The organism is Streptomyces sp. NPDC102278, from assembly GCF_044766345.1.
Classification (GTDB): Bacteria; Actinomycetota; Actinomycetes; order Streptomycetales; family Streptomycetaceae; genus Streptomyces.
Genome location: NZ_JBIWLV010000004.1, coordinates 372,299 through 429,579, shown reverse-complemented (window position 1 = coordinate 429,579; position 57,281 = coordinate 372,299). Strand labels below are relative to the sequence as shown.

The window sequence follows — 57,281 nt, the reverse complement described above, 5'->3', positions numbered from 1 at the left end:
TCCCACGGGCCCTTCGGCCACCAGGTGGATGCGGCCGGCCTCGACGAGGCCCATCACCATGCCCATCGAGCCGAGCCGTTCCAGGCCGTGGGCATCGCCGATGACGTCGATGACGTCCCGAACGGTGCGCGCGTGGGCGAGCGCGGCGGTGGTGCTCTCGACGACGGAGGTCTGGCGGCGGCGTTCCTCGTCCAGACCGAGGCGCTCCGCCGAGTGGCTGAGCTCCTCGGTCGCGTCCCGGACGATGCCGATGATCCGGTGCGGCCGTCCGTCCGTGCCGCGCATGACCCGGCCCTGGGTGTGCGTCCAGCGCAGTCGGCCGTCGCGGCCGCGGATGCGGAAGTAGGCGCCGTAGCTGTCCACCCCGCTCTTGAGGGCGCTGGAGACGAGGGCGTCGAGCCGGGTCGCCTCGGCGGCCGGAACGCGCGGCGACAAGGACGCGGGACGGCCGTCGTAGGTGGCGGGGTCCGTGTCGAAGACGTCGAGGGCCGCTGCGTCCAGATGCATGAGGCCCGTGACCAGGTCCCAGTCGAAACTGCCCATGCGGTTCAGCGAGAGCGACCGGTCCGGGTGTGCGGGCCAGTCGTCCGGCAGCGATACGGTGGTCGGCACCGATCCACCATGACACACCGGCGGGTCAGGCGCTCTCCAGTTGGCCGCCCGCGTCGGAGGGCTGCGTCGGGGGGTCGGGGACGGTACCGGGGTCGTACGGATCCACCTGCTCCGGCAGTCCGTCCGGCCCGTTCGGCATCCCCGGGTCATCGTTCGGCAACCCCGGGTCACCGTTCGGCGGCCCCGGGTCGACGGGCATCGGCTCCGTGGAGAGGTCCGGGGGGACGTCCGAGGGCGGGCCGGGCGGGACATCGGACGGGACGTCGGAAGGAACCTCGGAGGGCACCCGGGCCGGCGGGCCGGACGGGGCCTCCCTCGGCGGCCCGCTCGGGTCGCCTTGGGGCAGGCCGCCGGGAGGGTTCGACGGCGGGCCGGAGGGACCGTCGGAGGGCGGGCCGGAGGGCGCCGACTCGCCGGGGGACGGCTCGGTGGAGGGGGCGGGGCCGTCCGGGATGCCGTCGGACGGGTCGTACGGGGGCGCCGGCTGCGGGGTCCTGTCCTGGGCCCCGTCGTCGCCGCTCGTCCGCTCGATCCAGGTGTTGTCGGCGATGTTGACGATGGTGAGCCTGCCCAGCACCTGGGCGGTGGGTTCGATGACGATGACCTGGTTCGTCTGGTAGCCGTTCCACGCGTCGCCCTTGAGGACCGGGCTCCCCTTGGGGGCGCGCGGCGCGCCCAGGGGGTTGCCGCAGGCGCAGCGCACGCGGGGCATGCCGTGGTTGTCCACGAGGACGGCCGTCCCGGCCTGGAGCACGGACTGGAAGCTCTTCTCGCGGCCGTCGCGCAGGCCGTGGCTGGTGACGCGGACGTCGGCGCGCAGCACCACCGGGGTCAGGCCGCGCAGGTGGTCGGGGAGAGCGGACTGTTCGATGCCCGAGGCCCGGGCGAAGGCGGCGGCCTTGGCGTCGTCGCTGGTGAGGTAGCCGACCTGTTGTTCCACGTCGCAGCTGCCGAGCCGCTGTGTTCCGCCGTACAGGCCCGGGGTGGCGGCGTTGACGGTGCGGATGCCCTGGCCGGAGGCGTTCGGGAGCGGCGGCTGGACGGGGGCGGATTCGGAGGTGGCGGAGGAGTTGGTGAACGGGTCGGGTCCGGCCGTGCCGACGGGCTGGAGGTGGACTTCCTGGCTCTCGGGGCCGGCGGCCGCGGCGCGGGGTTCCTCGGTCGTGCCGCAGGCCGTGGCGAGCAGCCCGAGCAGGCCGAAGAGCGCGAAGAGGGGCGCTCGGGCCGGTGCGTGACGATGTGGCTTCTGACGGCGTGGTGTCTGACGGTGTGTCGGTGTGTGCACGTCGGGCCCGTCGCTCACGTGTTTCTCCCTTTCGCCCCGGTTGCTCCTCCTTGTCTGCCGCATCTCTCCCGGCGCCGCATCTTGAACGCGTTCAGGGCGGGATCGCGGCCGGAACCGCGCTCACGCCCTGGCGGGGCCGGGCGCGGTCGGCCCCGGCGCCGGATACTGGAGACGATGGAGTGGTTCACGGCGCCCGACTACTGGCTGGGCCGGCTGGTCTTCCAGCGGGCCCTGGCCGGCGTGTACCTCTTCGCCTTCGTCGGGGCGGCCCTTCAGTTCCGCGCGCTGATCGGGACGCACGGCATGCTGCCCGTGCCGCGCCACGTGCGGTACGTGCCCTTCCGGCGCGCCCCGAGCCTGTTCCAACTGCGCTACTCCGACCGCCTGTTCGCGGGGTGCGCGTGGACCGGGGCGGCGTTCGCGGCCGCGCTGGCCGCCGGCGTCGGGGACCTGGTGCCGCTGGGGGCGGCCATGGCCATGTGGGCGGTGCCGTGGGCGCTGTACCTCTCGATCGTGAACGTGGGCCAGACCTGGTACGCCTTCGGCTGGGAGTCGCTGTTGCTGGAGGTGGGCTTCCTCGCGGTCTTCCTCGGCAACGCCCGGATCGGGCCTCCGGTGATCGTGCTGTGGCTGCTGCGGTGGGTCCTCTTCCGGGTGGAGTTCGGGGCGGGGCTGATCAAGATGCGGGGCGACCCCTGCTGGCGCGCGCTCACCTGCCTCTACCACCACCACGAGACGCAGCCGATGCCCGGGCCGTTGAGCTGGTTCTTCCACCACCTGCCGAAGCCGTTGCACCGCGTGGAGTGCGCGGCGAACCACGTGACCCAGCTGGTCGTCCCGGTGCTGCTCTTCACTCCCCAGCCGGTGGCCTCGTACGCCGCCGCGATCATCGTGGCCACCCAGGCGTGGTTGGTCCTGTCCGGCAATTTCGCCTGGCTCAACTGGGTCACGATCACGATCGCGCTGTCGGCGATCGACTTCACGGGGCTCGCCGGCCCGCCCCCGGCGGCCGCCTCGCGCGGGGCGCCGATCTGGTTCGTGGTGCTGGTGTGCGCGGTCGGCGCGCTGGTGCTCTGGCTCAGCCGGCACCCGGTGGCCAACATGGCCTCCCGCCGCCAGGCGATGAACCGCTCCTTCGACTCCCTGCACCTGGTCAACACGTACGGGGCGTTCGGCACGGTGGGCCGCGTCCGGGACGAGGTGGTGGTGGAGGGGAGCGCGGACCGGGTGCCCCGGGAGGACGGCGACTGGCGCGCGTACGAGTTCAGGGGCAAGCCGGGCGCGCCGGGCCGGATGCCCCGCCAGTTCGCCCCCTACCACCTGCGCCTGGACTGGTTGATGTGGTTCGCGGCGCTCTCCCCCGGCTACGCCCGGGACTGGTTCGGGCCGTTCGTCGAGCGCCTGCTGGCCGGGGACCGGGACACACTGCGACTACTGCGGCACAACCCCTTCCCGGACGCCCCTCCGGTCCATGTGCGGGCCAGGGTCTACCGCTACCGGTTCACGACCTGGCGGGAGCTCCGCGAGACGGGCGCGTGGTGGCACCGCACCTTGCTGCGCGAGTACCTGCCACCCACCCGCCTCACGGAAAGCTCCTGGTCAGAGCCCGAGTAGGGCCGCCTCCTGCTCCGGGGACATCCCCTTGGCCGTTCGGTCGGGGCGCTGCGGGACGACGCCGCCCAGCGATTGGAGCCAGGCCCAGGTGTCGACGGCGGTCTCCGCGACGGGGCGGCACACGAGGCCCGCCTCCACCGCCTTGCTCACGTCACCGCTCATGTACGCGTGCAGCCCGCCGCCCTCGGGCAGCCAGATCGGCAGCTCGGTCCACGGCTGGACGCCCGCCTCCTCGATCGCGGCCGGGTCGATCCAGCGCAGTTCCGCGTCCCCGCCGGTGGCGGCGAGACACGCTTCCAGGAGCTCCCCCATCGTGGCGTGACCGACCGGGGAGACCAGGTTGTAGGCGCCGCCGCGCCCGGCCTCGGCGGCGTCCAGGGTCCAGGCCGCGAGGTCGCGTACGTCGATGTACTGGAGCTGGAGCCCGCGCGGGCCGGGGGCCGCCATCGGCCCGCCGCGCGCGGCCCGGTTCAGCCACCACGGCAGCCGGCCGACGTTCTCGTACGGGCCGATGATCAGGCCGGCGCGCACCAGCAGCGCGCGGTCGCCGAAGGCGTCGAGGGCGGCCAGCTCGCCGCCGCGCTTGTCCTCGGCGTAGGCGGTGGAATCGGCGTCGGGCGAGCCCTCGACCAGCGGGCCGTCCTCGTCGAGCCCCGCCGGGGCCGGGTAGGCGTACACGGAGCGGCTGGAGATGTACACGTACCGCCCGACGCGGTCGGCCAGCAGGCGGGCGGTGTCGCGCACGGCGGTCGGGGCGCCGCTCCACGTGTCGACGACGAGGTCCCACGCACCGTCGGCGAGGGCGGCCAGGCCCTCGGCGGAGGCGCGGTCCCCGTGCACGGCGTGGACGCCGGGCGGGGGCGCGTGGTGTCCGCGGTGGAAGACGGTCACCTCCCAGCCCCGGGCGAGGGCGTCCTCGGTGATCGCGCGTCCGACGAATTCGGTACCACCCAGCATCAGCAGTTTCATGGGTTGAGCCTGCCCGGCGGGGGGCCTGCGGGGAACCCGTGATCGCTGTCGGCGATGACGCCGAGGGCGTACGCGGAACGGGAACTCCGGTCGTACGGCCCCGTGTCGGGCCGGGGCGCATGCCTCGCCCCCGTCGCCGTGGGGGGCGCGGGGGCGTGGGTCGGGCCCGTGGGGCCGGCGGCTCTCGGCCGATGGATGCGGGCCGGTGGATCTAGTCGATGCCGGGGAGGATGTGCGGTTCCGCCAGGTCGTCCTCGTAACCCGCCAGCCGGATGGGGGCGGACCGCGCCCACACTTCCAGGCTTCCGAGTTCGTCGGACCGGGTCTTCCCCTTCACCGCTCGGACGGTGCGCTCCAGCGATGGGTCGGGCTTGGTCATTTCAGTCACCGCGAACTCCCTTGTGTCGCGTAACCCAGCGGGCTGATCGCGCGCCGGAGATAGGGAAATAAAGGTTTTCCGGACGCGGTGGCGCCTTGGTGGAGCGGGGCCCGGGTGAGGCCTCCATGCGGATCAGAGTACACATATGAGCGGGGCCCCGCTCGATGGAACGGTAAAATCCACTCCGGACCCCTCGTTTTCGCCCCGACTTCAGCACGTCGGTCGCCTGAGGTTCACCCACCGGTGCCACGCGGCCTGGCGTGCGGGGCATTCCCGACCGTAGCGACGCACCGGTCGAGCCGCACGACAGACGACCCCCGACACGGCGGCCGTGTCGGGGGTCGTCTCGGGGGAACGGGGCAGGTGGGCGCGGGACGGGGCGGTCGGCGCGATGGGCCGACCGGGTGACGGACCCGGCGGAGCCGGCCCCCTCGGAGGGGCCGGCCGCGGCGGCCGGCGGGGTCCTGCGCGGACACGTGAGCGCTCGGCCGCGGTCTCACCCGTACGGAGTACGCGGAGGGCCTACCAGTTGGCCGGAGCGTAGTCCTTGAGGAAGACGCCGAACAGTTCGTCCCCGGCCTCGCCACGCACGATCGGGTCGTAGACCCGGGCCGCGCCGTCCACCAGGTCGAGCGGGGCGTGGAAGCCCTCCTCGGCCAGACGGACCTTGTCCGGGTGGGGCCGCTCGTCGGTGATCCAGCCGGTGTCCACCGCGGTCATCAGGATCCGGTCCGTCTGGAACATCTCCTGCGCGCTGGTCCGCGTCAGCATGTTCAGCGCGGCCTTCGCCATGTTGGTGTGCGGGTGGCCGGCGCCCTTGTAGCCCCGGCTGAACACGCCCTCCATCGCGGAGACGTTGACGACGTACTTGCGGCCGGCCTCGGCGGCGGCCATCGCCGGCCGCAGCTTGCTGATCAGGATGAACGGCGCGGTGGAGTTGCACAGCTGCACTTCGAGCAACTCGATCGGGTCGACCTCGGACACCGTCTGGATCCAGCTGTTGGTGTCGTGCAGGTCCGGGACGAGGCCACCGGCGTCGATGGCCGTACCGGCGGCGATCCGCTCCAGCGAGGCGGACCCGGACACGAGCGCCAACTCGGTGACGTCCTGGGCGCTGAGCTTCTCGCCCTTGCCGGTGGGCAGGGCGGCGACGCGGTCGACGGTGCCGCTGCCGAAGGTGCCGATGACCTCGGCGGCGGGCAGTGCGCCGGCCGGCAGCGGGGCGTCCTCGGCGGCGACGAGCTCGCTGTAGGCGCCCGGGGAGCGGCGTACGGTCTGCGCGGCATTGTTGATCAGGATGTCGAGCGGGCCTTCGGCGGCGACCGAGTCGGCGAGCGCGACGACCTGGGCCGGGTCGCGCAGGTCGATGCCGACGATCTTCAGGCGGTGCAGCCACTCGGAGCTGTCGGGCATGGCCTTGAAGCGGCGGATCGCGTCGTTGGGGAAGCGGGTGGTGATGGTGGTGTGCGCGCCGTCGCGCAGCAGCCGCAGCGCGATGTACATGCCGATCTTGGCGCGGCCGCCGGTGAGCAGGGCGCGGCGGCCGGTCAGGTTGGTGCGGGCGTCGCGGCGGGCGCGGTTGAAGGCGGCGCAGTCCTGGCACAGCTGGTGGTAGAAGGCGTCGACCTCGACGTAGCGGGTCTTGCAGATGTAGCAGGAGCGCGGGCGCTGGAGTATTCCGGCGATCGGCCCCTTGGTGGCGGCGGTCAGGGCGTTGCCCTGGGTCTCGTCGTCGATGCGCTCGGCGGAGCCGGTCGCGGTCGCCTCGGTGACGGCCTTGTCGTTGGCGGTCTTGGCGGCGCGGCGGTCCTGGCGGCGGCGCTGCTTGACCGTGCGGTAGAGGCCGGCGGTGGCGCGGCGTACGGTGATGGCGTCGGGGTGGTCGACGTCGAGCTTGTCGAGTTCACCGAGTACGTTGAGGACGAGGGCCAGTCGCTCGGGGTCGATGCCCGGCCCGTATGCGTGGTTGTCTTCGGTCACCGTCATGGCCGCTGCCGTTCCTTGATCACTCGTCCGCGTCCGCCTGCTGCGGAGGTCCCAAAAGGGCCACTGTACGGAGGCGACACGCCCGGGACCAAACCCGTGCCCTCGCGCCTCACGGACCGCACGTGACCCGTCACGGTATGGATGGGTTCGCCCGCTGATCGACAGGGTGGCCGGAAATCGTCTGTCCGACCGTTCCGTAGTCCCGCCGGAGTATGCCGAGAGGATGACTCGAACCCCTCCGGAGACTCCTCTGGGGGGAGGAATAGGGCACCCGGGTCGGGCATTGTGGGATTCATGAGTGCCTTCGCGCTGTCCGTCCTGCTCTGTCTGGTCTCCGCCGTCGCCTATGCCGGCGGCGCCATCGTCCAGGAGCAAGTGGCCGCGGGCTCGCCGAACCGGTCCTACGCGCCCCTGCGCCGGGCCGGTTGGTGGTTCGCGGTGGGGCTGAACGCGCTCGGCGCGCTGTTGCACGTGGTGGCGTTGGCCTACGGACCGCTCAGCCTGGTGCAGCCGCTCGGGGCTCTGACCATCGTCTTCGCGCTCCCGATGGCGGCCGTCCTCGTCCGCCGTCGGGCGGGCGCGGCGGCCTGGCGCGGGGCGGTCCTGGCCACGGTCGGCCTGGCGGGGCTGTTGGCCCTGACCGGCGGCGAGGGCCGGGCGGAGCAGGCGTTGACGCACGGCGGACGGACCCTGCTGCTGGTGGTCGCGGGCGCCTCGGTGGCCGTGCTGTTCCTGACGGCGCACCGCACGCGTCGGGTGGTGTCGCGCAGCGTGCTGCTGGCCGCGGCGGCCGGCACGGCCTTCGGCATGGCCTCGGTGTTCACGAAGTCGGTGGCGGAGGGCTTCTCCCTGGACGCGCCGACCGCGATGTGGCCCGACCTGGCTGCGATCGCCGCGCTGGCGGCCGGCGGGCTGCTGCTGTCCCAGGCCGCGTACCGGGGGGCGGGACTGACCGCGCCGCTGGCGACGGTGACCGTGGTCAACCCGGTGGTCGCGGCGGCCGTCGGCATCTCGGTGTTCGACGAGGGCTTCCGCCACGGGTCGCTGGGCACGCTCGGGGCGGCGGTGAGCGCCGCGGTGGCGGCGGCCGGCCTTCTCCTGCTCATGGCCGTGCCGCCGCACGTGCGCGGATCAGACCCTGACGCCGTGTCCGCGGAGGTACCTCAGCGGATCGATGTCGGAGCCGTAGCCGGGCCCGCTGCGCATCTCGAAGTGCAGGTGGGGGCCGCTGCTGTTGCCGGTCGAGCCGGAACGGCCGATCCGCTGGCCGCCGGAGACCTGCTGTCCGCCCCTGACCCCGAGCGCGGACAGGTGGGCGTACTGGGAGTACCGGCCGTCGGCGTGCCGGATGACGACCTCGTACCCGTAGGCGCCGGACCAGCCGGCCGAGACCACGGTGCCGGATCCGACCGCCTTGACGCTGGTGCCGGTCGGCACCGGGAAGTCGACGCCCGTGTGGTAGCCGCTGGACCAGGAGGAACCCGAGACGCGGTAGGCGGTGCCGAGTCCGGCGTCGACGGGCGCGAAGAAGCCCCCCGAGGACGTCTGTTGCTTCGCTGAGGCCGCCTCGGTCTTCGGCTTCGCCCTCTCCGGGGGCTTGCTCTGCTCCGGCGTGGGCTTGGGCTTCGGCTTCGCGGCGGGCTTGCTCTGCTCGGGCTTCGGTGCGGCCGGCGCCACCGGCTTGACCGGCCTCGCGGTGCGCGGCGGCTTCTGCGGGTTCTGCGCCGGCGGGGCGGCCGTGATCCGCAGGGTGAGGCGCTGACCGGGCAGGATCAGGTTCGGGTCGGCGCCGACGGTGGCCCGGTTGGTCTCGTACAGCGCCTGCCAGCCGCCCTCGACGCGCTGTTCGGTGGCGATGGCCGACAGGGAGTCACCGGGGGCGACGACGTACGGGTTCGGGAGCACGGACGTGCCGGTCGGACGCGGCGCGGTCTTCGGCGTCGCGGCCCCCTCCTGCGGGAGTTTGGCCGTGACCTGCACCTTCGTGGGCTGGGGCGCGGGGGTCCGGGCCTTGGCCGGCTGGGGCTTCGCGGACTGCGCGTGCGGGGTGACGGCGGGCGCCGGGCCGCTGCGGCTGAGTCCGGCGGCCGGTCCGCACGAGGGCCAGGCCTGCGGCCCCTGCCCCTTGAGGACCTTCTCCGCGACCGCGATCTGCTGGGCCTTGGTGGCCAGGTCGGCGCGGGGGGCGTAGGCGGTACCGCCGAAGGCCCGCCAGGTGCTCTGGCTGAACTGGAGCCCGCCGTAGTAGCCGTTGCCGGTGTTGATCTGCCAGTTGTTGGTCGATTCGCAGGTGGCGACCTTGTTCCAGGTCTCCACCGAGGCGGCATGGGCGGACCCCGCTCCGACGAGAGGGAGCGCGATCCCGGCGCCACCGGCGGTGACGACGAGCGAGGCCCGGTTGATGCTGCTCGGCTGGTACCGGCGGTGCCGGCCCCGTACGCCCATGGGAGCCCCCTTGAAGACATCAGGAAGGGCACAAGGTAGCGGCGACACGAGTCGCCCGGCAAGTAGCACAACCGGCCTGCCTCAAGGCGAAGTTGAGAATCAGTGCACAACGGACGAGCTCTCACATCCCGGTCGATGTAGCGTCGGGGGTCCCCGCACATCGAGGCACGCAGGAGCGCACGCATGAGCAGCAGCACCGCCCAGATCGGTGTCACCGGGCTCGCGGTGATGGGCAGCAACCTGGCCCGGAACTTCGCCCGCAACGGATTCACCGTCGCCGTCCACAACCGCACGGCCGCGAAGACCCATGCCCTGGTGGAGGAGTTCGGCCACGAGGGTTCCTTCGTGGCGGCCGAGTCCGCGAAGGAGTTCGTCGACGCGCTGGAACGACCCCGCCGTCTGATCGTCATGGTGAAGGCCGGCGAGCCGACCGACGCCGTGATCCGCGAGTTCGCCGAACTCCTGGAGGAGGGCGACGTGATCATCGACGGTGGCAACGCCCACTTCGAGGACACCCGCCGGCGCGAGCGCGAGCTGCGCGAACAGGGGATCCACTTCGTGGGCGCCGGCATCTCGGGCGGCGAGGAGGGCGCGTTGCTCGGGCCGAGCATCATGCCCGGCGGGCCGGCCGAGTCGTACACCTCGCTCGGGCCGTTGCTGGAGAAGATCGCGGCCAAGGCCGCCGACGGCACGCCGTGCGTCTCGCACATCGGTCCGGACGGCGCCGGGCACTTCGTGAAGATGGTGCACAACGGCATCGAGTACGCCGACATGCAGCTCATCGCGGAGGCCTATCACCTGCTGCGCGAGGTCGCCGGCTACTCCCCCGCGAAGATCGCGGAGACCTTCCGGACGTGGAACAAGGGCCGGTTGGACTCGTACCTGATCGAGATCACGGCCGAGGTCCTCGCGCACACGGACGCCGAGACCGGCCGCCCGTTCGTGGACGTCGTGGCCGACGCGGCGGAGCAGAAGGGCACGGGCCGCTGGACCGTGCAGATCGCCCTCGACCTGGGCGTGCCGGTCTCGGGGATCGCCGAGGCGGTCTTCGCCCGCGCCGTGTCCGGCCACGGTGACCTGCGCAAGGCCTCGCGCGAGTTGGCGGGTCCGTCGGCCACCGCGCTCTCGGGGGCCGCCGCCGACGCCTTCGCGGCCCAGGTCGAGCAGGCCCTGTACGCCTCGAAGATCGTCTCGTACACGCAGGGCTTCCACCAGATCCAGGCGGGCAGCGCCGAGTACGACTGGAACGTGGACCTGGGGGCCGTCGCCTCGCTGTGGCGCGGTGGCTGCATCATCCGGGCGGCGTTCCTGGACCGGATCCTCGCCGCGTACGACGCCGAGCCCACGCTGCCGAGCCTGCTGGCGAACCCGGAGTTCGCCCAGGAGATCGGCGCGGCGCAGGACGACTGGCGGGAGGTGCTGGTCGCGGCGGTCCGCCAGGGCATCCCGGCGCCGGCGTTCGCGGCCTCGCTGTCGTACTACGACGCGCTGCGCGCGGAGCGGCTGCCCGCGGCCCTGACCCAGGGCCAGCGCGACTTCTTCGGGGCGCACACCTATCGGCGAACCGACCGGGAGGGCTCGTTCCACACCCTCTGGAGCGGCGACCGCTCCGAGGTCAGCACGGACTGACGCGCGGCGAACGGGCCGACGCGGCCCGGGGCCGCGCCGGCCCTGAGCCGGCGGCCCGGGTGTCGGCTGTGTCGGCTGCCTCCCGACGGCCGTCGGGCCGACGGGCGAACACCGTACGCGGGTGAACCCCGTACGCGGTCCGGTCCGGGTCGAGCGGGTCTCGACCGGGCCGGGCCGCCACCGCGAACCGGCCCGCGGGCCTCAGGTCCCGAGCGGGCCGGGTTGCGGAACGGGGGCGGGTCCGGGCGGCGCCGGGATCGGGTCCGGCTCGGGCACCGGCCCGGGTACGGGCGGCGCCGGCCGCGGCGTGGGCGGCTCGGGGTCCGGGAAGGGGCGGGGCCCCGGCGTCGGATCGGGGCCCGGCACCGGAGGCTGCGGGTCGGGGCCGGGGACCGGAGGCTGGGTCTGCTCTTCGATTCGCACCATGTGTCCCACCTTCCCCGGAACCTCGGCGGTACGCCCCCCGAGCACCGGCGAGCGGCTACCGCCCGAGCGCGGCGGCCAAGCCGCGGGCGGGGCCCGTCAGGACCGGGATCCGGGTCGTGGCGGACGCCGCGGCGCCGGCCATCGAGCCCTGGGCGAGGAGGATGACGTCCGCGTCCGTGACGGCGTCGATCGCCTCGGCCACCAGGGCGAGGGAGCCCGCTTCGTCTCCCGCCTCGAACCTGGCCCAGGCCCCGGCGACCAGCCGCGTCCGGATCGACACGCTCCGCGTTCCGGCCTCCTCCGCCAGCAGGGCCACGGTCGGGGCGAACGTGGACTCCAAGGAGGCCAGTACGGTGATCCGGTCGCCGATCCGCACCGCCTCGGCGGCCATCGGCCGGTCCACCCGGAACAACGGCAGCCCCAAGAGGTCGGCCTGCGCCTGCGCGACCGCCCCGATCGTCGAACAGGTGACCAGCACCGGGCCGGAGCACCCGCCGAGCAGCTCCCGGACAGCCGGCGCCACCGCCTCGGGGCCCTGCGCGCGGGCCCGGTCCAGCAACTCCGGGACCACCAGGTGCCGCAGGACGGCGCCCGGGTGGTCCCGGTCGCGCAGCGCGTCGAAGACCGGGACGTGGACCGCGGACGTGTGGAGCAGCGTCAGGGGCGCGTCCGTCACCCTCACCACAGGTCGGAGTCCGAGGCGAGCTGCGCCCTGGCGGCCGTCATCAGCTCCGTCGGGGCGGCCGGCGCCAGGTCGGGGTGTTTGTCGGCCCAAGTCGCCGCGTACGGGCAGAGCGGCACCACGGGAACCCCGGCCGTGGCGGCGAGCGCGTAGAAGGTCTCCACCAGACGCCCCCCGATGCCGCGCCCCTCGTGCCCGGGTTCCACGATCGTGTGGACCGCCACCAGGGCCTGGGGTTCCCTCGCGAGGACGAAGTAGGCGATGACGCCGACCGCGGCCCCCTCCTCGACGGCGAGCAGCCGCCCGGCCGCACGGTCGTCCTCGAACACGATCGTCCGCTCGTCCGCCATGTTCCCGACTCCCGACCTCGTCAGACGGCAACCGCGTGGGGGCTGCGCTCCTGGTCCGTTCCCGGCACCGGCGCGGAGGGATCCGCACCCAGCTCGATGATCCGGTTGTCCGCGTCCACGTGCACCACGCGGGGCTTCAGCACCCGGGCCTCGGCGTCCTCCACCTGCGCGTAACTGATGAGGATCACCAGGTCGCCGGGGTGCACGAGGTGGGCGGCGGCGCCGTTGATCCCGATGACACCGGACCCGCGCTCGCCTTCGATGACGTACGTCTCCAACCGCGCGCCGTTGGTGATGTCCACGATGTGGACCAGCTCCCCGGGCAGCAGGTCGGCCGCGTCCAACAGGTCGGCATCGACGGTGACCGACCCGACGTAGTGCAGGTCGGCCTGGGTCACGGTGGCACGGTGGATCTTGGACTTGAACATGGTGCGCAGCATGAGACAACTCCCGGAAGGTCTGCTCCCTGCCCGCGTTCGCAGGTCAAGGGCGGTCCCGGCAGCCTACAACGCTTCGCATGTCCCGGTCAGCTCCCTGCCGGGCACGGCCTGACTTCGAGGAGGAACCGTGGGGGCTGGAAGGGGCGTTGGGGCAGCTGCTCCCGACCGCGCTGCGAGAACTGCTCCTCGCATGCGACGTCGTCACGGTGCGGACGGGACGGACGTCCTTCCGGGTGCTTTACATGCCGTTCGACGCGCTCATGTTCTTCGGGGACGGCGGCGGCGGAGACCGGTTCGCGGTCGTACGCATCCCCGAGCGCGACACGTGTTCGTCCGGGATCACGAGACGTGTCTTCGCGGCACGCTGTCCGGCCCCGGCGGGGACTGGTACCGCTGACACCCGCCGAGGGTGGGTCAGGCGGTCGGGGGGACGAACTCGGGCTGGTCGAGCAGGCGGAGCCAGCTGCCGTCCGGCTGGCGGCGCACGACCTGCGCGCGGGCGCCCGACCCGTCCTTCGGCGGCGTGGAGGTGAGGGCGATGTCGCCGCTGATCAGGGTCGGCAGCGGCTGCTCCGGTTCGAAGCGGGGGCCGCCGGCCAGCACCTTCTCCCACAGCGCGCGGATCGCCTCCCGGCCCACCGTGCGGGAGCCCGGCGGGTAGGCCATCACCGCGTCCTGCTCGTAGAGCGCGGCGACCCCGGCCGCGTCGCCGGCGTTGGATCGTTCGACGAACAGGCGGGTGATGTCCTCGGGCCGCATGGCCTTCTCGTACTCCGGCGTGTGCTTCGACATGGCGTTCTCGCTCCTCGCTGTGTGATGTGCTCGCCGGTCGATCAGGTGAGTGGTCGATCGGTCGAATGGCTGAGTGGTTGATCGGTCGCGTGGTCGAGCGTCGACACGTGCCAGCCTGGTTCACGGCGTGCCAGTAGTCCAACAGCTGGATCTGCTGGGAACTAGAATTGCCGGTCATGGACCTGAGGCAGTTGGAATACTTCGTCGCGGTCGCCGAGGAGCAGAACTTCACCCGGGCGGCCGAGCGGGTGCACATCAGCCAGTCGGGCGTCAGCGCGCAGATCCGTCAACTGGAGCGAGAGCTCGGCGCGGAGTTGTTCGACCGGTCGGCCCGCACCACCACCCTCACGGCCGCGGGGAGGGCCGCGCTCGAACACGCCCGCGCCGCGCTCCGCGCCGCGACGGCCGTCGGCCAGGCGGTGGGCGAGGTGACCGACCTGATCCGGGGGCGGCTCACCGTGGGGATGGTGATCGGCTGCACCGTCACGCCGCTGTTCGACGCCCTCGCCGCGTTCCACCGGGCGCATCCCGGAGTGGAGATCTCCCTGTCGGAGGACAATTCCGACCGACTGATCGCCGGGGTGCGTGACGGCTCCCTCGACATGGCTCTCGTCGGGACCTCCACCGCCACCCACGACGGACTGGACACCTTCACCGTCATCAGCGAGCGGCTCGTGGCGGCCGTGCCCTTCGACCATCCACTGGCCCGGCGGGACCGGGTCTCCCTGCGCGACCTGGGCGCCCATCCGATCGTGTGCATGCCCCGAGGCACCGGCCTGCGCACGGTGTTCGACCAGGCGTGCGCCGCGCAGGGCCTTCGGCCCGGGATCGCCTTGCAGGCCGGGGCCGCCGACGCCATCGTCGACCTCGCCGTCCGCGGGCTCGGTGTCGCCATCCTCAGCGAGTCGATGGCCGCCGGCCACGGTGACCGGCTCACCGCGCGCACGATCGACGACGTCACGTCGCCCGCCCTGCTGTCGCTGGTCTGGAGGACCCCGCACGGCCCCGCGGCCCGCGAACTGCTCAGGCACACCCGGCGCGCGTTCCTGCGACCCGAGGCCGGCCGGGAAGCGCCCCCCGGGAAGGCCTCCCCGTGATCGCGTCCGCGCGGGCCGCCCGGCGACCGACGGCTGCGATTGGACGGGGGGTCAACAGCGTTTCGGCAGCGCTCTGTTGAGGAAAGCCGGAGGTCCGAGGGACGGTCGGCGCGCTGGTACTGTACCGGACACTCGGTCGGTTTCCGTGCGGGTGGCGGCCGGGGCCCTGCGGACGCCGACGAGCCGTGCAATCAGGAGGCGTCAAGTGGCCAGGCAGGAGCGCGCGATCCAGACGCGCAGGATCATCGTCGAGGCGGCGGCCGAGATGTTCAACGAACTCGGATACGACGCGACGACGATCGGCGGCCTCATCGATCGCATCCCGCTCACCCGCGGCGGACTGTATTTCCACTTCACCTCGAAGGAGGAGCTGGCGCGGGCGGTCCTCGACGAGGCCGTGACCCGGGAGGGTTCGACCCCGCAGGTCCACAAGCTCCAGGAGTGGGTGGACCTGGGGTTGCTCCTGGCCCATCGGCTGCCCAAGGAACCTGTGCTGAGTGCCTCGGTGCGACTGTCGGTGGACGCCAAGGCCCGCGCTCTGTTCGGCACCCGGTGGCCTGACTGGATCTCCGTGGGCGAGGGACTGCTCGAAGAGGCCTCTATGCGGGGCGAGTTGCTCGCGCACGTCGTGCCGTCCGAGGTCTCGCGACTGCTCGTCGGGGCGTGGACCGGAGTGCTGCTGATCACCGAGGGCATCCCCGACGGCGATCTCTCCAGGGAGATCTCCAACCTCTTCGATCTGGTCCTGCCCAACATCGCCGCGCCTGCGGTGCTGGCGGAGCTGGACACCTCTCCGTACCGTGCCGCACGCCTTCTTGGGACGGCCGTACCGGCGGAGCCGGCCCGATCCGCCTGATCCGCCGGCCGCCCGGGCCCGGGCGGCCGGGGGCGATCGGAGGTCAGCGGGCCACCACCGCGTACGCGGGCGCGGCGACTCCCTCCGTGCGGACCGGGCTGGTCAGTACGACATCGGCCCGCAGGTGCGGTCGGTGCGTCTCCAGGTAGCGGTCCTCCGCCGGCATCCAGTCGTCCTCCCACAGGTGGCGGGCCGCCTCCCCGTCCCGTGCCAGGCCTCGGCTCAGCCGCACCTCGCGCCGGGCGTCGCAGAACACCCGGTAGGTGTAGACGTGGCGCAGCCGCAGGTGGAGTGCGTGGACGCCCTCCACGATCAGCGGGGTGCCGGGCGGGAGTTCGGTCCACTCCGCGAGGCGGTCCAGGTCACCGTCGTAGCGGCGGTAGCGGACGGTGCCCCCGGTGGCCGCCGGTCGCAGCACCTGCGTTTCGAGTCGGGCGAGGTCGACGTCGGCCGCGATCGCGCCGAAGTCGCGGGGGCGGTCCGCGGAGGGGAGGTGGAAGTCGTCGACGTGGATCACGGCGGCGGCCTCCAGCCGCCGGGACAACAGGGCGGCGAGCGTGCTCTTGCCGGACGCCCCCGGGCCGTCGATGCCCAACAGGATCGGCCGGTCCAGCAGCGCGGCGGCCCGGGCGGCGTCCTCGGCCAGTGCGTCGATGTCGCAGATGTGCTCGCTCACGGTGCCTCCTGCTGCTGGTCGGGGGGTCGGCCGTCTCGGGGGGCGAACGCGTCGAGGGCTTCGGCGTCGGTGGCGCGGACGTTGAGGAAGTAGTCGGCCCAGTCGGCGGCTTCGGGGCAGGTGGAGTCGCGGGTGATCGCGGTGACGGCGGCCGGGATGTCGAAGTGGGTGGTGCGCGGTTCCACTCCGGGTCCGAGCAGTGCCCAATGCGCGCCCGGGCGGCCGTAGGGCATCGCGACGCTGCCGGGGTTGACCACGAGCCGGCCGTGGGCGAGGCGGACGTAGGGCATGTGCGTGTGCCCGCAGACCACGGTACGGACGTCGGCGTCGAGACCGGTGAACACCTCGGGCCAACGGTCGAGCGAGGAGTCGACCAGCACCACCTCCTCGTCGTCACGGGGGGTGGCGTGGCAGAACAGGGTGCGTCCCAGTCCCCGCAGGGGGAGGGAGAGGGTGCGCGGGAGGCGGGCGAGCAGGTCGAGGTGGTCCGGGCGCAGTTGCTCCGCCGCCCATCGTGAGACGGGGTCGCCGAGGGACTCGCGTTCGCCGCGACGGTGTTCGAGGAGTTCGCGGTCGGCGTTGCCGCCGACCCAGGCGACGCGTGCGCCGAGGCCGCCGAGAAGGTCGAGCACCCGGGTGGGTTGTGGTCCCGCCGCGATGTCCCCGGTGAGTACGAGGAGCTCCGCGGCCCGCACGTCCGGTTCGGCGAGGACCGCTTCCGGGGCGGGCAGGACTCCGTGGACGTCCGACAGGACGGCGACACGGACACCGGGGTCCTCGGTCATGGCCGTCCTCCCCGAGTTCACGTGCGTGCGACGCCGATCCCGTCGATCGTTCCCGACGATAGATCAACCGGTGTCGCGGGAGAAGCGGTCCGCGCAGGGGGAACCCGGGCGGCGGAGACCGGGCGCGTCCGCGGCGAGCCCCGCCGTGCAGGCCGGGCCCGTCGTGCAGGACCGGCCCGGCGTGCAGGCCGGGCCCGTCGCGTCAGGCAAACCCGTCGCGTCAGGCCGGGCCCGTCGCGTCAGGCCGTCGAGGGACGCGTCCGGCGCGCGGCCGTCAAGGGCCGCTTCCGGTCCGCTCGTCGGGCGACCGCCGGGCTCCGGGCCCCGTGGGGGGGTGACGGATGCCGGCGGTCGCCCGGGAGGACGGGGCCTCAGGAACCCGCGCCGCTCATGGGCTCGTGGCCCGGGGGGTGTTCCGCGCCCTGCGAGGGGCCCTGTGCGGCGCCGTTCCCGGCGTCGTGCGATGCGCCGCCGTGCCCGGTGCCGGTCTCGACGGTGCCTCCGAGGCGTTCCCGGAGGGGTGCCAGGGCCTCGACGGAGGCCGCGGTGACGACCCAGCGTTCTCCGACCAAGTACACGCCTCCGTACATCCGGGATTCGTCCAGCCATGCCCGCTGACCCTGGTCGGCGGCGAAGGTGGCCATCCGGAATCCCTCCTTGCCCGCCCCGCACGCTCCTTCTCTCAGTTCCTCCGCGTCGACGGTGATCTCGGGTCGGCAGTCCAGAGCGGCGGCGATCTGGTCGAGGGAGGCGGGGCGGGCGGTGGAGGACGGGGCCGGGGTCGCCGATGGCGCCGGGGCGCTCGGGGTGGGCGACGCGGCCGGGTGGGCGGCGCCGGCCGGGTGGGCGTCGGTCGCGCCCGTCTGCTCCTTTCCCTGTCCCGCGCAGCCGCCACACATCATCGAGGCGATCAGCACGGCGACACAGGGCACCAGATGGCGGGCGGTGATCCGGGGTGAAGCTGGCACGTCTCCCTCACAGGGGTCGGGGCGGGCACGGTGGCGGGGCGCGGACACGGGGTCCGGCTCCGGCTCGGGTCAGCCGGTGGTCGTGGTGACCTTCTTGCCGGCATCGTCGACCGCGAACCAGAGGCCTTGCTTGCCCTGTCCATTGGTCTGGCCGGGCTCCTTGTCACCGGTGAAGAGGTAGACCGGCCAGCAGTCGATCGTCAACTGCTCGCTCCCGTCGGGCCGCTTGACCTTGCCGACCAGTCCGGCGGGAATTCCGGAGGCCTTCGCCTTGTCCACGGGAGGGGCCGGCTTCCAGGTGTTCAGGCAGGCATCCAGGCAACCGATTTTCATGGGCCACGCACTGTCCTTGTTGAATCGATAGAGGGTGCGCCCCCCGGCGTCCACGAGAATCTTTCCGAGTTTCTCGTTGGCGGCCACCGCGAGTTCGATTTTCTCCTTTGAATTCGCGTCCTCCGTTCCGTCGGAACCACCGGCCTTGGGGGGCTCGGCCTCTTCCTTCGGCGGCTGCGCGTCCTTCTTGTCGATGGCCTTCTTGCCGTCCGCGGCCAGCGCGTGCCAGGTGCCGCCGACGCCCTCGCCCTTGGCCTCGCCCGCCTTGGTGTCCTTCGAGTAGCGGTACACGGGCCAGCCGCCGAGGGTCAGCTGCTTGGTGCCGTCGGCGCGTTCGACCGATCCGAGCATGCTCGGGTCGATGCCGGCGGCGGCCTTGGCGTCGTCGGCCGACACCACGGGCCAGGTGGTGGCACAGCCGCCCTCGCAGTTGGATTTGGGGGGCTTGGGCGTGTCCTTGTCGAAGCGGTAGAGGGTGGCGCCGGCGCTGTCGGTGACCACCTTGCCCACCTCCGGGATCTCCCGCAGGGCCAGTTGTCCCGCCGGGGCGGCCTTGGCCCCGGCCGCCGGCTCGTCGCCGTACCCGGATCCCGCCCCGGCCGCCGGATTCGCGCCCGCTCCGGGCAACCCGTACCCGGCGCCCGATCCCGATCCGGCTCCCGAGTCGTACCCCTTGCCGATGGCCTGGTTGGCGCCCGCCGGCTGTACGGAATCCACCGCGCGGTCGGAATCCCCGCCGCTGCAGCCCGCCGCCAGCATCAGTACCGCCATCACCGATCCGGCGGCTGCCGTCCCACGATGCCTGTTGTTCACGATCACTCCTTCGGGTCCAGCCCGGCGTTTTCGCTTACAGGCTTATTCATAAGGCCTGTGTGGCCGACTGAATTCAGAATCAAAGGATTTTGTCAGATCGCGCCAAACGTTGAACTCGATTTCCGGGCGGTCGTCCACCGCGTGCTCATTCCTGAATGCGGAGGGCGAGCGCCGGGCAGCGGCGCACGGCGCGGAGCGCCTTCGGGCGCAGCCGGGCGGGCACCGGCATCACCGCCATCGCGGGGAAGCCGTCGTCGTCCAGCCGCACGACGTCGGGCAGCAGGTCCACGCACAGGCCGTGCCCCTTGCACAGCGTCCAGTCCACGACGAGCCGTTCGGGGCTCTCGTCGGCGGGCAGGGGCAGCGCCCCCAGGACGCGGCGCCCGCAGCCGGAGCCGAGCGCGTGGTCGCGGAACTCGTCGGGGAAGACCGCGAGCGCGGAGGCGACGAATCCGGCGGTTCCGTCGGGGTGGCTGCACGCGCCGCGGCGGCGTACGCCGCGCATCCGGGCCTGTACGGCGTCGAGGGCGGCCCCGCCCCCGCCGGCCACGAGGGCGTCCACGGCGTCGGCCAGCGACGGCAGACCCCTGGCGCAGGGGCCGCACTGGCCCGCGGACTCGCCGGCCATCCAGCGGGTCACCCGGGCCACTTCGCCGGCCGGGCAGGTGTCCTCGGGCAGGGGCAGGACCGCGCCGGCTCCGAGCACCCCGTCGTAGGAGGTCAGGGACTCCCGGGAGAGGGCGGCCACGCGCGCCGACGCCGGGGGCAGCCACCGGCCGTGGTAGCCGCCGATCAGGACGCCTTGGCCGGGGGCGGTGCCGCACAGTTCGAGGACGTACGCGAGCGAGGTGCCGAGCGGGACCTCGACGGCGGTGGCGCCGGCGACGGTGAGCATGACGGTGCCCGGCTCCTTCTCGGTGCCGACCGAGCGGTAGTCCTCGACGCCGAGTCGGGCGGCGACGGCGATCTGGGCGTACGTCTCGGTGTTGGACAGCAGGGTGGGCATGCCGCTCAGCCCGCGTTCACTGGTCCGTACCTTCTGCCCGTTGGGCAGTGCGGGGCCGCCGTCGATGCCGTTGATGAGGGAGGTGCCCTCCCCCGTGACGAAGCGCTCGGGCAGTCGGGACACGCGCACCCGCCGGCCGGCCGGGCCCCGTTCGGCGACGGCCTCGCGCAGGGACTGCTCGACGTCGTCGCGGGTCACCCCGATGACCACTTCCTCCGCGCCGAGGGCGCCCGCGGACAGCAGGGCCCCGTCGAGCACCAGGTGCGGCACGTGCAGCAGCACCGCGGTGTCCTTGAGGCAACTGGGTTCGCCCTCACTGGCGTTGACGACCACGGCGCAGCGCCCGTCGCCCGCACGGGCGGACCGGGCGACGGCGCGGAGCTTGCGGGCGAAGGGGAATCCCGCGCCGCCGCGGCCCCGCAGGTCGATGCCCTCGGCGAGCTGCACGAGGTCTTCGAGCCCGTAGCGGGGCAGATCGCCGTGGACGGAGAGGTGCGCGGCTCGATCGAGCCGCGCCATGACGTCGAGTCCCGCCAGCAGTCTGGGCATGCCCACACAGCCGAGTGCCGGGCGCGGCAGATCGTTCACTGCCGCCCCCGGCTACCGTCGAAGGGCCCGCCGGGCCTCTCGGTGGTGACTTGGGCCTGACTGGGGATGAACACGGTTCCGTACGCCGGATACTCGGGCTCGGGTGGGGATCCCGGCCGGGCCGCGGTCACGGGGCCGGCGGCCCCCCGTTGGATGAGGATGGTCTCCGGCACCGGGCCCGGTCGTGGCTCCCGGCCGGCTCCCTGACCGGCGAACGAGGGCTGGGCGTACGGCTCGGCGTACGGCGGTGGGTAGGACGGGGCGTACGACTGTCCGTACGGCCGCGCGGGCGCCTGTACGGCGCCGCGCGGTGCGGGTTCCTCGTCCCAGTCGGGACGCGCCCCGGGGTCCGGGCGGTCGTCCGACTGACGCGCCAGGCGGGCGGTCAGTCGGGACGCGGCCCACTCGGCGGGCCGGCTCACGAAGGGCCCCGGGTTTCGCGGCGGCGCCTGCTCGGGGCTTTTGGGGCCCGCGGGAGCACCGCCCGGCGGTCGGGCGGGGAGGGCGCGCAGTCGCGCACGGAGCCGGATGACCAGGACGGCGGCGACGCCGAGCAGGCACAGGCCGTACGCGACGGTCACCCAGCCGCTCGCGGGGCGGCCGGCTTTGAGTCCGTGCACCAGTGAGGCGCCCCAGGCCGGGTAGGCGCCCATGTGCAGGGCGCGCCACCAGATGGAGCGACCCTTGGTCGCGAAGGCGCTGCGGACCGCGCCGGAGACCGCCACGGAGACGAAGAGGTATCCGGCGAGGGTGCCGAGTCCGACGCGCAGGGGCTGGACCGGGTCCGCGAAAGGGACGACCGCCGAGGCGGCGACCGTCTGCGCCTTGGCGATCTTGACCCAGATGTGCAGGCCGAGGAAGCCCAGTCCCGCGACGGCGAGGCCGCGGTGCACCCCTTGAGCGACGAGCCGGTGCCCGGAGGAGAACAGGGTCCGGTCGGTGGCCGCCAGACCCCACAGCACGGTGGCGCTCAGGGAGACGAGCGAGAGCACGCCCGCGCCGAAGTCGAGGAAGTTCCAGAAGTCGGTCAGGGCACCGGCCTGCGCCATCACGACCAGGGCCGCCAAGGCTGCCAGCGCCGCGAGGGTGATGGCGCCGGGGTGCGGGCCGCCGGCGGCGGACAGCAGGGGCGGTCGCCGTAGGGCCCGTTTCCCGGCGGCCGCGGCGGCGACCATGCCGGCGTGCCGTCTGGTGCGGCGTGCCCGGTGTGAGCTCGGCGTACGGGGCGTGGACAAGGGCATGTAGTTCTCCCATACGCCCGGGTTCCGAGCACTCCACCTCGCGCTCGGCGCCCGGGGACTGTCGTCGGAACTGCTCCGCGGCAGGCGGGAGATGCTGCCTCGCCGGCCGGGAGCGGGGGCCGGAGTGCAGAAGCATCGTGGACCTTCGCAGCACCTCCACGGGATTTATCGAAACGTGATAATTTCTGGCCCCCGCGCAGTCATCGACTCGAACATCCCCGGAAGATTCCCTTCCAGTGGTGCGGTTGCGACGAGGTTCACGCCTTGTCCGCCGCCACACCTCCCCGTTGGCAAAATCTAGGCAAGGTCGCGGGACTGCAAGTGGTTGGCATGCTCCTGGAGGGAGTACGAGGCGCTCAACTCCCCCGTCGGCACTGACGTCGACGGGGAGGAGGACAGCCCCTACAGGCTTGTCACCCTCCCACGGGGCAGGCCATACCCCGGCATGAACGAGGTAACAATGTGCGAACTTCTGAACCGCATCTGGTCCCGCCCACGCGGCGAATGGACCCGGGTCCTGCGAAAGGAACTACCCGCGCTGGCCGCGGGGATCGTGGAGGAACTGCGGAACGACATCCCCGGTTTCTCCACTCTCATCGAGGACATCGACGACGAGGTCGTCAGAGAGCACGTGGAGTCGGCCCTGCTCACGGTCCTCGGTTACCGCGAACCGTCGGTAACACCGCAGGATGAGGCAGCAGATCAGATTCAGCCGGCCCGGCAGACGGAGTCGGCCCGCAACCCCCGGCAGCAGGACGCGGACGCGCTCTTCACCCAGGACGCGCACGGCGGCGGCTCGTTGCCCACCCTCAAGGCGGTTCCCTCCCAGGGATTCGGCACAGGGCCCGAACGCGCTCGACGAGAGCTCTTCGCCGCTCTCACATCTGACATGCCCATGTCCGAAATAGCCTTGGCCGAATTGGCCGGGGCGGCTCGCTGGCCCCTGCCCGTCTCCGTCCGGGCCATCGCCCTGGCCTCGCCCGGCGAGACCCAGCAACTGGCGGCCGTCCTGGACGACGCCCTGGCCGGCATGGTCTGCGGACAGCCCTGCCTGCTGGTCCCCACCTCCGACCCGGAGGCCCGCACCACACTGGAAGGCTCCCTGCGCGGCCGATTCGCCGCCGTCGGCCACCCCGTCCCACCCCGCGACACCGCCTCCTCCCTGCGCTGGGCCGTGCGCCTGCTCAACTTCACCCCCACCCGGTCCGGCCCCGACGCGCGCGCCGTGTTCGTGGACGACCACCTCTCGACCCTCATGCTGCTCCAGGACGAACCCCTGGCCCACGCACTGGCCGCACGCTGGCTGCGCCCCCTGGCGGACCTCACACCCCGCCAGAGCGAACGACTCGAAGTGACACTGCTCGCCTGGTTGGAAGGCGGCGGGGCGCCGGAGGCCGCGAAGGCCCTGAGCGTCCACCCCCAGACCGTCCGATACCGCATGCGACAGCTGGAGAAGCTCTTCGGCCCCGGACTGCGCGACCCCCGCACCCGCTTCGAGTTGGAGATGGCCCTGCGCAGCCGCCGCCTCATGGCCCAGGTCAGGCGCCAGCACTCCCGGGTGACCCGCAGGGCCCGCGTGGTGACCGCGGAGTTCCGCCCACCGCTCGGCGCGGGACGCATGGCCCGGGTCAACGGCCTGTAGGCCGAAGGCCCCCGAAGGAACCGGCTCTCCCCCCGCGGGCGCGGGGGGAGAGCCGGTTCCTTTCGCGTTCACCGCCGGTCACGTGCCCGCGGGCACGCCCCGGGCTCCGGCGCGCAGCGCGGTGTCGACGTCGGTCAGTTCCGCGTAGGCCAGCGAGCAGGAACCGCAGGCCGACAGGTGGCGGGCGAGGCGGCGGGAGACCCCGCGCCGCCTGACCGCGGCGCCGAGCAGGGTGCCGTAGTGGCGACAGCGCCGGTCGTCGGCCGGGTCCACGTGGGCGTCCAGGTACGCCTCGCGCAGCCCCTCGCGGGCGCGGAAGGCCAGCGAGGTGACGGCGCTCGGGGTGATGCCCATCAGTACGGGGACCTGGTGCGGGCAGTCGTCCTCGACGAGGGTGTGCCACAGGACGGCCTTCCAGCGCTCGGGCAGGGTGCGAAAGGATCGTGCGGCGAGCCGACGGTCCTCCCCCTCCACCAGCCGGCGTTGCGGATCGTCCCCGCCGGGGCCCGGGCGGCACCAGGACTCGACGTCCGGCGTGAGGATCACGCGTTCGTCCCCGGCCCGCCACTCGACCGCCGTGTGCCGGATGACGGTGAGCAGGTAGGGGCGCCAGTGGTCCCTGGGGCCGGCGCCGGAGCGCACGGCCTGGATGGTGCGCAGGAAGGCCTCGGAGACGAGGTCCTCCGCGTCCTGCGGGGCCCGGCTGCAGGCTCGGGCGCACGCTAGGGCCGCGGGACGGTGGCGTCGGTAGAGGAGTTCGAACGCCTCGGGGTCCGGGGCGTCGCGGGCGTGGGACCGCCTGATCCGCCGGATGAGTTCCCGATCGGGCTCGCCCACACGGGCCGGGGCGCCGATGGGGCCGGACGCGCCGATGCGACCGGGCGTGCGGGCCCGGCCGGGTGTGTCTGAGGGCACGGACATGTCGCTCCTCACGTGCTCCGGGACCCGCGGGCCCCGTCGGGACGGCAAAAAGGGCGGTGCCGGTCCGAAGTCGCTTCGGACCGGCACCGCTCTCGGGGCGACGCGGGGGAGGGTGGGAGGAGGGCGACGCCCCGAGAGTCTCAGCGGCAGGCGCGCCCACCGTTGATGCACTGCACGGCCTTGTTCATCAGGTTGTTGTTCATGACGTTGATGAAGTCGCCGTGGTCGGTGACCGGCTTGTGCAGCTGTTCGGGGAAGCTGTCCACCGCGAACTTCGCGCCGGGCGCGACTCCGTACACGATGCGCTGGACGAGTTGCGGGATGGCCTTGAAGCCGGCCGGGCAGGAGCCGTTGGCGGCGGCGAAGGCCACGTGGGTGCGGTGGTTGGCGCTGTCGGTGTTCTTGCCGTCCCAGCAGCTCTGGAACTTGAAGGTGCGCACCACGTCGCTGCCCTTGGGGCAGATCGGGTACTTGTCCTTCAGTTGGCGGTTCTCGAAGCCGGTGCAGCTCCACGACGCGTTCGCGTTGGCGTTGCCGTTGGTGAAGGCCTTGGCGTCACCGGTGATGATGCGCAGGAATCGGGGCATGGCGGTGACCCGGCTGACGGGGCTGCCCTTGAAGTCGATGGTCACCTGCTTCGGCTGGAGGATGGTGCCCACGTTGGCGTCCTGACCGCCGCCGGGGGCGTTGGCGTCCTTCTCGGCGCGACCGTCGCGAAGGCGCAGGACCGGCCAGTAGTAGGTGGACTGGTCGCCGTTGGTGCACGTGGTTCCGGAGGCGGCCAGGCTGTTGTTGGTGGAGAAGGCGTCCGTGGTCCTGTTGCCGACGTAGTCGTGCATGTGGTGTGCGCCGTTGCTCACGCCGGGGGCGACGATGACGTTGTCGGGGTTGAAGTGCTTCTCCTGGTTGCGTCCGCACTGCACGGACAGCTTGCCCTGGGAAGCGCCGGCCTTGGCACCGGGGTTGGCCACGTTCGGCCTCACCGTGTTGATGGCGACGAAGTCGCTGCGTGCCGGTCCGCCGCCGTTCTTGCCCTTGGCGGCCTGGTTCTGCGGGGCGGCCTGGGCGTCGACCTGGGCTCCGGGCGCGTCCGGGATGTCGGCGGCCGCGGCCTGCTTCATCTCGCATCCGCCGAGGGCCTGCAACTGCCCGGCGTCGCCGCCCGACTTGTCGATCGCCTGCGACATGTCGGAGATGGTCTTGTCGCGCTTCTGCTTCAGCTCGCCGAGCAGGGCGCCGCCCTTGGCCTTCCCGGTGGCGAGGCGCTGGTAGGAGTCGGCGATCTGCGTGTCCAACTGCGCCAATTTGGCATCGACTTCGGGCTTGGCCTGGTCGGGCACCGCGCGAAGTTTGTCGCCCACGTCGGGACAGTCGATGGTGGCCGTCACCGGCGCCGTCCGCGCGGAGTCCTGCCCGGCGGATGCCCCCTGCGCGACGATCACGACCCCGCCGCCGCCCAGGACCAGGGCGGACACGATGGCGAGGGCCTTGTGCGTCGGCCGCAAGCGGCGTTTGTGGCCCTTTTGACTCATGCGATCACTTCACTTCGTCGGGGGTCGGGAAACAGTGGAGGGGGTGGGAGTGGCGTCCGCCAGGCCGTCGAAGTCGACCAGCCCGGTGGCTTCGAGGACCGAAATGTGGTCCAGGACAGTGGTGTTGGCGTCATTGGCCAACTCGCGGACCATGGAGTTGCGGGTCTGGGCCCGGATCTGGGCCACCAGCGCGAACACCTTGCCGTGTGCCCGGCGCAGCAGTTGGACGAAGATGCGTTCGTACTCGTCGCCCTGGGCCGCGGTCATCTGGTTGAGCCAGGCCTGCTGCTGATCGCTCGGCCGGTCAGGCAGTTGGACGCCCAGGGCGCCCCCCACCTCGATGACGCGGCGGTCGAGCTCGGTGTGGCCTTCGATGAGGTGTTCCCCCGCGGTCCGCACCGTGGGGCGCGCACCGCGTTCCTGCGCCTGACGCCCGGCGGGAAGCTCCCAGAGTCCGGCGAGGCGCACCTTGCGGACGAAGTCGCGGTCCTGGGGGGTCAGCGGACCGAAGGCGGTGCTCAGCACCCCGGCGCCGTCGTCGTCGCCCGCCGGGGCCGAAGCGGCCGCGGAGGCTCTGCCACCGAAGCTCTGCACGGGAATCAGCAGCGCGATCAACGTGAAGGCGAGGGCGCCGATGACCATGCCCGTTCCCATCACGTGTCTCGACGCGACCGACATGCTGCCGATGGACGACCGGCGGATAGACGGCACTGTGCCTCCTTGCTGCGTGGACCGGGAGGGACTCAGGGCCGGAGGGGCCGACGGCGGCGTCTGACGCGCCGCCCAGGACCACAACCGTCCGAACTCCCGGGTGGCTAGGGACGCTAGCGCCAGTTGTGGTGCCCTTTTTGAAGGACCATCACGAATGGACAAACATCCGGGCAACGCCTCGAAAGGCTGGTACCGTTCGGGCGCCCGGACCACAGGCGGCTGCCTCCACGCCCCTGCCCGGCCCAACGCCGCACAGCTTTCGGCCAGTTGTCCGGTTATCCAGTCATTCGCGAGGAGCATGGAAGCCGCCCTTCGGGATGATTCGCCCGCAGGGCGGTGTGCCACATGGTGAGCGGGAAGCGTCCCTCACCGAAAGGAACGGCACTTCGTGCACATGAAGCGATTCGCACCCCTGCTCGCCGCCGGTCTCCTCGCCTCCGGCGTCCCGCTGCTGTCCGCGACCGGGGCGTCCGCCGCGCCCGCGGACCACGACGTGGTCCGCGGTCCGGCCTGGCACCGGTGCAGCCCGGACCGGCCGGCCGCCTACGAATGCGCGACCCTCGCGGTCCCGCTCGACTACCAACGCCCCCGCGAGCGCACGATCGACCTCGCGATATCCCGCGTCAAGAGCGAGAACCCGGCCAAGCGGCACGGGGTCATGCTCCTCAATCCCGGTGGGCCGGGCGGCAGCGGTCTCGACCTGCCGTTGATGATGAAGGAGTCGATGCCCAAGGAGGTCGCCGAGAAGTACGACCTCATCGGCTTCGATCCGCGCGGTGTCGGCGCGAGCAGCCCCATCACCTGTGGCCTGACGGACGCCGAGCAGGCCATCGACCGGCCGTACCGGCCGGCGACCTTCCCCTCCGACGTGGCGTGGGCGCGCACCGTGGCGGACAAGTGCCGGCAGCAGGCCGGGGCGGTCCTCCCCCACATCAGCACCCGCAACACCGCCCGCGACATGGACGCGATCCGCGCCGCCCTCGGCGAGCGCGAGATCTCCTACGTGGGCTACTCCTACGGCACGTACCTGGGCGCCGTGTACACGCAGATGTTCCCTCAGCGGACGGACCGCTTCGTCCTGGACAGTGGCGTCGACCCGCAGCGGATCTGGCGGGGGATGATCCAGGTCTGGGCGACCGAGGCCGAGCCGGCGTTCAAGCGGTGGACCGGGTGGACCGCCGAGCGTGCGGGCGAGTTCCGGCTCGGGGACACCCCGGAGGCGGTGTCCGACACGTTCTGGGCACTGGTGGCGCGGGCCGACGCGGACCCGATCGTCCTCGACGGGCAGAAGATCACGGGGGACGACATCCGCGCCGCGCGCGGGCTGTTCTTCTACCCGGCGCAGGCCGCTCCGCTCGTCCGGGACCTCAAGGACGCGGCCGAGGGCCGGCCGCCGGCTTCCGGCGCCGCGCAGCGGTGGCGGTCCGGGCGCGCCGGCGCCGAGGAACCCGCGTCGGACAACGGCAGCGCGGTCTTCTGGTCGGTGGTGTGCGCGGACACGGACAACTGGCCGCGCGACCCCGAGCGGTACCGTCGGGACGCCGCCAGGGACAAGGTCGCGTACCCGCTGTACGGGGACATGGCGTCCAACATCAAGCCGTGCGCGTTCTGGCAGCGGCCGTTGGAGCCGGCCACCCCGATGCGGACCCGCGCGAACGTGCTGACCGTGCAGAACGAGTGGGACTCACAGACTCCCCTCGTCAGCGGCCAGGGCCTGCACCGCGCGCTGAAGGGCTCCCGGATGGTGTTGGTGGAGGGCGGCGAGGGGCACGGCGTGTACCTCGCCGACCCGACCTCCTGCGCGAACGCGCCGGTCAACGCCTACCTCGCCACGGGTCGGCTGCCCGCCAGGGACGTGACGTGCCGGACCGCGCCGGGCGCCGGCGACCGCCGCGAGGCTTCGGAGCGGCGCGGCCCGTTGCCGTTCCCGATCGGACCGCAGCGGTTCTGACGCGCTGCCCTGACCGTGGTGGGGCGCGGCCCCGAGCGTGAGGGGCGGGCCGGGACCGTGGGGCGGGCCGCCGCGCCGGCCCGTATCCGTCAGCGGGGGGAGGACGCCTCCACGGCCGCCTTGATGCGGCGGCCGAAGTCGGGGGCGTCCTTGCGGGCCGCGCCGAGGGCGAGCCCGACGAGGAGTTTGCCGACGCCGTGTCCTTCGAGGGTGTTGAAGATCCGTACCCGGGTGCGGCCGCCGGGCAGGGGTTCGACGTCGTAACCGCCGTTGGCGGTGACCAGGTTCCGGCTCAGCTCGGTCCAGCGGATCGAACGGGGCGGATCGAAGCCGTCGATGCGGAACTCGCGCCCCGTCTTCATGCCCGCGTCCTTGACGGTGCTGCGAAAGACCGTGCCGACGGCCGTCGGACCCTCGGGACCGCGGGTGATCTCCTGGACGCGCGGACTGAACCGGGGGTCGTTGCGGCCGTCCGCCAGGTAGGCGAAGACCACCTCGACGGGGCGGTCGATCTCGACGCTCGCCTCGAACTCTCCGGACATGCGCACTCCTCGGTGGGTGATCTCCGGGACATGATCGCAGCCGGGCTCGTCCCGCGCGCGCCGACACCGGGCGGGGGGCTCAGCGGCGCCGGCCCGGTCGCGTGCGTCGCGGCAGGCCCCCGGCCCGCCCGCGCCCGGGTGATCCGGTGACGGGCTCCTTCGGCCGACCGGTCCGTCCGGCGCGCAGCGGCGTGAACAGTCCGGCGCAGACCAGCAGGAGGCAGAAGGCACCGGTGGCCAGGCTGATCGCCGGGACCCCGTGCGTCTGGGCCAGTCGGGTGAGGACGGCAGCCCCCACCGGGCCCGAGGCGTTGTGCACGGTCCAGAACACGGAGGTGACCCGGCCCAGCAGCGGGTCCGGTGTCACTTCTTGACGCAGGGTCATGGAGCAGACCCCGGCCACGGTGAGCCCGAACATGAACACGGCGGCCAGGGCGGCGATGGTCGGCACGTCGCGGCACACGCCGATGCCCGCGACGGCGAGCCCGACCAGTGCGACGGACCCCAGCCAGCAGGCGCCGAAGCCGAGGAGGCGGCGCAGCCTCCCGGCGCAGAGGGCGCCGACGAGCGTGCCGAGACCGCTGACCGCGACGACGTAGCCAAGGGTGGCGGCGCTCTGGTCGAGGTCGCGCCGGACCCGGAAGATCAGCAGGTCGGTGGCGCCGAGGGTGACGAAGGTCAGCAGGGTGAGGAGCACCGTCAGCGGGCGCAGCAGTTCGTGGGACCACAGGAAGCGGAAGCCGACGAGGAACATCTCGCGCGCCTTCCGGGCCCCGCCGCCGGGCAAGCGCTCCTCCCCCGCGCCGTCCGGGGCGGGGCGCGGGGGGAGCCGTACCCACCGCAGGCTCGCGGCGGACACCAGGAAGGTGGCGCCGTCCAGCCCCAGGGCCCAGTCCGGGCCCACCCAGGTGGCGATGGCTCCGGCGGCCACCGGCCCGACCAGGGTGCCCACGGCGAAGGTGCTCATCAGCCGGCCGTTTGCGGCGCTGAGGTCCTCGGCGGGGACCAGGTGGGGAACGGCCGTCACGTACGCCACGTCGAACAGCGTCCGCAACACGCCGACCACGGCGGTCAGCAGGAACAGCAGCCAGATCCGGGGGCCGGCGAGCCACAGGAACGGCACCGCGCCCAGCAGCAGGGCGCGCGACAGATCGCAGACGATCATCAGCCGGCGGCGGTCCACCCGGTCGACCACGTGTCCCGCGAACAGTCCCGTACCGACCGCGGAGACCGCCGCGACGGCGGTGATCAGGCCCATCCGGGCGAGGGATCCGGTGGCGTCGAGCACCAGCAGGGGCAGCGCGAAGAGCGAGACGGACCCGCCGATCACGGACAGCGCCTGGCCGAGCCAGAAGACGTTGAAGTCCTTGTTGCGGGAGAGAGGGGAGAGGTGGGAGAGGCGGCGGTGCTTCGGCAGCCGTGTGGGCCCGGGAGCCCCGCTCACCCGAGCAGCGCGTACACGGTGGAGGCCTTGGCGGCCGGCTCCGCGGAGCCGTCGGGCGTCATGGTGATGTCCGCGAAGGCCATCCGCTTGCCGAGCTTGGTGATCCGTACGTCGATCAGTACATCGGCCCCGACCACGGGGCGTTGGAAGCTGGTCGACTGCTGGACGGTGGTCATGGGGCCGTACGCGCCGCGCGCGGCGGAGATCGCGATGACGGTGGCCGTGTCGGCCGCGGCCATCAGGGCCTGCCCGCTGAGCCCGCCACCGTCCCGGGCCAGGTCCTCGGACCACGGCAGCCGCAGGACGGCGTGCCGCTCGCCGGTCTCCCGGACGGTGAGGCCGAGGGCGAGCACCCAGGGTGCGAAGTGGTCGGCGAGGATCTTGTCGGCGTCTGCGGGTGTCAGCGTCACCCGAGGAATTGTGACGGCCCGGCCGGGCCGCCACAACACCTTTGCCCCGAGCGGGGTCCCGCGTCGTCGCAGGGTCGTCCTCAGAGGCTCGCGGCCAACTCCGTGCCCTGGCGGATGGCCCGCTTGGCGTCGAGTTCGGCGGCCACGTCGGCGCCGCCGATCAGGTGCGCGTCGACCCCGGCGGCGCGCAGCGCCTCGTAGAGGTCGCGGCGCGGTTCCTGTCCGGTGCACAGGACGACCGTGTCGGCGGGGACCAGGCGCTGTTCGCCCTCGACGGTGACGTGCAGGCCCTCGTCGTCGATGCGGTCGTACGTGGCGCCGGCCACCGAGACGACGCCGCGGTGCTTGAGTTCGGCGCGGTGGATCCAGCCGGTGGTGGTGCCGAGGTTCGCGCCGACCTTGGTGGCCTTGCGCTGGAGGAGGTGGACGCGGCGCGGGGACGCGGGGCGTTCGGCGGCGGTGAGACCGCCCGGGCCGGTGTAGGCCGTGTCGACGCCCCAGTGACGGAAGTAGACCTCGGGGTCCTGGGAGGCGCCCTCGCCGCTGTCGGTGAGGAACTCCGCGACGTCGAAGCCGATGCCGCCGGCGCCGACGACGGCCACCCGCTCGCCGACGGGGGCGCCGTCGCGCAGGACGTCGAGGTAGTTCACGACGTTCGGGTGGTCCACGCCCTCGATGGCGGGCGTTCGGGGGGTCACGCCGGTGGCGACGACCACCTCGTCGTAGCCCTGGAGGGTGTCCACGTCGGCGCGGGTGTTGAGGCGGACGTCGATCTCGCGGGCGGCGAGCTGCGTGGCGAAGTAGCGGATGGTCTCCTCGAACTCCTCCTTGCCGGGGATGCGGCGGGCGACGTCGAGCTGACCGCCGATGTGCCCGGAGGCCTCGTAGAGGGTGACGGCGTGGCCGCGTTCGGCGGCCGAGACGGCGCAGGCCAGACCGGCCGGGCCGGCGCCGACGATGGCGACGCTCTTCTTCAACTGGGTGGGTGACAGCACGAGTTCGGTCTCGTGGCAGGCGCGCGGGTTGACCAGGCAGCTGGTTATCTTGCCGCTGAAGGTGTGGTCGAGGCACGCCTGGTTGCAGCCGATGCAGGTGTTGATGGTCTCGGGGGCTCCGGCGCGGGCCTTGTTCACGAACTCGGCGTCCGCCAGGAAGGGGCGGGCCAGCGACACCAGGTCGGCGCGTCCGTCCGCCAGCAACTCCTCGGCGATCTCCGGAGTGTTGATGCGGTTGCTGGTGACGAGCGGGACGGAGACCGCTCCCATCAGCCGCTTGGTGACCCAGGTGTAGGCGCCGCGCGGGACGGAGGTCGCGATGGTGGGGATGCGGGCCTCGTGCCAGCCGATGCCGGTGTTGATGATGGTGGCGCCGGCCGCCTCGATCTCCTTGGCGAGGTGGACGACCTCGTCGAGGGTGGAGCCGCCGGGGATGAGGTCCAGCATGGAGAGCCGGTAGATGAGGATGAAGTCCTCGCCGACGGCCGCGCGGGTGCGGCGGACGATCTCCAGCGGGAAGCGCACCCGGTTCTCGTACGCGCCGCCCCAGCGGTCGGTGCGCCTGTTGGTGGCGGCGGCGATGAACTCGTTGACCAGGTAGCCCTCGGAGCCCATGATCTCGACGCCGTCGTACCCGGCGAGCTTGGCGAGCCGGGCGGCGCGGACAAAGTCCTCGATGGTCCGCTCGACCTCGATGTCCGTCAGCTCGTTGGGGACGAAGGGGCTGATGGGGGCCTGGAGCGGGCTGGGGGCCACCAGGTCCTTGTGGTAGGCGTAGCGGCCGAAGTGGAGGATCTGCATCGCGATCTTCCCGCCCTCGGCGTGCACGGCCTCGGTGATCACCCGGTGCTCGGTGGCCTCCTCCTCGGTGGTGAGGCGGGAGCCTCCCTCGAAGGGGCGACCGGCGTCGTTGGGGGCGATGCCGCCCGTGACGATCAGGCCGGCGCCGCCGCGGGCGCGCTCGGCGTAGAAGGCGGCGAGGCGCTCGAAGCCGCCCGCGTGCTCTTCGAGGCCGGTGTGCATCGAGCCCATGATCACGCGGTTCGGCAGGGTGGTGAAGCCGAGGTCCAGGGGGTTGAGCAGGTGCGGGTACCGGCTCTGGGAACTCTGCGGACTCATCGGGGTGTGCCTCCTCGCGCGGGGGTGATGAACCTGTTCTAGCGAGGCGCGAAGGCTTTTGCAACTAGGTGCATAACCGATATCGGGACGGTTCCGGCGTGTCGGCCCGGGAATACCCGGGCCGGACGGCCGGGATGACCGCGAGCTGTGGCGCAGCTCACGGAGCCGCGGCCCGGCCCGGGGGCGGTCGCCCGGGGTGCTCGCACCGGGCCGGGAGCGGCGCGTCAGGTCCGACGCAGGCGGACGGTGAGGATCTGGAAGGGGCGCAGGGTCAGCCGCACCGTGCCGTCCGCCGCCGGGGCGCCGACGGCGCTGCCCGGCAGGGGCCGCTCCAGCAGGTCGCTCTCGACGGCCGCCGAGATCGGGAAGCCCGCCGTCAGCCTGGCGCTCGCCCGGCCGCCCCGGGACTCGTAGAGACGGACGACCACGTCCCCGCCGCGGTCCTCGGCGAGCTTGACCGCCTCGACGACCACCGCGTCCTCGTCCACGGCCACCAGCGGGGCGACCGGTCCGGCGCCGGTGACGACCCGTTCCGGCAGGTTCAACGCGTGCCCCTCCCGTACGGCGTCCCCGACGCTCGCGCCGGGAGCCAGTGAGTGGCGCAGGGTGTGGTTGCCCTGGTCGGTCTCCGGGTCGGGGTAGCGCGGCGCCCGCAGCAGGGACAGCCGGACCGTGGTGGTCTGGCCGCCGTCGGGCCGCACGTCCCGGGTCACGTCGTGCCCGTACGTGGACTCGTTGAGCAGCGCGACCCCCCACCCGGGCTCCTCCACGTGGATCCACCGGTGGGCGCAGATCTCGAACTTGGCCGCCTCCCAGGAGGTGTTGGTGTGCGTGGGTCGGTGAACGTGCCCGAACTGGGTCTCCGAGGCCGAGCGTTCGGCCTTCACGTCGAGCGGGAAGGCGGCCTTGAGGAACTTCTCCGTCTCGCGCCAGTCCACCTCGGTGACCATGTCCACCGTCCTGGCCCCGGACCGCAGGGTGATCGACTGCCCGGCCCGGGAGGAACCGAAGGAGCGGGTGACCCGCACCGTCGCCGCCTGCGGCCCGCTCTCCGTGACCTCCAGGGCGTCCCACTCCACCAGGTCGGTGACCCGGTGGCGGTAGAACGCCTCGATGTCCCAGGCGTCCCACATGTTGGGGAAGTCGGGGTGGATCTGGAGCAGGTTGGCGGCGCCGCCCGGCGCGAGGGACTCCCGGTCCGCCTCCAGGTCGTACGCCGACACGATCAGCCCCCGGCCGTCGATCTCCACGCGCAGCCGCCCGTTGTCGAGGACGTGCCCGCCGCCGGGCCGCTCCCGTACCGCGACCTGCCGGCCCGCCGGGGCGGGCAGGTCCGCGCCGCCCGCCGGGACGCCGCGTCGGGTGTGCGGGGCACAGTTGAAGACCAGGCGTCGGGTGCCCTCCCCCGCCAGCGCGAGCTGCGCGGTCCGGGTGATCGCCGTCAGCTCCTCACGCACCCTCGCGTAGGTCTCGCGCGCCTCGCGGTGCACCCAGGCGATGGACGATCCGGGGAGGATGTCGTGAAACTGGTGCAGCAGCACGGTCTTCCAGATCCGCTCCAGGTCCTCGTACGGGTAGGCGTGCCCCGGCACCCGCACCGCCGCGGTCGCGGCCCACAACTCGGCCTCGCGCAGGAGGGATTCGCTGTGCCGGTTGCCCTGTTTGGTCTTGGCCTGTGAGGTGTAGGTGCCGCGGTGCAGCTCCAGGTACAGCTCGCCGGCCCAGACGGGGGCGTCCTCGTACTCGGCGTGGGCCTTCTCGAAGAAGGCGTCGGGCCGCTCGATCTCGACGCGCGGTGATCCCTCCAGGTTCCGTTGTCGCCGGGCGCGGGCCAGGTGTTCGCGGGTGGGTCCCCCGCCGCCGTCGCCCCAGCCGAAGGGGACGAGCGAGCGTGAACCCCGCCCCTTTTCACGGTAGTTCCGCGCGGCGTGGGCGAGCTGGGCGCCGCCGAGGTCGCTGTTGTAGGTGTCCACGGGCGGGAAGTGGGTGAAGACGCGGCTGCCGTCGATGCCCTCCCACCAGAAGGTGTGGTGCGGGAACGCGTTGATCTGGGACCAGCAGATCTTCTGGGTGAGGAACCAGCGGGCGCCGGACAGTTTGACGATCTGGGGCATGGCCGCGGTGTAGCCGAAGGAGTCGGGCAGCCAGACGTTGTGGGTCTCGATGCCGAACTCGTCGAGGAAGAACTTCTTGCCGTAGAGGAACTGGCGGGCCATGGCCTCGCCACCGACCATGTTGGTGTCGGACTCCACCCACATGCCGCCCACCGGCACGAACTGCCCGTCCGCGATCTTCTTCTTGATCCGCTCGAAGAGTTCGGGCCGGTGGGTCTTGATCCAGTCGAACTGCTGGGCCTGGGACATGGCGAAGACGAACTCGGGGTGCTCGTCCATCAGGTTGACCATGTTCGAGGTGGTCCGGGACACCTTCCGGACCGTCTCGCGCAGCGGCCACAGCCAGGCCGAGTCGATGTGGGCGTGGCCGACCGCGCTGATCCGGTGGGCGCCGGCGTGGGCGGGGGAGGCGAGGACGGCGGTGAGCCGTGCGCGGGCCTCGCCGGCCGTGCCGGGGACGTCGCCGAGGTCCACCGCGTCCAGCGCCGCGTCGACGGCGCGCAGGATCTCGTACCGCCTGGCGTCGTCCGCGGCGAGCTGTGTCATCAGGTCGTGGAGGACTTCGAGGTCCTGGACCAGTTCCCAGACCTCGGTCTCGAAGACGACCAGGTCCATCCGGGCGAGCCGGTAGAGGGGTTGGTCGCCGCTGGTCAGTCGGTCGCCCTCCCGGGTGGCGCGGTGATCGACGAGTACGGGGTTGGCGGCGGCCTCGACGTACCACTCGATCCGCTCGCCGCCCTCGGCGAGGTCGGCGACGCGGACCCAGTCGTTGTAGGGGTTGAGTGCCTTGATCTCGGTCCCGTCGGCGCGGTGGACCAGGCCCTCGCACTGGAAGCCGGGCATCATCCGGTCGAAGCCGAGGTCGAGGACGGCTTCCACGACCTGGCCCGCCAGGTCGGCCGGGACGGCGCCGGTGACCTTGAACCAGGTGGTGCCCCAGGCCGGCCCCCACGCTTCACCGACGGCGCAGGGCGCGTACGGCGCGGCGAGGCCCTCGGCCACGGGGACCGGCTCGCCCGGGGCGTCCCAGCGCTCGACGGTCAGCGGGACCGGGCGGGAGCGTACGGCGGGTTTGATCCGCTCGGCGAGGACCCGGCGGAGGCGGTGTTCGGTGACGCTGCGGTCGTCGTGCATGACGGCTGCTCCAGGAGGCAGAGGTCGTGTGGTGGGTGGGTGCGGCGCTCAGGCCTTGAGGGCTCCGTCCCCCACGCCCTTGAAGAAGAAGCGCTGGAGGGCCAGGAAGAGGAGCAGCATGGGGAGGAGCGCCGCCATCGCGCCGGCGGCGATGAGCCGCTGGTCGTTGACGGTGGTGGCGCCGGCCAGGGTCTTGAGGCCGAGTTGGAGGGTGTAGTGGTCGCTGTCGGTGAGCACGAGCAGGGGCCACAGGAAGTCGTCCCAGGCGCCCATGAAGCTGGTGATGCAGACGACCGCCAGGGCTCCCTTGGCGGTGGGCAGGAACACCCGGGTGAAGCGGGCCCACTCGTCTGCTCCGTCCAGTACCGCCGCTTCCTCCACCTCCCGGGGCACGGCGAGGAAGGCCGCCCGCATGACCATGATGTTGAGGACGGAGACGGCGCCGGGCAGCCACACGCCGATGAGCGTGTCGACCAGACCCATGTCGCGGACCGTCAGGAACATCGAGATCATCACGGATTCGAAGGGGAACATCAGGGTCGCCACGAGCACGGTGAAGACGGTCTTGCGGCCCTTCCAGCCGGCGCGGGAGAGCGCGTAGCCGCCCATCGCGGCGAAGACGGTGTTCGAGGTGACCGCGAGGACCGCCACGACGAGGGTGTTGCCGACGTACTGGAGCAGGGGAAACGATTCAGCGACCCGGAGGTAGTTGTCCAGGGTGGGTTGTGCGGGCAGCACCCCGTCGTACACGTTCTCGGTGCGGCCGCGGATCGAGGTCAGGAACTGCCAGACGATCGGCCCGAGCATGACCACGAGCACGCCGATCAGCGTCGCGTACCGGCCGGCCACGCCGAGCAGTCGGCGCCCGCGACCGTCCCGGGTCCTGCGGGACGGCACCGCGCCGAGGGGGCCCCGTGTGCTCAACTCTCGTCCCCCTTCGAGAGGCGGCGGCCCAGCAGGCTGAACACCAGCGTCAGCAGGAACAGCAGGATGGAGATGGCCGAGGCGTAACCGGTCTCGCCCGAGAAGCCGAGGCCGACCTGCCGGATGAGGAACGGCAGGGTACGGGCGCCGCCGCCGGGTCCGCCGCTCTCGCCGCCGAGGATGTAGATCTCGGTGAAGACGCGCAGGGCGGAGATCGCGGAGAGGGTGCCGACCAGCAGCATCATCGGTTTCACCTGCGGGACGGTGATGCTGAAGAAGCGCCGGACGGTGCCCGCGCCGTCGAGGGCGGCCGCCTCGTGCAGGGCGGTGGGGACGTTCCCGAGCGCCGCCAGGTAGAAGACCATGTAGTAGCCGAGGCCCTTCCACACGGTCACGATCATCGCCGAGACCAGCAGCATGGTGCTGTCGGTGAGGAACGGGATCGGCTCCGAGACGATGCTCAGCTTCCGGAAGACCGTGTTGACGAGCCCGTCGCTGCGCAGCACCCACTGCCAGATCAGGCCGACGACGACGGCCGAGGCGATCACCGGGGTGTAGAAGGCGGACCGGAAGAAGCCGATGCCGGGAACCCTGGTCTGGACGAGGACGGCGAGGGCCAGCGGCAGGAAGACCAGGCACGGCACGACGACGAGCAGGTACACCACGCTGTTGCCGGTCGCGACCCAGAAGTCGGGGTCGGCCAGGGCGCGCCGGTAGTTGTCGAGGCCGACGAACCCGCCTCCGCGCAGGATCCGGGCGTCGGTGAAGGAGAGGAGGACGGTGTTGACGAACGGCCAGAGGCTGAACAGCGTCACCATGGCCAGTCCGGGGGCCAGGAAGAGGTAGGGGGTCCACCACGTGCGGTGGAGGAGTCCCGTCTCGACCTCGGCGCGGCCCTTCACCGGTTCGCCGCGTCCGCGAGCAGCTTGTTCGCCTCGTCCTGTGCCTTCCTCACCGCCGCCCCGGGGTCCAGCTCGCCCTGGATGGCCCTGTGCATCTCGCGGACCACCGCGTCTCCGACCTGGTTGGTCCACTGCACGGGGGTGTTGGCGTCGAGTTCCGCGGTCCTCAGTTGCTCGGCGCCGATCGCGCGGGCCACCGTCTCGGCGTCCTTGCCGTCCCCGCGGTCCGCGAAGTAGGGGTCGGTCAGACCGCGGGCGTTGGAGGGGTAGATGGTGGCCTTCTTGGCGAAGTCGACCTGGTTGGGGCCGTTGGTCACCCACCTGGCGAACTCGGCTGCGGCGTCCGGGTGTTCGGTGTCCTTCCGGATGCCGAGCGACTGCGCGTAGATGCCGATGTGGCCGAGCGTTCCGGTGACGGCGCCCGCGACGCGGGTGTGGGCGTAGACCTGCGGGGCGTTGCGCTTGATGTCCTTGACGAAGCCCGGGGAGCCCGGCCCGAAGACCAGCTTTCCGCTGCCGTACAACTGGTTGATGTCGTCCGCCTTGAGGAGGGACTCCTTGGGCATCGCGCCCTTGGCGTACAGGTCCTTCATCCGTTCGACCCACTCGACCGCCTTGTCGGTGTCGAAGGTGAACGCGCTCCCGCTCGCGTCGAGGATCGGGACGCCCATCTTCTGCCAGTCGCCGGGAAGTCGCCCCTTGGGATCGGCCATGAAGGCGGCGTACCGGCCGCCGGACCGGGCCGCTATCCGTTCGGCGCAGTCGAAGAACTGCTCGACGGTGGTGGGTGGCCGGGACGGGTCCAGGCCGGCCCGCTCGAAGAGTTCCTCGTTGTACGTGAGGATCTCGGGGGTCACGTACCAGGGGTAGGCGAACACGCCGTCGCCTCTGCCGGGGAGCTTGAACTGCTCCCAGGCCCCGGGCACGTACTCCTCGGCGACCTTTCCGTCGAGCGCGGCGACATCGGCGAGCATGCCCCGGTCGCCGAGGAGTTGGAAGGAGTCGGTGGAGAGATTGACCACGTCCGGGAGGGCTCCGGCCCGGGCGTCGGCGACGAGCTTCTCGTTGTAGCCGTCGCCCGGCACGTCCTCCCATCTCACCTTCACCTCGGGGTACTTGGCCTCGAAGGCGTCGATGACGCCTTGGACGTACGAGGTGAAGGCGGGCTTCAGCTGGAGGGTGCGGAAGGTGATCTCGCCCGCCACCCGGCCGGTCCTGCGTGCCTCCTTCACGTCCTGCGGTGCGGCGTTCATGCCGCACGCCGCGGTGGACAGGAGGGCCCCGGCCACGAGTGTGGCGATGGCCGTGCGGAGCGCGGGGGAACGGGTCATCGTCGCCGCCTTCGGGAGGGTTCCGGCCTCGCTGCCGGAGCGCGGCGCCCACGCTGACTCGAAGGGCGGGTCCCGTCAACGTGCCCGGGGCGCCGCCGGCCGGGTATCCCCGCCTGCCGCACCGCGCCGCCGGGCCCGCACGCAGACCCGGGGGCCCCGGTCAACACCGCATCCACCTGTACTGATGCGCTTTACCTCGGACGCCGCGAAGGATCACGGGCGGGGACACCGGCGGGCGTCGATGGCCGGGATGGTGCCGGGCCGCCGGCGGGAGCGGCCGGCCGGCGGGGCGGGGGGTGACGGGCCGGCGGGGCGGGGGGTCGGGCGGGGCGGGTGGCTGCGCCGCGCTACTTCATGCGGTACTCGACCTTCTCCGCGAGCTTCCCGTCCTTGAAGCAGAAGCGGAACACGTCGTTCCCGTCGGAGCCGTCCGCGGAGACGTACCAGGCGCAGACGCTGCCCGCCGGCTCGGCCGGGCCGCCCTCCTTGAGGGCTCCCTTGACGAAGGTCTCGCCCGAGGGCAGCTTGGCGCGGACCGCGTCCTCGGCGTCGCCGACGTTCACGGACCGGTAGACCTCGGGTTCCACGAAGGTCTTCCCGGCCACGTCCACGACCTTGCCGACGCCGAGGAAGAGCGCCACGAGGGCCCCGATGCCCAGGACGAGCACCACCCCGCAGCCGATCAGACAACCCTTGCGCTGTGCCACGCCCGTTCCTCCATGCCTCGTCGCACCGCGTCGATCGTGGTGACGATCGGACTGTCGCAGGGCGGCGGGGGCGGGGGCTGTCCTCCAAAGTCTTCGGCCGTCGCAACCATCGTCGTTCGAGGTCGCCACCCCCTGCCCGTGTATACAGGGAGGGAACGCGAATGCGGACGAACCGAGAGGAACCCACCGTGAGTGAGACCGCCGAGCCCCTGATCGTCGTCGGCGTGGACGGTTCGAGCCACTCCAAGGAAGCACTGCGCTGGGCCGTCGCCCAGGCCAAGGCCATCGGCGGCCGGGTGCACGCCGTGATGAGTTGGGACTGGAACACCAACCCCTTCGCGGTGGGCCCGACATCGCAGGAGGACCTGGTCGGCATCGAGGAATCGGCCCACCTCAAGCTCGCCGACACGGTCGCCGAGGCCGTGGGCACCTCGCCGGGCGTCCCGGTGTTCCGCCGCGTCCAGCAGGGCGCGCCGGCCAAGGTCTTGGTCGAGGCCTCGGGGGAGGCCGAGCTGACCGTGGTCGGCACGCGGGGTTACGGCGGCTTCAAGGGCGCCCTGATGGGCTCGGTGAGTCAGCAGGTGGTCCAGTACGCGCGGAGCACCGTGGTCGTGGTCCGGGACCTGAACGAGGACTGACGCGGGGAACCCGCCTCCTAGCGCACCGCTTGTGGGGCGGCCACCGGAGCCATCAGGTCCGAAGGGTCCGTGTTGGCCCCGCACAGGATCACCGCGACCCGCCCGCCCAGCGGTTCCGGGGCGGCGTGCAGGGCGGCCAGGGCGGTGCCGGCGGCCGCCTCGACCACGATCCGGTGGTCCTCCCACAGGCCCCGGCGGGCAGCGGTGATGGCCGCGTCGGGGACGAGCACCGAGTCGACGTCGCCCAGCCGGGCGGCGGTCAGGGCGTCGACGGAGACGCGGGTGGCCCCGAGCGAGTCGGCGGCGACGGAATCCACCGGGACGTCCACCGGCCGACCCGCCTCCAGGGCGGCGTTCAGGGCGCGGCAGTTCTCGGGTTCGGCCGCCACGACCCGTACGCCGTGCTCGCGCGCGGCGGTGGCCACTCCGGCGAACAGCCCGCCGCCGCCCACCGCGACGACCACCGTGTCCAGGTCGGGGAGCCCCGCCCGGATCTCGTCGAGCAGGGTGCCGGCGCCCGCGGCGATCAGCGGGTGGTCGTACGCGTGGCTGCTCAGGGCGCCGCTCTCGGCGGCGAACTCCCGGCAGGCGGACAGTGCTTCGGCGTACCGGTCGCCGACGAGCCGCACGTCCGCGCCGTACCCGCGCAGCCGCTCGACCTTGACGCGGGGCGCGTTCACGGGCAGGAACACGGTGGCGGCCACCCCTTGCGCGCGGGCCGCCCAGGCGCAGGCGAGGCCCGCGTTGCCACCGGAGGCGATGGTCACCCCCGCGGCGGGGAGGGTGCCCGCCTCGCGGTGGGCGACAAGGAAGTTCCGGGCTCCGCGCGCCTTGAACGAGCCGGTGTGCTGGAGGTGTTCCAGGGCGTACCAGACGCCGCGGTCGGCGGGCACCACGGCGACGGGGCGGATCACGTCGGCCATTCGGCCTGCGGCGGCGCGCACGGCCGCGTAGTCGAGCTGCTGCTCCATGAGCGGTCTCCTCTGGGGTGGTGGCGGGGCAAGGCCGGGGCGGGGTCGGGCCGTTCCGGGGTCAGGCGCCTGCGGGCCGGGCGGCCTCGATCAGCTGGCGCAGGGCGCCGTGGTAGACCTCGTGGTCGGTCAGGGCGGGCAGCACCTCGGTCAGGCCCGCCGAGAGCACGGGGAACTCGGCCGGGTCCAGTGCGGCCAGCGCGGCCCGGGACGCGGCGGTGGCACCGGCCGGATCGCGGTGGTCCACGAAGGCGGCGCTGCCGAGGGTGAGCAGGTACATCCGGCGGTAGACGGTCATCGCCTCGGCGGCGGTCATTCCGGCGGCGACGCTGTCGGCGAGCGCCGGTTCGACGAGGCGGGCGAGCAGCCGGCGACCCAACCAGGGCCGGCCGCCGCGCAGTACGAGCAGACCCGGGTGTGCGGTGAGCAGTCGGTAGAGCGCGGAGAACCGCCGCTCGGTGGCCTCGGCCCAGTCGGTGCCGGGGGCGATCTCGGGCAGTTGGCCCGCGAGGTGCTCGGTACACAGGTCCAACAGCCCGGCCAGGTCGGCGCAACGGCGCTGGACGGTGGCGTGCGAGACGTCGAGCCGGTCGGCGAGGGCGCGGAAGCTGAGTGCGGCCGGCCCTTCCTCGTCGAGGATCCGCAGGGCTTCGACGGCGATCGCCTCGGGTGTCGCGCGGTCCAGGGCGGCTGATCTTCTCGGCATGAGATACACCGTAACAGACGGCGTCACGTACGGTGTATCTCACAGCTCGCCCGGTCAAGCGGGCGCCCGCGACGTCGACCCTTCGTGTGATGCCGACTGCACCCATATTGCTGGTCATCGGTCCATAAGCAGCGACTTGTGTTGACAGTGGGTAGCCGCACCGCTGCACTGAGCGCTCGACAGTCCCCGGTACGTCCCCCACGTCAAGGAGACCCCGTGCCGCCTCGCCCGCGTGCGTCGCTCCCCTGCCTGACCGCGGCCGCCCTGCTCGCCCTCCTCCTGTCCCCCGCGTCGGCGGCGGCCGAACCCACCGCCACCTCGGACACCCCGCTCGCCCTCGCCCCTCCCATGGGATGGAACAACTGGGCGCACTACATGTGCGACATCGACGAGGCCAAGGTCGTCGCCAACGCCGACGCGCTCGTCTCCACCGGTCTCGCCGCCAAGGGCTACGACACCGTGACCGTCGACGACTGTTGGATGCTGAAGAGCCGTGACGCCGACGGCGATCTGGTCGCCGACCCGGAGAAGTTCCCGCACGGGATGGCCTGGCTCGGCGAGTACCTGCACGCCAAGGGGCTGAAGTTCGGCATCTACCAGGACGCCGGTGCGCTGACCTGCGGACGCTACCCGGGCAGCGGCTCGCCCGCGGGCGGGGGTCCGGACCACTACGCGCGCGACGCCCGGCTCTTCGCGGCCTGGAAAGCGGACTTCGTCAAGATGGACGGCTGCAACCTGCACGTCCCGCCCGGCACGACGAAGGAACAGGCCTACCGCGACGCGTACAACGGCGTGGCCCGGGCCCTGCGCGCCAGCGGCCGCGACATGGTGCTGTCCGCGTCCGCGCCCGCCTACTTCCAGCAGGGCGAATGGGGCGGCGCCGACTGGCACAAGGTGATCGACTGGGTGGGCGAGACCGGCCAGTTGTGGCGCGAGGGCCGTGACATCAAGGTGTACGCGTCGACCGCTCCCACGACCTCGCGGTGGAGTTCGGTCCTGGGCAACTACGGCTACAACCGTTGGCTCGGCCGGTACGCGGGCCCCGGCAACTGGAACGACCCGGACTTCCTCATCGCCGGCGCCCCCGGTCTCACCGCGGCCGAGAGCCGCAGCCAGGTCGGGCTGTGGGCCATGATGGCGGCCCCCTTCATCCTCTCCTCCGAGGTCTCCGCGCTCACCCCGGCCGGGCTCGCGGCGCTCGGCAACACCGACCTGATCGCCCTCGACCAGGACCCGCTGGGTCGGCAGGGCGCGGTGGTCTCCTCGAACAGCGCCTCCGACGTCCTGGTCCGGCCGCTCGCGAACGGCGACCGCGCGGTGGCCGTCCTCAACCGCACCGGCGCGCCCCTGGAGATCGACCTGCCGCTCGAAGACGTCGGTCTCCCCTCCTCGTGCGCCGTCGACGTCAAGGACCTGTGGAGCGGGGCACGCCGTGAGACGACCGTCTCGCTGACCGGCGAGGTGGCCGCCCACGACACCGGCGTGTGGCGGCTCGCCCCGCGCGGCTGCGGCAAGGTCGTGCCGACCGGACAGATCGCCGGCGTCGGCGCCCAGTGCGCCGACGGGGTCAACACCAGCGGTGTCGGCGCGGTGGTCATGGCGGCCTGTACCGGCGCCCCGGACCAGCGGTGGACCGCGGGCGACGACTCCCGCCTGCGGTCGGCCGACCAGTGCCTCACGGCCGGTGAGGGCGACCTGGTGGAACTGGCCGACTGCGCGCCCGGGCGTTCCGGGCAGGGCTGGACGCACACCCGCCCCGGCGCGCTGATCGAGAAGACGAGCGGACTGTGCCTGACCGCCCCCGCCGCCGCGGCGACCCCGGACGCGCCGGCCGAGCGGCTGCGCCTGACGCCCTGTGGCGACCACCGGGTCGACCAGACCTGGGCCCTGCCGGTCTGACGGCGCCGACCGACGGAAAACCGACGGAAAACCGAGGGAATGAGGAACGACTCGATGTCACGCAGCGGGCGCCCGCGAGGGCGCCGTACGGTCGCGGTGGCGGCGCTTCCCGCGGCGCTGCTCGTCCTGGTCCTGGCCGGCTCGGCTCCCGGCGCGGTCGCCTCGGGCGCGGGATCGCCCGCGGCGCCCCGTGCACCGCAGGCCGACGCACACCGGCCGGCGGCGGGGCGGGACGGAGCCGCGGCCGTGCGCCGACAGGTGCCGCCCGTCCGGGACTTCGACGTCCGCCCGGCCCGGGAGGCGCTGGAACGGCTGCTGCCCCGGCACGCCGGGCAGTTCACCCTGGTACCCGACCCGGGCGCCGCGGCGGACGCCTTCACGGTGTCCGGGACGGCGGGCGACGTCACGGTGCGCGGCTCCACCGGCGCGACCCTGCTCACCGGGGTGGGCTGGTACCTCCAGCACGTCGCGGGCGCCGACATCGGCTGGCCCGGTGACAGCCTGGGGTTGCTGCCGGAGCGGCTGCCGGCCGTACCGAAGCCGGTCACCCGGAGCGCGCTGGTCGCCCACCGGTACGCCCTCAACGACACGGACGACGGCTACTCGGGCCCCTACCGCACCTTCGAGGAGCACCGGCGGCAGATCGACCTGCTGGCCCTGCACGGCGTCAACGAGGTGTTCGTGCAGGTCGGCGCGGAGTATCCGTACTACCAGGCGCTCCAGCGGTTCGGGTACACGGCGGCGGAGCTGAGGGCGTGGATCCCCGGTCCCGCGCACCAGAGTTGGTGGTTGCTCCAGAACATGAGCGGTTTCGGCGGTCCGGTCTCGGAGCGGCTGATGCGCGAGCGGGCCGAGCTCGGCGGCCGGATCGCGGAGCAGCTGCGCGGGCTGGGCATGACCCCGGTGCTGCCGGGCTTCTTCGGCACGGTGCCGCCGCAGTTCGCCGGACGCAACCCCGGCGCCAGGACCGTGCCGCAGGGCGACTGGGCCGGTTTCGAGCGCCCGGACTGGTTGGACCCGAACTCGGCCGCGTTCGGGAAGCTGGCCGCCGCGTACTACGCGGAACAGCGGGCGGTGTTCGGGGACAGCTCCATGTACCGGATGAGCCCGCTGCACGAGGGCGGCAAGACGGGGCCGGTGGACGTGTCGGCGGCGGCCGGGGCCGTGCAGAAGGCGCTGTGGGCGGCCCGTCCCGGCGCCCTGTGGGCCGTGTTGGGTTGGCAGGAGGATCCGAGGAAGGAGCTCTTGGCCGGGGTGGACACCTCGAAGCTGTTGATCCTGGACGGGCTGTCCGACCGGTACGACGGGTTGGACCGGGAGGCCCGTTGGGGCGGGGCCCCCTACGCGCTGGGCACCATCCCCAACTTCGGCGGACACACCACGATCGGCGCCAACACCTCCGTGTGGAGCGAGCGGTTCGGCGGGTGGCGGTCCAAGCCGAACAGCGCGCTCACCGGCATCGCGTACCTGCCGGAGGCCACCGGGACCGATCCCGCCGCCTTCGACCTCTTCACGGACCTGGCCTGGGAGCCCGGTCCGATCGACCAGCGGAAGTGGTTCGCGGCGTACTCCGCCCGCCGGTACGGGCGCGCCGACGCCGCGGCCGCCGCCGCGTGGGAGGAACTGCGCAAGGGCCCGTACAGCACCCCCTCGGGGCTCTGGTCGGAGTCCCAGGACAGCCTGTTCACCGCCCGGCCGAGCCTGAGCGCGGCGGGATCCGCGCGCTGGAGCCCCAAGTCGATGCGCTATCCGGCAGGTTCGGTGCGCCGCGCCCTGGACCACCTGTTGAAGGTGTCCCCGCGGCTGCGGGATTCCAGCGCCTACCGCTTCGACCTGGTGGACACGGCCCGGCAGGCGCTGGCGAACCACTCACGGGTACTGCTGCCGAAGATCAAGGCGGCGTACGAGGCCAAGGACGTGCGCCTCTTCCGTGAACTGACCGGGCAATGGCGCGACACCGAGAAGCGGTTGGACGCGATCACGAGCGCCGACCCGAACTTCCTGCTGGGACCCCGGCTCTCGGCGGCCCGCGCCCGGGGCGCGGACCGGGCGGAAGCGGACCGGTACGAGTACGACGCGCGCTCGCTCCTGAGCGTGTGGGGGCCGCGGGCCGCCGCCGAAGGCGGCTCCCTGCACGACTACGCGAACCGCGAATGGGGCGGTCTCGTGGCGGAGTTGTACGCCCCGCGCTGGGACGCCTACTTCGACACGCTGGAGGAGGCGCTGGTGCGTCGGGCGGCGCCCCGGCAGATCGACTGGCACGCCTTCGAGGAGGGATGGGCGCGGCGGACCACCCGGCACGCCCAGGCGCCGGTCGGGGATCCGTACGCCCTGGCGGCGGGGATCGCGGCCGCGCTTCCCGCCGCGAGATGAACTACACCATCGGTCGTGGCGTCGTCCGGGACATCCGGTGACCGTCACCCTCCCGTGGGTAATTCCACACTCGTGAGGGGGAGAGCGCATACGGCTGATCACCGCGCTGGACGGGTGGTCGGTTCACTGGCCCGGACACGAACAGGGGCGGCTGTCGGAGCTATCCGGTGGCCGCCCCTTCCGACGCCCCCCAGGAGCGCACCGAGCATGTCCGAGACCGAGCCGGAGGGGCCCTCCCCGGCGCCGCAAACGCCGTCCGACCTCGCGACCTCGTCGATCCGGGCGGGCGGGGACCCGGACCAGGCCGTGCCCCCCTCGCCCCGAGTCGGCGACCCGGAGCCGTCGCCGGGCGGCGAGCCGTGGGACCTGATCACCGACGGGGTGGTCGAGCTGCGCAAGCGCAGGCCCCGGGGATGACCGGTGCGGGGGCGGCGGGCGCCACCGGTGGGCGGGGCCAATCCGGTGGCTCGGCGGCTACGAATGGCTCACGAGGCGCGCGGATGCCGAGGAACGACCGGGAATCCCGGAGGATCTTCCCGTGAACGACGTGACACGGGCCGACCGCGCCGAGGAAGGCCTGTCCGCCCTCCTCGGCCGGGTCGCCGAAGGGGACGAGGGCGCCTTCGTCTCGGTGTACGAGGCCGTGAGCGGGTCCGTGCTGGGACTGGCGCACACGGTGCTGCGCGATCGCGCCCAGGCCGAGGAGGTGGCGCAGGAGGTGCTCGTCGAGGTGTGGCGTACCGCCGGGCGCTACCGCGCCGACCGGGGCAGCGTCCGGACCTGGGTGCTGACGATGGCACACCGCCGCGCGGTGGACCGGGTGCGTTCCGCGCAGGCCTCGACCGAGCGGGAGCGACGGGCGGCGCGGCTGGAGGCCGCGCTGCCGGAGTTCGACGAGGTGAGCGAGGCGGTGGAGCGGCGCGAGGAGCGGGACCGGGTGCGGCGCTGCCTGGGCTCGCTGACCGAGATCCAGCGCCAGTCGGTGGCCCTGGCCTACTACCGGGGTCTGACCTGCCGCGAGGTGTCCGAGACGCTGTCGGTGCCGCTGGGTACCGTGAAGACGCGCCTGCGCGACGGATTGTTGCGGCTGCGCGACTGTCTCGGGGTGAGTGGCGGATGAGCACAGAGGACACGGAAGGCGCGGAAGGCGCGACGAGCATGCACGAGGGCACGGGCGCCTACGTCACGGACGCGCTGTCCCCGGCGGAGCGGGCGGCTTTCGAAGCGCATCTGGAGACCTGCGGGGCGTGCCTGCGGGAGGTCGCGGAACTCTCGGCCACGGCGGCCCTGCTCGGCCGGGCGGTGGCGGTGGAGCCGCCGGCGTCGCTCCGGGAGTCGGTGCTGCGCGAGATCCGGGCGGTGCCCCCGCGGCCGGAGCCCGTACGCGCCCCCGCGCACCACGCCCGGCCGGCGCGGCCCTGGCTCCGCTGGGCCCTGGCGGCCTGCCTCGTGGCGGCGGCCGGTTTCGGCGGGGTGGCGGCCTGGCAGTACCAGCGGGCCGAGACGGCCCGCCAGGACGCCCGACGGGTCGAGGCGCGGGCGGCGGCCCTCACGGAGGTGCTCGCGGCGCCCGACGCACGACTGGCCACCGGCAGCATGACGGACGGCGGTACGGGCACGGTCGTGCTGTCCCGGGACCGGGACCGGGCCGTGTTCGTGGCCGACGGCATGGCCGCGCCGCCCGAGGGCCGGGTGTACCAGCTGTGGTACGCCGACCCGAAGGGCGTCATGCGTCCGGCCGGGCTGATGGATCCGGCGCGACCCGACGCCCCGGCGCTGCTCAGGGGCGAGGTGGGTCCCGCCACCGGGGTCGGGGTCACGGAGGAGCCGGCGGGTGGTTCGGCCGCGCCGACCACGGATCCGCTGGTGGTCCTCGCGTTCCCGGCGGCGGGCGCCGCGTAGGCCCGCGGACGGATACGGAACCGGGCCGGACGCGGGCGTCCATCGCCGAGGACGAACACGGGACAAACTCCCCCAAGCCGGATGCCCGTCCGCTCCGAATGACCCGTGTGAAGGCAGACCCGAGGCGCCCGCGACCCGCAGTGTCGGGCGGGGCGCCCGCGGGCGGGGGGAACGACCCGACCCGAGGAGTCTCGTGATGACAGCACGTCGCAACACAGGCATGCGCAGGGCGGCGCTCGCCGCGTCGGCCGTGGCCGCACTGGCCCTCGGGCCGGCTCTCGCCGCGGGTTCCGCGGCGGCGGCGGACGGCGAACCGTTCGGACCGGGCTGCGCCTCGGTACCGAAGGACGGCTCGGGCTCCTTCGCCGGCATGGCCAAGGACCCCGTGGCCACGGCCGCGTCGAACAACCCGGCGCTGTCGACCCTGGTCACCGCCGTCAAGAAGGCCGGCCTGGTCGACACCCTCAACACCGCGAAGGACATCACGGTGTTCGCACCGACCAACGCCGCCTTCGCCAAGGTACCGAAGGCCGATCTGGACAAGCTGCTGGCGGACAAGGCACAGCTCACCAAGGTCCTCACCTACCACGTGGTGGGCCAGGAGCTGACGCCGAAGCAGCTGGAGCAGGGCTCCTTCGACACCCTGTCCAAGCAGAGGCTGACCACCTCCGGCTCCGGCGAGTCCTTCAAGGTGAACGGCAACGCGTCGGTGGTCTGCGGTGACGTCCACACGGCCAACGCGACGGTCTACCTCGTGGACTCCGTCCTGATGCCGAAGTCCTGAAGCCGAAGTCTTGACGCCGAAGCACTGGCGCCGAAGCGCTGATGCCGAAGCGCTGACGCCGGTGCGCTGATCTCGAAGTCCTGCCCCCGCTCCCCCGCCGGCATCCGCCGGACCGCGCCCACCCGGCCCGGACCGGCGGATGCCGCACTGCGGGTCACGCCAGGCGGACCGGGAGGGTCTGCACGCTGTTGCCGATGAAGCTGCGTTGGTACGGCAGTTCGGCGTCGGGGACTGCGAGGTCGAGGTCCGGGAAGCGGTCGAAGAGCCGCTCCAGGGCGATGCCCGCCTCCAGCCGGGCGAGCGGGGCGCCCACGCAGTAGTGCGCGCCGTGGCCGAAGGAGAGGTTGCGGCCGTTCCGCCGGGTGATGTCGAAGCGGTCCGCCCCGGGCCCGTACGCCGACGCGTCGCGGCCGGCCGCCGTGTATCCCGCGAGGACCGGGGTGCCCCGCGGGATCACGGTGCCCGCGACGCTCACGTCGCGGGTGGGGTAGCGGAACGGGAACCAGCTGACGGGTCCGTCCCAGCGCAGGGTCTCGTCGACCACGTCCGACCAGCTCGCCTTGCCCTCGCGGACCAGCGCCAGTTGATCGCGGTGGGTGCACAGGGCGCGCACGGCGTTGCTGATCAGGTTGAGGGTCGTCTCGTGGCCGGCGACGAGCATCAGCCGCATCGTGCCGATCAGTTCGGCCTCGCTGAGCCGGTCGCCGTCCCCGTCGCGGGCCGCGATCAGGGCGCTGGTCAGGTCGTCGCCGGGGGCGGCCCGGCGGGCGGCGGCGATGGTGCCCATGAGCGCGACGAGCTCGCGTACGGCGGCCATCACCTCGGCCGGGGTGGTGTCGGTGGAGACGATCACCGTGTTGGACAGGTGGTGCAGCCGCCCGCGGTGCTCCCGGTCCACGCCGAGCAGTTCACAGATGACGCTCATCGGCAGGGGGAGGGCGAAGTGGGTGCGCAGGTCCGCGACGCCGTCCGGGGAAGCGGCGGCCGCCGCGCCGAGGTCGTCGAGCAGCCCTGTGGTCAACTCCTCGACGCGCGGCCGCAGTCGCTCCACCTGGCGGGCCGTGAAGGCGTTGCCGACCAGCGAGCGCAGTCGGCGGTGGTCGACGTCGTCGGCGGTGTGCATGCCCTGGGCGTTGGCGAAGACGCGCAGGGGCCAGTCCGGGGGCACCGTGCCGTCGTGCAGTCCGGGGAAGTGGCGGGCGTCCTTGGCGACATCGGGGTGAGCGAGGAACTCCTTCAGGGCGTCGTGGCCCAGGACGACCGCGCCGGGCACTCCGCCGGGGAGTACGACCTCCGCGACGGCGCCCTGGGACCGCAGGCGGGCGTTGAGGGCGTGCGGGCACCCCCCGGCGGGATCGATGACGTGCGCGTCTGCAGTGTGGGACGACAAGCCGATTCTCCTGACCGTGTGGAAGAGTCCCGGCCAACAGTGCGGCCTGGAACCCGGGTTGTTCAAGCCCGCGTCGTTCGAGCCCGGGTCGCTCGCGCCCGGGGTGTCCGAGCCCGGCTCCGCGCCGTCTCAGAACCAGTCGAGGGTGAGGGTGAAGGTGGTGTGGGCGGTGGCGCCGGTGGAGTCGGTGGCGGTGGCGGTGACGGGGTGGGTTCCGGTGGCCCAGGGCTTTCCGGTGAGTCGGCCGGTGGTGGGGTCGAGGGTGAGTCCCCGGGGGAGTCCGGTGGCGGTGTAGCGGATGGGGGGTTTGCCTCCGGTGGCGGTGAGTCGGATGGTGCAGGTCTGGTTGAACCGGCAGGTCTGGGGGCCGGGGTCGGCGATCCGCAACTCACCCGACGTCGGCGTGGGCGTGGGCGTGGGGGTGGGCGTCGGGGTCGGGGTGGGCGTCGATGTCGGCGTCGGGGTGGGGGTTCCCTCGCAGCCCGGGGTGGCTTCCGGTGGCAGCGGTACGCGCCAGATCTGGGTGTCGTTCTCCGAGCCGACCAGCAGGCTCCCGCAGTCGGCGTAGGTGAGCGTCTCGCCCTGTGGTTGAACCGGTAGGGCCACGTCCGCGAGCTTGTTCCCCGCGGTGTCGTACACCGTGGCCGTGTTGGCCCCGAGGGGTCCGCCGCTGCGCAGGGCGTACGAGGCCCCGGACGGGGAGTAGGCCCCGTCGGTCGTGAACACCGGGCCCGGACGGACCGGGGAGAGGGTGTTGAGTTGCCCCGTCACCGGCGGCAACGGGGCCTTGTACAGCCGGCCCGCCGCGCCGATGAGCTTGGTGGCCACATAGAGCTGCCCGGTGGCGGGGTCCGCGAGCAGGGACTCGGCGTCGTGCCGGCCGTCGGAGTAGGCGAAGCGGTAGGTGGTCGGGACCACGGAGGCGTCGGCGAGCAGGTCCGGTTCGGCGAAGGCGTGGACGGTGATCTCGGCGCGGCCGGCGAAGTTGTCCCCGATGTCGCCGACGAGGACCACGGGGGCTCCGCCGGCGTCCTTGCCGATCGCGAGGCCCTCCCAGTCGGTGTTGCCGACCCCGGTGACGGTGTAGGTCGCGAGGAGCCGGCCGGATGTGGTGGTGCAGTCGATGGCGAAGACCTGGTTGGTGTTGCCGCTGTCGTTGACGGCGTAGAGGACGCCCGGATGCCTGCGGCTCGTGGCGAGACCGCTGAGTTCGGCCAGGCCGCCCGGCAGGGTGCACGCGCGCCCGGGGGCCGGCGCGGCGGCCGCCGCGGCCGGTTCGGGGGCCGCCGGGGTCGCGGAGGCGGTGGAGCCACCGGTCGCCCAGGCTGCGGCCGGCAGGGCGACGGCGAGGACTGCGGTGGTGAGGGCGGCTGCCCAGGGTGTTCCGCGGGTGGGTGACATGGGCACCATGTGAGGGGACGTCAGGCGTGGACGCCAGGGCCGACGCCGCCCCCTTTGAGCATGGTTCAATGCCGAACCGACATGCCTGGCGGTCCGCAAGGCCTGTTCCGGTCAGGGTGCGGGCTCGCGTACGGGGGCCTTGTGCCGGGCGTGTGCGATGAAGTCCCGGGCCGCCCGGCTCAGCGGGCGCCGGGCGTGGGCGATGCCCACGGGGCGCAGCAGCGGCGGAGTGAAGGAGCGGATCTCGGCGCGGCTGCCGAAGGCCCGGGAGACCACGTCCCGGTACCAGATGAGCGAGCCGCGCCCGTCCGTCACCCCGGTGACCCAGGCGAGCCGTTCGTCCACTTCCAGGCGGGGCACGGGGCGCACGCCGAGGCAGCTGAACATGGCCTCCATCTCGGTCCGTCGGCCGGTGCCCGGGCACGGCAGGACCATGGGCAGGCCGTCGAGCAACCGGAACGGCACCGGGTCCGGGAGTCGGGAGCCGATGGGCGAGATCAGCACCACTTCGCGTTCCTGGATGTGGTGGGTGGCGAGCTCCTGGTCGATCGGCAGGTCGACCAGTGCCAGTTCCGCGTTTCCGCCGGTGAGTTCCTGGACCAGGGCCTCCCGGCTGTCGCGCTGTCGGACCCGGACGTCCACACCGGGGTGCCGTCGGGTGAAGGAGGGCACCAGCTCGGCGGCCAGGTCCAGGGCCAGGGTGGGGGTGGCGACCAGGAGCAGGGTGGTGCGGACGGAGTCCCCCTGACCGGTGCCGATGTCGTCGATCGCCTCGACGGCGTTCAGGACGGTACGCGCCAGTCGCACCACCCTGGACCCCTCGGGGGTGAGGTCCACGCCCCGGCCCCGGCGGGCGAGGAGTTCCACGCCCAGATCCCGCTCCATGGCCTGGACGGCCCGGGACAGGGCGGACTGGGCCACGAAGACCGAGGCGGCCGCGCCCGTGATGGAACGGCAGTCCGCGACGGCGACGAGGTAGCGAAGCTGCGCGAGTGTGGGGGTCATGACCGGACGGTAACCGGGTGATGCCGCACCTGTAAGGGGCAGCATGGTGAACAACTCCCGCGCCTCGGTGCGCCGTTCATGCCCGGGTGGCGAGAAGGCATACCGGTGCGGCATGACCGGGCGCCTCTCCCCTCCCCTCGCGCGTTCCCCGGCCCCGGCCCGCGGCGCGGGCATCACCGCAGGCCACCGGCCGGACGGACACGGGGGGCGGGCCGGGCCCGGACGGTCGCGAACCGGCCGGCGGGTCCGGGAGGAGCGAGACAACCCACTCCGCATACCGGTTGACAGTGCACGGTCATCACCGCACGATGCATCGCGGCGCCGGGGATTTTGACCACTGCTCAAGCCCGTCCGAACCGATGACGGGTCACCCCGCCGCAGCACTCACCGCGCCGGCGGAGTCGTCGACCGGCGTGTTCTCCCGTCCTGCCCGCACGGCCCGCACCCCCACAGCACGGCCCGTACGGCCCACGCGTCGACCCGCACGGCACCGCCCCGCACGCCCCTCGCCCGCCCCACCGCGAGGAACCGGTGCGGCGCGCGCCGCGCCATGCGACACGGCACGGCACGGCTCGACACGACACGGCACCTCACCGGAAGAAGGAGCGCCCGTGACCCCCCACCCCGCGCAGCCCCCCGCCACCCGTGACCTGGTCGTCGCGGCCGGTCCCTTCGAGGAGCCGCACCCGCGGATCGTCACGGCCGCCGAGCGCGCCGGCTCCCTCGGGCTGCTCGACCTCGGCCGGGACCCCGCGCCCGCGCGGGCCGCCTTGACGGAACTCGGTCGGCGGCTCGACGGCCGGCCGTACGGGGTGCGGGTGCCGGTGGGCTGTCCGGTGGGGCCCGGGGAGCTTCCGGCCGCGGTGGACACGGTGGTGCTCGCCGACGTCGCGGAGCACACCGCGGAGCGCGTGGCGGCCTGGGCGGCGGCCCCCGGTTCCCCGCGGGTCTGGGCCGAGATCACCGGCCCCGGGGAGGCGCGGGCGGCGGTCGCGGCCGGGGTCGCGGCGATCGTGGCCAAGGGGCACGAGGCCGGCGGTCGGGTGGGCGCGAGCACCACCTTCGTCCTCCTCCAGCGGCTGCTGGCCGGGGCCGGGCCCGGGGTGCCCGTCATCGCGTGCGGGGGCATCGGCCCGCACACGGCTGCGGCCGCCGTCGCGGGCGGAGCCGCCGGCGTGCTGGTCGACGTACAACTGGCCCTGACCGTCGAGGGGGTGGCCGCGCTGCCCGCGGAGGTCGTGGCCGCGCTGCGGGCGATGGACGGTTCCGAGACCCGGCTCGTGGACGGGCACAGGGTGTTCGCACGGCCCGACCTGCCCGCGCCCGAGGGACCGGCCGCGCTCCTGCTCGGGGCCCGGGACCTGCGGACGCAGTTGTTGCCCGTCGGCCAGGACGGGGGCGTGGCGGAGCGGCTGGCCCGCCGGCACCGCACCACGGGCGGGGTGCTCGGGGCCATCCGGTCCGCCGTCGCCGGGCACATCGGGGCAGCCGCCCGGGCGAGACCCCTGCTCGGGCCCCGGGTGGTGGCGCAGGGCCCGATGACCCGGGTCAGCGACCAGGCGGCGTTCGCCGAGGCCGTGGCCGCCGCGGACGGGGTGCCCTACCTCGCGCTCGCCCTGACCCGGGGACCGCAGGCGCACCGGCTGCTGGCCGAGACCGCCGAACGGCTCGGGGACCGCCCGTGGGGCGTGGGGCTGCTCGGCTTCGCCCCGCCCGAGCTGCGTCGGGAACAACTCGCGGCCGTGGCACGGGTGCGTCCGCCGCACGCGATCATCGCCGGCGGTACCCCGGCGCAGGCGGCCCCGCTGGAGGCGGCCGGGACGGTGACGCACCTGCACGTCCCCTCGCCCGGGCTGTTGGAGCGGTATCTCGCCGAGGGGGCGCGGCGGTTCGTGTTCGAGGGGTCGGAATGCGGCGGGCACGTCGGGCCGCGCGCCTCGTTCCCGCTGTGGGAGGAGCAGATCGACCGGCTGCTGTCCTGCGCCGAACCGGCCGCACTGGACGTCCTGTTCGCGGGCGGCATCCACGACGAGCGGTCCGCCGCGATGGCGGTGACGGCCGCGGCGCCGCTCGTCGCCCGGGGCGCCCACGTCGGTGTACTGATGGGCACGGCCTACCTGTTCACTCGGGAGGCGGTGGCGGCGGGCGCGATCCTCCCGGGCTTCCAACGGACCGCGGTGGAGTGCGAGGAGACCGTCCTGTTGCACACCGCGCCGGGCCATGCCACCCGCTGCGCGGACACCCCGTACGCGGGAACGTTCGAAGAGACCAGACGGCTGCTCACCGAGAGCGGGACCGAACCGCGCGAGATGTGGGAGGAGTTGGAGCGGCTGAACCTGGGGCGGCTCCGGATCGCCGGCAAGGGACTGCGTCGGGGCGCGGCCGGCCTGGAACCGGTCGGCGAACCGGCGCAGTTGGCCGACGGGCTGTTCATGCTCGGTCAGGCCGCCACCCTGCGGTCCGACACCACGACGGTGGCCGAACTGCACGCCCAGGTCACCCGGGGGGCGACGGAGTTCCTGGACCGGCGGACCGCCGAGACGGCCGGCGCGGCCGGGGACCAGGCCGGCCCCGCGCCCGACCCGCTCGACGTCGCCATCGTCGGCATGGCCTGCGCCTACCCGGGGGCGCCGGGGCTCGACTCGTACTGGTCGCAGATCCTGGCCGGCCGGGACGCCGTCACCGAGGTCCCGGTCGAGCGCTGGGACCCCGGGCTCTACTACGACCCCGACCCGGCCCGGGCCGGGGAGCGCACCCCCTCCCGCTGGGGCGGCTTCCTGGCGCCGGTGCCCTTCGACGCCCTCGCCCACGGCATCCCGCCGACCTCGCTCGCCGGGATCGAACCCGTACAGCTCCTGGCCCTGGAGATCTCGGCGCGGGCGCTCGGGGACGCCGGGTACGGCCGGGGCAGGGAGTTCGACCGCTCGCGGACCTCGGTGGTCTTCGGTGCGGAGGCGGGCACCGAGCTGGCGGGCGCGTACGGGATGCGCGCGCTGTACCCGGCCTATCTGGGCGAACTGCCGCCCGCGTTGGACGAGCAGTTGCCCCGGCTGACGGAGGATTCCTTCCCGGGCATCCTCGCGAACGTGATCGCGGGCCGGGTCGCGAACCGTCTCGACCTCGGCGGCGCCAACTGCACCGTGGACGCCGCCTGCGCCTCCTCGCTGGCCGCACTGGACCTGGCCTGCCGGCAACTGCGCGACGGCGACAGCGACATGGTGGTGTGCGGCGGCGCCGACGTGCACAACGGCATCAACGACTACCTGATGTTCGCCTCGGTCCGCGCCCTGTCGCCCGGCGGTCGCTGCCGGCCCTTCGACGCGTCCGCCGACGGGATCGCGCTCGGCGAGGGCGTGGGCGCCCTGGTGTTGAAGCGGCTGGCGGACGCGGAGCGCGACGGCGACCGGGTGTACGCCGTGATCAAGGCGGTCGGCGCGTCGAGCGACGGCCGGTCGCTGGGACTGACCGCGCCCCGGCCGGAGGGGCAGCGAAGGGCCCTGGAACGGGCGTACGCCCGGGCCGGCGTCGCCCCCGCCGACGTGGGATTGATCGAGGCGCACGGGACCGGGACCGTGGTCGGCGACAGCACCGAACTGGCGGTGCTGAGCGAGCTGTTCACCGCCTCGGGGGCCGAGCCGGGATCCTGCGCCCTGGGGTCGGTCAAATCGCAGATCGGTCACACCAAGTGCGCGGCCGGACTGGCCGGTCTGATCAAGGCCGCGTGGGCCGTGCACACGGGCATCCGCCCCCCGACCGCGCACCTGAGCACCCCGAACGCGGCCTGGCGGGCCGAGGACGGCCCGTTCGTCTTCGACACCGAGGCCCGGCCGTGGCCGGTGCCGGTGGAGCGGCGGATCGCGG

47 protein-coding genes and 1 pseudogene (2 of these 48 running past the window's edge) are annotated in these 57,281 nt (G+C 72.9%); 15 read left to right on the top strand and 33 right to left on the bottom strand.

Going from position 1 to position 57,281, the window contains the following annotated elements; translation table 11 throughout:
• Positions 1-630, bottom strand: partial view of a SpoIIE family protein phosphatase gene (locus tag ACIRO3_RS14165; protein WP_404136098.1) — the start only. It extends 1,434 nt beyond the left edge of the window; only the first 630 of its 2,064 coding nucleotides appear in the window; it begins with the start codon at positions 628-630; the stop codon falls past the left edge of the window.
• Positions 631-637: 7 nt separating this feature from the next.
• Positions 638-1,915, bottom strand: a complete 1,278-nt coding sequence (locus ACIRO3_RS14160; protein ID WP_404136095.1) for a DUF6777 domain-containing protein — start codon at positions 1,913-1,915, stop codon at positions 638-640.
• 156 nt (positions 1,916-2,071) lie between these two features.
• On the opposite strand from ACIRO3_RS14160, the gene ACIRO3_RS14155 reads away from it, so the two are divergent.
• Entirely contained in the window at positions 2,072-3,511 is a 1,440-nt protein-coding gene (locus tag ACIRO3_RS14155) for a lipase maturation factor family protein (protein WP_404136092.1), read from the top strand.
• Here ACIRO3_RS14155 and ACIRO3_RS14150 read toward each other — a convergent pair.
• The 3 genes from ACIRO3_RS14150 to ACIRO3_RS14140 form a co-directional block, all read right to left on the bottom strand.
• Entirely contained in the window at positions 3,497-4,480 is a 984-nt protein-coding gene (locus ACIRO3_RS14150) for an NAD-dependent epimerase/dehydratase family protein (RefSeq protein WP_404136089.1), read from the bottom strand. The two genes, ACIRO3_RS14155 and ACIRO3_RS14150, sit on opposite strands and share 15 nt — an antisense overlap.
• A gap of 211 nt (positions 4,481-4,691) precedes the next feature.
• The gene (locus tag ACIRO3_RS14145; RefSeq protein WP_159041562.1) at positions 4,692-4,868 is read right to left on the bottom strand and encodes a hypothetical protein; all 177 of its coding nucleotides are present in this window, start codon (positions 4,866-4,868) and stop codon (positions 4,692-4,694) included.
• Positions 4,869-5,381: 513 nt separating this feature from the next.
• Complete coding sequence (locus ACIRO3_RS14140; protein ID WP_404136085.1) at positions 5,382-6,845, bottom strand: SDR family NAD(P)-dependent oxidoreductase; 1,464 nt, start codon at positions 6,843-6,845, stop codon at positions 5,382-5,384.
• A gap of 141 nt (positions 6,846-6,986) precedes the next feature.
• Here ACIRO3_RS14140 and ACIRO3_RS14135 point away from each other — a divergent pair.
• Positions 6,987-7,871 (top strand): annotated as a pseudogene (locus ACIRO3_RS14135) (DMT family transporter); the annotation flags it as partial.
• 105 nt (positions 7,872-7,976) lie between these two features.
• Here the strand turns inward: ACIRO3_RS14135 and ACIRO3_RS14130 are convergent.
• Positions 7,977-9,290 carry a transglycosylase family protein gene (locus ACIRO3_RS14130; protein WP_404136082.1) on the bottom strand — a complete coding sequence of 438 codons (1,314 nt, stop codon included), beginning with the start codon at positions 9,288-9,290 and terminating at the stop codon, positions 7,977-7,979.
• A 183-nt stretch (positions 9,291-9,473) separates the two neighbouring features.
• Here ACIRO3_RS14130 and gndA point away from each other — a divergent pair, with 183 nt between their 5' ends.
• Positions 9,474-10,919 carry an NADP-dependent phosphogluconate dehydrogenase gene (gene gndA, locus ACIRO3_RS14125; RefSeq protein WP_365997657.1) on the top strand — a complete coding sequence of 482 codons (1,446 nt, stop codon included), beginning with the start codon at positions 9,474-9,476 and terminating at the stop codon, positions 10,917-10,919.
• 481 nt (positions 10,920-11,400) lie between these two features.
• Here gndA and ACIRO3_RS14120 read toward each other — a convergent pair whose 3' ends face one another.
• From ACIRO3_RS14120 to ACIRO3_RS14105, 4 genes are all read right to left on the bottom strand, one after another.
• Positions 11,401-12,021: an aspartate/glutamate racemase family protein gene (locus tag ACIRO3_RS14120; RefSeq protein WP_404136079.1), complete on the bottom strand. Its 621-nt coding sequence runs from the start codon at positions 12,019-12,021 to the stop codon at positions 11,401-11,403.
• Positions 12,022-12,023: 2 nt separating this feature from the next.
• A complete protein-coding gene (locus tag ACIRO3_RS14115; protein WP_404136076.1) occupies positions 12,024-12,377 on the bottom strand; it encodes a GNAT family N-acetyltransferase in 354 nt (117 codons plus the stop codon).
• A 20-nt stretch (positions 12,378-12,397) separates the two neighbouring features.
• Positions 12,398-12,817, bottom strand: a complete 420-nt coding sequence (panD, locus tag ACIRO3_RS14110; protein ID WP_030870250.1) for an aspartate 1-decarboxylase — start codon at positions 12,815-12,817, stop codon at positions 12,398-12,400.
• Positions 12,818-13,231: 414 nt separating this feature from the next.
• A complete protein-coding gene (locus ACIRO3_RS14105; protein ID WP_404136072.1) occupies positions 13,232-13,609 on the bottom strand; it encodes a YybH family protein in 378 nt (125 codons plus the stop codon).
• A 176-nt stretch (positions 13,610-13,785) separates the two neighbouring features.
• Here ACIRO3_RS14105 and ACIRO3_RS14100 point away from each other — a divergent pair, with 176 nt between their 5' ends.
• Together ACIRO3_RS14100 and ACIRO3_RS14095 are read left to right on the top strand one after the other, a co-directional pair.
• Positions 13,786-14,706 (top strand): LysR family transcriptional regulator, encoded by a 921-nt coding sequence (locus ACIRO3_RS14100; RefSeq protein ID WP_404136069.1) that lies wholly within the window; start codon positions 13,786-13,788, stop codon positions 14,704-14,706.
• Positions 14,707-14,911: 205 nt separating this feature from the next.
• Positions 14,912-15,562, top strand: a complete 651-nt coding sequence (locus ACIRO3_RS14095) for a ScbR family autoregulator-binding transcription factor (protein ID WP_404136066.1) — start codon at positions 14,912-14,914, stop codon at positions 15,560-15,562.
• A gap of 43 nt (positions 15,563-15,605) precedes the next feature.
• On the opposite strand, the gene ACIRO3_RS14090 is transcribed toward ACIRO3_RS14095, so the two are convergent.
• From ACIRO3_RS14090 to ACIRO3_RS14065, 6 genes are all read right to left on the bottom strand, one after another.
• Positions 15,606-16,238: a uridine kinase gene (locus tag ACIRO3_RS14090; RefSeq protein WP_361773179.1), complete on the bottom strand. Its 633-nt coding sequence runs from the start codon at positions 16,236-16,238 to the stop codon at positions 15,606-15,608.
• Positions 16,235-17,023, bottom strand: a complete 789-nt coding sequence (locus ACIRO3_RS14085; protein WP_404136063.1) for a metallophosphoesterase family protein — start codon at positions 17,021-17,023, stop codon at positions 16,235-16,237. The genes ACIRO3_RS14090 and ACIRO3_RS14085 overlap by 4 nt, the downstream gene beginning before the upstream one ends.
• A gap of 371 nt (positions 17,024-17,394) precedes the next feature.
• Complete coding sequence (locus tag ACIRO3_RS14080) at positions 17,395-17,991, bottom strand: hypothetical protein (RefSeq protein ID WP_404136060.1); 597 nt, start codon at positions 17,989-17,991, stop codon at positions 17,395-17,397.
• Between the two features lie 69 nt (positions 17,992-18,060).
• Complete coding sequence (locus ACIRO3_RS14075; RefSeq protein WP_404136057.1) at positions 18,061-19,137, bottom strand: SCO0930 family lipoprotein; 1,077 nt, start codon at positions 19,135-19,137, stop codon at positions 18,061-18,063.
• 145 nt (positions 19,138-19,282) lie between these two features.
• Positions 19,283-20,692, bottom strand: a complete 1,410-nt coding sequence (locus ACIRO3_RS14070; RefSeq protein WP_361773170.1) for an NADH-ubiquinone oxidoreductase-F iron-sulfur binding region domain-containing protein — start codon at positions 20,690-20,692, stop codon at positions 19,283-19,285.
• 35 nt (positions 20,693-20,727) lie between these two features.
• Positions 20,728-21,972, bottom strand: a complete 1,245-nt coding sequence (locus ACIRO3_RS14065) for a hypothetical protein (protein WP_404136054.1) — start codon at positions 21,970-21,972, stop codon at positions 20,728-20,730.
• A 460-nt stretch (positions 21,973-22,432) separates the two neighbouring features.
• On the opposite strand from ACIRO3_RS14065, the gene ACIRO3_RS14060 reads away from it, so the two are divergent.
• Complete coding sequence (locus tag ACIRO3_RS14060) at positions 22,433-23,614, top strand: helix-turn-helix domain-containing protein (RefSeq protein ID WP_361773165.1); 1,182 nt, start codon at positions 22,433-22,435, stop codon at positions 23,612-23,614.
• 78 nt (positions 23,615-23,692) lie between these two features.
• Here the strand turns inward: ACIRO3_RS14060 and ACIRO3_RS14055 are convergent, their stop codons facing one another.
• The 3 genes from ACIRO3_RS14055 to ACIRO3_RS14045 all read right to left on the bottom strand — a co-directional run bounded on the left by ACIRO3_RS14055 (position 23,693) and on the right by ACIRO3_RS14045 (position 26,778).
• Positions 23,693-24,535: an RNA polymerase sigma factor gene (locus tag ACIRO3_RS14055; RefSeq protein ID WP_404136051.1), complete on the bottom strand. Its 843-nt coding sequence runs from the start codon at positions 24,533-24,535 to the stop codon at positions 23,693-23,695.
• A gap of 140 nt (positions 24,536-24,675) precedes the next feature.
• Positions 24,676-26,067, bottom strand: a complete 1,392-nt coding sequence (locus ACIRO3_RS14050) for a DUF1996 domain-containing protein (protein WP_404136048.1) — start codon at positions 26,065-26,067, stop codon at positions 24,676-24,678.
• Between the two features lie 9 nt (positions 26,068-26,076).
• Complete coding sequence (locus ACIRO3_RS14045) at positions 26,077-26,778, bottom strand: DUF4142 domain-containing protein (protein ID WP_404136045.1); 702 nt, start codon at positions 26,776-26,778, stop codon at positions 26,077-26,079.
• A 394-nt stretch (positions 26,779-27,172) separates the two neighbouring features.
• On the opposite strand from ACIRO3_RS14045, the gene ACIRO3_RS14040 reads away from it, so the two are divergent.
• Positions 27,173-28,729, top strand: a complete 1,557-nt coding sequence (locus ACIRO3_RS14040; RefSeq protein ID WP_404136332.1) for an alpha/beta hydrolase — start codon at positions 27,173-27,175, stop codon at positions 28,727-28,729.
• Positions 28,730-28,818: 89 nt separating this feature from the next.
• Here the strand turns inward: ACIRO3_RS14040 and ACIRO3_RS14035 are convergent, their stop codons facing one another.
• The 9 genes from ACIRO3_RS14035 to ACIRO3_RS13995 all read right to left on the bottom strand — a co-directional run bounded on the left by ACIRO3_RS14035 (position 28,819) and on the right by ACIRO3_RS13995 (position 40,351).
• On the bottom strand, positions 28,819-29,271 hold the full coding sequence (locus ACIRO3_RS14035) for an SRPBCC family protein (RefSeq protein ID WP_404136042.1): 453 nt from the start codon (positions 29,269-29,271) through the stop codon (positions 28,819-28,821).
• Between the two features lie 79 nt (positions 29,272-29,350).
• The gene (locus ACIRO3_RS14030) at positions 29,351-30,715 is read right to left on the bottom strand and encodes an MFS transporter (RefSeq protein ID WP_404136039.1); all 1,365 of its coding nucleotides are present in this window, start codon (positions 30,713-30,715) and stop codon (positions 29,351-29,353) included.
• The gene (locus ACIRO3_RS14025) at positions 30,712-31,125 is read right to left on the bottom strand and encodes a PaaI family thioesterase (protein WP_361773147.1); all 414 of its coding nucleotides are present in this window, start codon (positions 31,123-31,125) and stop codon (positions 30,712-30,714) included. Before ACIRO3_RS14025 ends, ACIRO3_RS14030 begins: the two co-directional genes overlap by 4 nt.
• An 80-nt stretch (positions 31,126-31,205) precedes the next feature.
• Entirely contained in the window at positions 31,206-33,239 is a 2,034-nt protein-coding gene (locus ACIRO3_RS14020; protein ID WP_404136036.1) for an FAD-dependent oxidoreductase, read from the bottom strand.
• A 224-nt stretch (positions 33,240-33,463) separates the two neighbouring features.
• Positions 33,464-36,487 carry an alpha-mannosidase gene (locus tag ACIRO3_RS14015; RefSeq protein WP_404136033.1) on the bottom strand — a complete coding sequence of 1,008 codons (3,024 nt, stop codon included), beginning with the start codon at positions 36,485-36,487 and terminating at the stop codon, positions 33,464-33,466.
• Positions 36,488-36,535: 48 nt separating this feature from the next.
• Positions 36,536-37,411: a carbohydrate ABC transporter permease gene (locus ACIRO3_RS14010; RefSeq protein WP_404136030.1), complete on the bottom strand. Its 876-nt coding sequence runs from the start codon at positions 37,409-37,411 to the stop codon at positions 36,536-36,538.
• A complete protein-coding gene (locus tag ACIRO3_RS14005) occupies positions 37,408-38,229 on the bottom strand; it encodes a sugar ABC transporter permease (protein ID WP_361773279.1) in 822 nt (273 codons plus the stop codon). Before ACIRO3_RS14005 ends, ACIRO3_RS14010 begins: the two co-directional genes overlap by 4 nt.
• Before the next feature lie 80 nt (positions 38,230-38,309).
• A complete protein-coding gene (locus ACIRO3_RS14000; protein ID WP_404136026.1) occupies positions 38,310-39,644 on the bottom strand; it encodes an ABC transporter substrate-binding protein in 1,335 nt (444 codons plus the stop codon).
• Between the two features lie 347 nt (positions 39,645-39,991).
• Positions 39,992-40,351: a hypothetical protein gene (locus ACIRO3_RS13995; protein ID WP_361773132.1), complete on the bottom strand. Its 360-nt coding sequence runs from the start codon at positions 40,349-40,351 to the stop codon at positions 39,992-39,994.
• A 188-nt stretch (positions 40,352-40,539) separates the two neighbouring features.
• On the opposite strand from ACIRO3_RS13995, the gene ACIRO3_RS13990 reads away from it, so the two are divergent.
• On the top strand, positions 40,540-40,989 hold the full coding sequence (locus tag ACIRO3_RS13990; protein ID WP_404136022.1) for a universal stress protein: 450 nt from the start codon (positions 40,540-40,542) through the stop codon (positions 40,987-40,989).
• A gap of 17 nt (positions 40,990-41,006) precedes the next feature.
• Here ACIRO3_RS13990 and ACIRO3_RS13985 read toward each other — a convergent pair whose 3' ends face one another.
• Both ACIRO3_RS13985 and ACIRO3_RS13980 read right to left on the bottom strand, forming a co-directional pair.
• Positions 41,007-41,960, bottom strand: a complete 954-nt coding sequence (locus ACIRO3_RS13985) for a serine/threonine dehydratase (protein ID WP_404136019.1) — start codon at positions 41,958-41,960, stop codon at positions 41,007-41,009.
• Between the two features lie 61 nt (positions 41,961-42,021).
• Positions 42,022-42,666 (bottom strand): TetR/AcrR family transcriptional regulator C-terminal domain-containing protein, encoded by a 645-nt coding sequence (locus tag ACIRO3_RS13980; protein WP_361773123.1) that lies wholly within the window; start codon positions 42,664-42,666, stop codon positions 42,022-42,024.
• A gap of 216 nt (positions 42,667-42,882) precedes the next feature.
• Between ACIRO3_RS13980 and ACIRO3_RS13975 the strand changes: the two genes are divergently transcribed.
• The 6 genes from ACIRO3_RS13975 to ACIRO3_RS13950 all read left to right on the top strand — a co-directional run bounded on the left by ACIRO3_RS13975 (position 42,883) and on the right by ACIRO3_RS13950 (position 49,624).
• Positions 42,883-44,565 (top strand): ricin-type beta-trefoil lectin domain protein, encoded by a 1,683-nt coding sequence (locus tag ACIRO3_RS13975; RefSeq protein ID WP_404136016.1) that lies wholly within the window; start codon positions 42,883-42,885, stop codon positions 44,563-44,565.
• A gap of 54 nt (positions 44,566-44,619) precedes the next feature.
• Complete coding sequence (locus ACIRO3_RS13970) at positions 44,620-46,938, top strand: alpha-N-acetylglucosaminidase (protein ID WP_404136013.1); 2,319 nt, start codon at positions 44,620-44,622, stop codon at positions 46,936-46,938.
• A 207-nt stretch (positions 46,939-47,145) separates the two neighbouring features.
• Positions 47,146-47,355 (top strand): hypothetical protein, encoded by a 210-nt coding sequence (locus ACIRO3_RS13965; RefSeq protein WP_404136010.1) that lies wholly within the window; start codon positions 47,146-47,148, stop codon positions 47,353-47,355.
• A 121-nt stretch (positions 47,356-47,476) separates the two neighbouring features.
• Positions 47,477-48,058: an ECF RNA polymerase sigma factor SigK gene (gene sigK, locus ACIRO3_RS13960; protein ID WP_361773111.1), complete on the top strand. Its 582-nt coding sequence runs from the start codon at positions 47,477-47,479 to the stop codon at positions 48,056-48,058.
• Positions 48,055-48,840 carry an anti-sigma factor domain-containing protein gene (locus tag ACIRO3_RS13955; RefSeq protein WP_404136006.1) on the top strand — a complete coding sequence of 262 codons (786 nt, stop codon included), beginning with the start codon at positions 48,055-48,057 and terminating at the stop codon, positions 48,838-48,840. Before sigK ends, ACIRO3_RS13955 begins: the two co-directional genes overlap by 4 nt.
• A gap of 196 nt (positions 48,841-49,036) precedes the next feature.
• A complete protein-coding gene (locus ACIRO3_RS13950; RefSeq protein WP_365997636.1) occupies positions 49,037-49,624 on the top strand; it encodes a fasciclin domain-containing protein in 588 nt (195 codons plus the stop codon).
• Between the two features lie 154 nt (positions 49,625-49,778).
• On the opposite strand, the gene ACIRO3_RS13945 is transcribed toward ACIRO3_RS13950, so the two are convergent.
• The 3 genes from ACIRO3_RS13945 to ACIRO3_RS13935 form a co-directional block, all read right to left on the bottom strand.
• On the bottom strand, positions 49,779-51,014 hold the full coding sequence (locus ACIRO3_RS13945; RefSeq protein WP_404136002.1) for a cytochrome P450: 1,236 nt from the start codon (positions 51,012-51,014) through the stop codon (positions 49,779-49,781).
• A 129-nt stretch (positions 51,015-51,143) separates the two neighbouring features.
• Positions 51,144-52,415, bottom strand: a complete 1,272-nt coding sequence (locus tag ACIRO3_RS13940; protein ID WP_404135999.1) for a putative Ig domain-containing protein — start codon at positions 52,413-52,415, stop codon at positions 51,144-51,146.
• Between the two features lie 111 nt (positions 52,416-52,526).
• Positions 52,527-53,420 (bottom strand): LysR family transcriptional regulator, encoded by an 894-nt coding sequence (locus tag ACIRO3_RS13935; protein WP_404135996.1) that lies wholly within the window; start codon positions 53,418-53,420, stop codon positions 52,527-52,529.
• A gap of 611 nt (positions 53,421-54,031) precedes the next feature.
• Between ACIRO3_RS13935 and ACIRO3_RS13930 the strand changes: the two genes are divergently transcribed.
• A protein-coding gene (locus ACIRO3_RS13930; RefSeq protein ID WP_404135993.1) for an SDR family NAD(P)-dependent oxidoreductase crosses the window boundary here: on the top strand, positions 54,032-57,281 show its beginning. 4,094 nt of this gene lie beyond the right edge of the window; the window shows 3,250 of its 7,344 coding nt (coding positions 1-3,250); the start codon lies at positions 54,032-54,034; the stop codon falls past the right edge of the window.

Excerpts from the sequence above, each read along its gene's own strand:
- ACIRO3_RS14115 (WP_404136076.1), bottom strand. The coding sequence starts at position 12,377 with ATGGCGGACGAGCGGACGATCGTGTTCGAGGACGACCGTGCGGCCGGG.
- ACIRO3_RS14005 (WP_361773279.1), bottom strand. The coding sequence starts at position 38,229 with ATGGTGACGCTGTTCAGCCTCTGGCCGTTCGTCAACACCGTCCTCCTC.
- ACIRO3_RS14020 (WP_404136036.1), bottom strand. The coding sequence starts at position 33,239 with ATGAGTCCGCAGAGTTCCCAGAGCCGGTACCCGCACCTGCTCAACCCC.
- ACIRO3_RS13955 (WP_404136006.1), top strand. The coding sequence starts at position 48,055 with ATGAGCACAGAGGACACGGAAGGCGCGGAAGGCGCGACGAGCATGCAC.
- ACIRO3_RS14130 (WP_404136082.1), bottom strand. The coding sequence starts at position 9,290 with ATGGGCGTACGGGGCCGGCACCGCCGGTACCAGCCGAGCAGCATCAAC.
- ACIRO3_RS14060 (WP_361773165.1), top strand. The coding sequence starts at position 22,433 with ATGTGCGAACTTCTGAACCGCATCTGGTCCCGCCCACGCGGCGAATGG.
- ACIRO3_RS13985 (WP_404136019.1), bottom strand. The coding sequence starts at position 41,960 with ATGGAGCAGCAGCTCGACTACGCGGCCGTGCGCGCCGCCGCAGGCCGA.
- ACIRO3_RS14105 (WP_404136072.1), bottom strand. The coding sequence starts at position 13,609 with ATGTCGAAGCACACGCCGGAGTACGAGAAGGCCATGCGGCCCGAGGAC.
- ACIRO3_RS13935 (WP_404135996.1), bottom strand. The coding sequence starts at position 53,420 with ATGACCCCCACACTCGCGCAGCTTCGCTACCTCGTCGCCGTCGCGGAC.
- ACIRO3_RS13940 (WP_404135999.1), bottom strand. The coding sequence starts at position 52,415 with ATGTCACCCACCCGCGGAACACCCTGGGCAGCCGCCCTCACCACCGCA.
- ACIRO3_RS14035 (WP_404136042.1), bottom strand. The coding sequence starts at position 29,271 with ATGTCCGGAGAGTTCGAGGCGAGCGTCGAGATCGACCGCCCCGTCGAG.
- ACIRO3_RS14015 (WP_404136033.1), bottom strand. The coding sequence starts at position 36,487 with ATGCACGACGACCGCAGCGTCACCGAACACCGCCTCCGCCGGGTCCTC.
- ACIRO3_RS13965 (WP_404136010.1), top strand. The coding sequence starts at position 47,146 with ATGTCCGAGACCGAGCCGGAGGGGCCCTCCCCGGCGCCGCAAACGCCG.
- ACIRO3_RS13970 (WP_404136013.1), top strand. The coding sequence starts at position 44,620 with ATGTCACGCAGCGGGCGCCCGCGAGGGCGCCGTACGGTCGCGGTGGCG.
- panD (WP_030870250.1), bottom strand. The coding sequence starts at position 12,817 with ATGCTGCGCACCATGTTCAAGTCCAAGATCCACCGTGCCACCGTGACC.
- ACIRO3_RS14070 (WP_361773170.1), bottom strand. The coding sequence starts at position 20,692 with ATGCCCAGACTGCTGGCGGGACTCGACGTCATGGCGCGGCTCGATCGA.
- ACIRO3_RS14040 (WP_404136332.1), top strand. The coding sequence starts at position 27,173 with ATGAAGCGATTCGCACCCCTGCTCGCCGCCGGTCTCCTCGCCTCCGGC.
- ACIRO3_RS14100 (WP_404136069.1), top strand. The coding sequence starts at position 13,786 with ATGGACCTGAGGCAGTTGGAATACTTCGTCGCGGTCGCCGAGGAGCAG.
- ACIRO3_RS14000 (WP_404136026.1), bottom strand. The coding sequence starts at position 39,644 with ATGACCCGTTCCCCCGCGCTCCGCACGGCCATCGCCACACTCGTGGCC.
- ACIRO3_RS14065 (WP_404136054.1), bottom strand. The coding sequence starts at position 21,972 with ATGCCCTTGTCCACGCCCCGTACGCCGAGCTCACACCGGGCACGCCGC.
- ACIRO3_RS14055 (WP_404136051.1), bottom strand. The coding sequence starts at position 24,535 with ATGTCCGTGCCCTCAGACACACCCGGCCGGGCCCGCACGCCCGGTCGC.
- gndA (WP_365997657.1), top strand. The coding sequence starts at position 9,474 with ATGAGCAGCAGCACCGCCCAGATCGGTGTCACCGGGCTCGCGGTGATG.
- ACIRO3_RS14085 (WP_404136063.1), bottom strand. The coding sequence starts at position 17,023 with ATGACCGAGGACCCCGGTGTCCGTGTCGCCGTCCTGTCGGACGTCCAC.
- ACIRO3_RS14140 (WP_404136085.1), bottom strand. The coding sequence starts at position 6,845 with ATGACGGTGACCGAAGACAACCACGCATACGGGCCGGGCATCGACCCC.
- ACIRO3_RS13980 (WP_361773123.1), bottom strand. The coding sequence starts at position 42,666 with ATGCCGAGAAGATCAGCCGCCCTGGACCGCGCGACACCCGAGGCGATC.
- ACIRO3_RS14150 (WP_404136089.1), bottom strand. The coding sequence starts at position 4,480 with ATGAAACTGCTGATGCTGGGTGGTACCGAATTCGTCGGACGCGCGATC.
- ACIRO3_RS14155 (WP_404136092.1), top strand. The coding sequence starts at position 2,072 with ATGGAGTGGTTCACGGCGCCCGACTACTGGCTGGGCCGGCTGGTCTTC.
- ACIRO3_RS13950 (WP_365997636.1), top strand. The coding sequence starts at position 49,037 with ATGACAGCACGTCGCAACACAGGCATGCGCAGGGCGGCGCTCGCCGCG.
- ACIRO3_RS14050 (WP_404136048.1), bottom strand. The coding sequence starts at position 26,067 with ATGAGTCAAAAGGGCCACAAACGCCGCTTGCGGCCGACGCACAAGGCC.